Annotated in this window: 44 protein-coding genes; 23 read left to right on the forward strand and 21 right to left on the reverse strand. The window is 64.0% G+C overall.

Annotated features, from left to right (window positions below):
* Window positions 1–177 precede the first annotated feature (177 nt).
* Together adh and DYZ14_RS20695 are read right to left on the reverse strand one after the other, a co-directional pair.
* On the reverse strand, window positions 178–1692 hold the full coding sequence (adh, locus tag DYZ14_RS20690) for an aldehyde dehydrogenase (protein ID WP_154722448.1): 1515 nt from the start codon (window positions 1690–1692) through the stop codon (window positions 178–180).
* Window positions 1693–1830: 138 nt separating this feature from the next.
* Window positions 1831–2790 carry a helix-turn-helix domain-containing protein gene (locus DYZ14_RS20695; RefSeq protein WP_154722449.1) on the reverse strand — a complete coding sequence of 320 codons (960 nt, stop codon included), beginning with the start codon at window positions 2788–2790 and terminating at the stop codon, window positions 1831–1833.
* A 359-nt stretch (window positions 2791–3149) separates the two neighbouring features.
* On the opposite strand from DYZ14_RS20695, the gene DYZ14_RS20700 reads away from it, so the two are divergent.
* The 6 genes from DYZ14_RS20700 (at window position 3150) to DYZ14_RS20725 (ending at window position 9407) form a co-directional block, all read left to right on the forward strand.
* Entirely contained in the window at window positions 3150–3749 is a 600-nt protein-coding gene (locus tag DYZ14_RS20700; RefSeq protein WP_115671637.1) for a 50S ribosomal protein L25/general stress protein Ctc, read from the forward strand.
* Window positions 3750–3980: 231 nt separating this feature from the next.
* Window positions 3981–6356, forward strand: a complete 2376-nt coding sequence (locus tag DYZ14_RS20705; RefSeq protein WP_154722450.1) for an EAL domain-containing protein — start codon at window positions 3981–3983, stop codon at window positions 6354–6356.
* A gap of 30 nt (window positions 6357–6386) precedes the next feature.
* Complete coding sequence (locus DYZ14_RS20710; protein WP_154722451.1) at window positions 6387–7103, forward strand: substrate-binding periplasmic protein; 717 nt, start codon at window positions 6387–6389, stop codon at window positions 7101–7103.
* A gap of 93 nt (window positions 7104–7196) precedes the next feature.
* Complete coding sequence (gene pth, locus DYZ14_RS20715) at window positions 7197–7916, forward strand: aminoacyl-tRNA hydrolase (protein WP_154722452.1); 720 nt, start codon at window positions 7197–7199, stop codon at window positions 7914–7916.
* Between the two features lie 4 nt (window positions 7917–7920).
* On the forward strand, window positions 7921–8394 hold the full coding sequence (locus DYZ14_RS20720; protein ID WP_154722453.1) for a GNAT family N-acetyltransferase: 474 nt from the start codon (window positions 7921–7923) through the stop codon (window positions 8392–8394).
* Window positions 8395–8447: 53 nt separating this feature from the next.
* The gene (locus DYZ14_RS20725; RefSeq protein ID WP_154722454.1) at window positions 8448–9407 is read left to right on the forward strand and encodes an oxygenase MpaB family protein; all 960 of its coding nucleotides are present in this window, start codon (window positions 8448–8450) and stop codon (window positions 9405–9407) included.
* On the opposite strand, the gene clpS is transcribed toward DYZ14_RS20725, so the two are convergent.
* The gene (gene clpS, locus DYZ14_RS20730) at window positions 9385–9696 is read right to left on the reverse strand and encodes an ATP-dependent Clp protease adapter ClpS (protein ID WP_154722455.1); all 312 of its coding nucleotides are present in this window, start codon (window positions 9694–9696) and stop codon (window positions 9385–9387) included. The two genes, DYZ14_RS20725 and clpS, sit on opposite strands and share 23 nt — an antisense overlap.
* Window positions 9697–9889: 193 nt before the next feature.
* Between clpS and ychF the strand changes: the two genes are divergently transcribed.
* The gene (ychF, locus tag DYZ14_RS20735; protein WP_115671630.1) at window positions 9890–10993 is read left to right on the forward strand and encodes a redox-regulated ATPase YchF; all 1104 of its coding nucleotides are present in this window, start codon (window positions 9890–9892) and stop codon (window positions 10991–10993) included.
* A gap of 146 nt (window positions 10994–11139) precedes the next feature.
* Here the strand turns inward: ychF and DYZ14_RS20740 are convergent, their stop codons facing one another.
* Entirely contained in the window at window positions 11140–11346 is a 207-nt protein-coding gene (locus DYZ14_RS20740) for a YgaP family membrane protein (protein WP_115671629.1), read from the reverse strand.
* Between the two features lie 77 nt (window positions 11347–11423).
* The gene (locus tag DYZ14_RS20745; RefSeq protein ID WP_154722456.1) at window positions 11424–12086 is read right to left on the reverse strand and encodes a Crp/Fnr family transcriptional regulator; all 663 of its coding nucleotides are present in this window, start codon (window positions 12084–12086) and stop codon (window positions 11424–11426) included.
* Between the two features lie 67 nt (window positions 12087–12153).
* Here DYZ14_RS20745 and DYZ14_RS20750 point away from each other — a divergent pair, with 67 nt between their 5' ends.
* The 6 genes from DYZ14_RS20750 to DYZ14_RS20775 all read left to right on the forward strand — a co-directional run bounded on the left by DYZ14_RS20750 (window position 12154) and on the right by DYZ14_RS20775 (window position 15304).
* On the forward strand, window positions 12154–12621 hold the full coding sequence (locus tag DYZ14_RS20750; RefSeq protein ID WP_154722457.1) for a MaoC family dehydratase: 468 nt from the start codon (window positions 12154–12156) through the stop codon (window positions 12619–12621).
* Window positions 12618–13100: a MaoC family dehydratase gene (locus DYZ14_RS20755; RefSeq protein ID WP_154722458.1), complete on the forward strand. Its 483-nt coding sequence runs from the start codon at window positions 12618–12620 to the stop codon at window positions 13098–13100. The genes DYZ14_RS20750 and DYZ14_RS20755 overlap by 4 nt, the downstream gene beginning before the upstream one ends.
* Complete coding sequence (locus DYZ14_RS20760) at window positions 13097–13576, forward strand: glutathione peroxidase (RefSeq protein ID WP_154722459.1); 480 nt, start codon at window positions 13097–13099, stop codon at window positions 13574–13576. Before DYZ14_RS20755 ends, DYZ14_RS20760 begins: the two co-directional genes overlap by 4 nt.
* A 4-nt stretch (window positions 13577–13580) precedes the next feature.
* Window positions 13581–14387 (forward strand): AraC family transcriptional regulator, encoded by an 807-nt coding sequence (locus DYZ14_RS20765; RefSeq protein WP_154722460.1) that lies wholly within the window; start codon window positions 13581–13583, stop codon window positions 14385–14387.
* 77 nt (window positions 14388–14464) lie between these two features.
* Window positions 14465–15076: a LysE family translocator gene (locus DYZ14_RS20770; RefSeq protein WP_154722461.1), complete on the forward strand. Its 612-nt coding sequence runs from the start codon at window positions 14465–14467 to the stop codon at window positions 15074–15076.
* 78 nt (window positions 15077–15154) lie between these two features.
* On the forward strand, window positions 15155–15304 hold the full coding sequence (locus DYZ14_RS20775) for a hypothetical protein (RefSeq protein ID WP_154722462.1): 150 nt from the start codon (window positions 15155–15157) through the stop codon (window positions 15302–15304).
* Window positions 15305–15398: 94 nt separating this feature from the next.
* On the opposite strand, the gene DYZ14_RS20780 is transcribed toward DYZ14_RS20775, so the two are convergent.
* From DYZ14_RS20780 to petA, 4 genes are all read right to left on the reverse strand, one after another.
* On the reverse strand, window positions 15399–15941 hold the full coding sequence (locus tag DYZ14_RS20780) for an adenine phosphoribosyltransferase (RefSeq protein WP_154722463.1): 543 nt from the start codon (window positions 15939–15941) through the stop codon (window positions 15399–15401).
* A gap of 128 nt (window positions 15942–16069) precedes the next feature.
* Window positions 16070–16948 carry a cytochrome c1 gene (locus tag DYZ14_RS20785; protein WP_154722464.1) on the reverse strand — a complete coding sequence of 293 codons (879 nt, stop codon included), beginning with the start codon at window positions 16946–16948 and terminating at the stop codon, window positions 16070–16072.
* Window positions 16949–16971: 23 nt separating this feature from the next.
* The gene (locus tag DYZ14_RS20790; RefSeq protein ID WP_154722465.1) at window positions 16972–18240 is read right to left on the reverse strand and encodes a cytochrome b; all 1269 of its coding nucleotides are present in this window, start codon (window positions 18238–18240) and stop codon (window positions 16972–16974) included.
* Window positions 18241–18254: 14 nt separating this feature from the next.
* On the reverse strand, window positions 18255–18833 hold the full coding sequence (gene petA, locus DYZ14_RS20795; protein ID WP_154722466.1) for a ubiquinol-cytochrome c reductase iron-sulfur subunit: 579 nt from the start codon (window positions 18831–18833) through the stop codon (window positions 18255–18257).
* 291 nt (window positions 18834–19124) lie between these two features.
* On the opposite strand from petA, the gene DYZ14_RS20800 reads away from it, so the two are divergent.
* Window positions 19125–20069 (forward strand): endonuclease/exonuclease/phosphatase family protein, encoded by a 945-nt coding sequence (locus tag DYZ14_RS20800; RefSeq protein WP_154722467.1) that lies wholly within the window; start codon window positions 19125–19127, stop codon window positions 20067–20069.
* 19 nt (window positions 20070–20088) lie between these two features.
* On the opposite strand, the gene DYZ14_RS20805 is transcribed toward DYZ14_RS20800, so the two are convergent.
* The 5 genes from DYZ14_RS20805 to DYZ14_RS20825 form a co-directional block, all read right to left on the reverse strand.
* Window positions 20089–21990, reverse strand: a complete 1902-nt coding sequence (locus tag DYZ14_RS20805; RefSeq protein ID WP_195950060.1) for an ABC transporter ATP-binding protein — start codon at window positions 21988–21990, stop codon at window positions 20089–20091.
* A gap of 106 nt (window positions 21991–22096) precedes the next feature.
* Window positions 22097–22519 carry a DMT family transporter gene (locus tag DYZ14_RS20810; RefSeq protein WP_154722468.1) on the reverse strand — a complete coding sequence of 141 codons (423 nt, stop codon included), beginning with the start codon at window positions 22517–22519 and terminating at the stop codon, window positions 22097–22099.
* Window positions 22519–22989, reverse strand: coding sequence for a DMT family transporter (locus tag DYZ14_RS20815; protein WP_154722469.1), 471 nt, complete (start codon window positions 22987–22989; stop codon window positions 22519–22521). Before DYZ14_RS20815 ends, DYZ14_RS20810 begins: the two co-directional genes overlap by 1 nt.
* Before the next feature lie 219 nt (window positions 22990–23208).
* Entirely contained in the window at window positions 23209–25140 is a 1932-nt protein-coding gene (locus DYZ14_RS20820; protein WP_154722470.1) for a HAMP domain-containing methyl-accepting chemotaxis protein, read from the reverse strand.
* A 225-nt stretch (window positions 25141–25365) separates the two neighbouring features.
* Window positions 25366–27219: an ABC transporter ATP-binding protein gene (locus DYZ14_RS20825; protein ID WP_154722471.1), complete on the reverse strand. Its 1854-nt coding sequence runs from the start codon at window positions 27217–27219 to the stop codon at window positions 25366–25368.
* 377 nt (window positions 27220–27596) lie between these two features.
* Here DYZ14_RS20825 and DYZ14_RS20830 point away from each other — a divergent pair, with 377 nt between their 5' ends.
* Both DYZ14_RS20830 and DYZ14_RS20835 read left to right on the forward strand, forming a co-directional pair.
* A complete protein-coding gene (locus DYZ14_RS20830) occupies window positions 27597–28052 on the forward strand; it encodes a tRNA (cytidine(34)-2'-O)-methyltransferase (protein ID WP_154722472.1) in 456 nt (151 codons plus the stop codon).
* Between the two features lie 209 nt (window positions 28053–28261).
* Entirely contained in the window at window positions 28262–29644 is a 1383-nt protein-coding gene (locus DYZ14_RS20835) for a cell envelope biogenesis protein OmpA (protein WP_154722473.1), read from the forward strand.
* 74 nt (window positions 29645–29718) lie between these two features.
* On the opposite strand, the gene DYZ14_RS20840 is transcribed toward DYZ14_RS20835, so the two are convergent.
* Window positions 29719–30678 carry a flagellin N-terminal helical domain-containing protein gene (locus DYZ14_RS20840; RefSeq protein ID WP_154722474.1) on the reverse strand — a complete coding sequence of 320 codons (960 nt, stop codon included), beginning with the start codon at window positions 30676–30678 and terminating at the stop codon, window positions 29719–29721.
* A 237-nt stretch (window positions 30679–30915) separates the two neighbouring features.
* Window positions 30916–31176: a hypothetical protein gene (locus DYZ14_RS20845; RefSeq protein WP_154722475.1), complete on the reverse strand. Its 261-nt coding sequence runs from the start codon at window positions 31174–31176 to the stop codon at window positions 30916–30918.
* 164 nt (window positions 31177–31340) lie between these two features.
* On the opposite strand from DYZ14_RS20845, the gene hemF reads away from it, so the two are divergent.
* The 3 genes from hemF (at window position 31341) to DYZ14_RS20860 (ending at window position 32994) form a co-directional block, all read left to right on the forward strand.
* Window positions 31341–32255, forward strand: coding sequence for an oxygen-dependent coproporphyrinogen oxidase (hemF, locus tag DYZ14_RS20850; protein WP_154722476.1), 915 nt, complete (start codon window positions 31341–31343; stop codon window positions 32253–32255).
* 138 nt (window positions 32256–32393) lie between these two features.
* On the forward strand, window positions 32394–32666 hold the full coding sequence (locus DYZ14_RS20855; protein ID WP_154722477.1) for a hypothetical protein: 273 nt from the start codon (window positions 32394–32396) through the stop codon (window positions 32664–32666).
* A gap of 142 nt (window positions 32667–32808) precedes the next feature.
* Entirely contained in the window at window positions 32809–32994 is a 186-nt protein-coding gene (locus DYZ14_RS20860) for a DUF1059 domain-containing protein (RefSeq protein ID WP_154722478.1), read from the forward strand.
* A 118-nt stretch (window positions 32995–33112) separates the two neighbouring features.
* On the opposite strand, the gene DYZ14_RS20865 is transcribed toward DYZ14_RS20860, so the two are convergent.
* The 3 genes from DYZ14_RS20865 to DYZ14_RS20875 are packed head-to-tail and all read right to left on the reverse strand — an operon-like array spanning window position 33113 to window position 35618.
* The gene (locus tag DYZ14_RS20865) at window positions 33113–34369 is read right to left on the reverse strand and encodes a CCA tRNA nucleotidyltransferase (protein ID WP_154722479.1); all 1257 of its coding nucleotides are present in this window, start codon (window positions 34367–34369) and stop codon (window positions 33113–33115) included.
* Window positions 34366–34998, reverse strand: coding sequence for a CoA pyrophosphatase (locus DYZ14_RS20870; protein ID WP_154722480.1), 633 nt, complete (start codon window positions 34996–34998; stop codon window positions 34366–34368). Before DYZ14_RS20870 ends, DYZ14_RS20865 begins: the two co-directional genes overlap by 4 nt.
* Window positions 34995–35618: a DUF1285 domain-containing protein gene (locus DYZ14_RS20875; RefSeq protein ID WP_154722481.1), complete on the reverse strand. Its 624-nt coding sequence runs from the start codon at window positions 35616–35618 to the stop codon at window positions 34995–34997. Before DYZ14_RS20875 ends, DYZ14_RS20870 begins: the two co-directional genes overlap by 4 nt.
* Window positions 35619–35778: 160 nt before the next feature.
* Here DYZ14_RS20875 and DYZ14_RS20880 point away from each other — a divergent pair, with 160 nt between their 5' ends.
* The 4 genes from DYZ14_RS20880 to DYZ14_RS20895 are packed head-to-tail and all read left to right on the forward strand — an operon-like array spanning window position 35779 to window position 42611.
* On the forward strand, window positions 35779–36792 hold the full coding sequence (locus DYZ14_RS20880; protein ID WP_154722488.1) for an AAA family ATPase: 1014 nt from the start codon (window positions 35779–35781) through the stop codon (window positions 36790–36792).
* Between the two features lie 23 nt (window positions 36793–36815).
* On the forward strand, window positions 36816–37736 hold the full coding sequence (locus DYZ14_RS20885; protein ID WP_154722482.1) for a DUF58 domain-containing protein: 921 nt from the start codon (window positions 36816–36818) through the stop codon (window positions 37734–37736).
* Window positions 37733–40540 carry a DUF4159 domain-containing protein gene (locus tag DYZ14_RS20890; RefSeq protein WP_154722483.1) on the forward strand — a complete coding sequence of 936 codons (2808 nt, stop codon included), beginning with the start codon at window positions 37733–37735 and terminating at the stop codon, window positions 40538–40540. Before DYZ14_RS20885 ends, DYZ14_RS20890 begins: the two co-directional genes overlap by 4 nt.
* 1 nt (window position 40541) lies before the next feature.
* Entirely contained in the window at window positions 40542–42611 is a 2070-nt protein-coding gene (locus DYZ14_RS20895) for a hypothetical protein (RefSeq protein ID WP_154722484.1), read from the forward strand.
* Between the two features lie 258 nt (window positions 42612–42869).
* Here the strand turns inward: DYZ14_RS20895 and DYZ14_RS20900 are convergent, their stop codons facing one another.
* Window positions 42870–43103, reverse strand: coding sequence for a hypothetical protein (locus tag DYZ14_RS20900; protein WP_154722485.1), 234 nt, complete (start codon window positions 43101–43103; stop codon window positions 42870–42872).
* Window positions 43104–43146: 43 nt separating this feature from the next.
* Window positions 43147–44034 (reverse strand): hypothetical protein, encoded by an 888-nt coding sequence (locus DYZ14_RS20905; protein ID WP_154722486.1) that lies wholly within the window; start codon window positions 44032–44034, stop codon window positions 43147–43149.
* Window positions 44035–44377: the final 343 nt, after the last annotated feature.

Here is a 44377-nt window from a genome sequence, read left to right on the forward strand (position 1 = left end):
TCCTCAGACGGCACGGCTGGGTTAAGCCCTCCCCACAAGGGGGAGGGCTTAACCCAGCCGTGCCGTCTGAGGATGGAAACGAGCGGCTTCCGCGTCTCTTCTCCCCCCTCGTGGGGGAGATGGCCGGCAGGCCAGAGGGGGTCTTTCTTATGTGGCCGACTGAGGGCAGCTGAGGCCTCAGAAGAACCCCAGCGCCTTCGGGCTGTAGCTGACCAGCATGTTCTTGGTCTGCTGGTAGTGATCGAGCATCATCTTGTGCGTTTCGCGACCGATGCCGGACTGCTTGTAGCCGCCAAACGCTGCATGCGCCGGATAGGCATGGTAGCAATTGGTCCACACACGGCCGGCCTGGATGTTGCGGCCGAAATTGTAGCAGCGATTGGCATCGCGGCTCCACACACCCGAACCAAGACCGTAGAGCGTGTCATTGGCGATCTCGAGCGCTTCGGCATCGTCCTTGAAGGTCGTGACCGATACCACCGGGCCGAAGATTTCCTCCTGGAACACCCGCATCTTGTTATGGCCCTTGAACACCGTCGGCTTGACATAATAGCCGCCGGCGAGATCGCCGGAGAGGTTGTTGCGCTCGCCGCCGATCAGCACTTCGGCGCCCTCCTGCCGGCCGATATCCATGTAGGACATGATCTTTTCCAGCTGCTCGCTGGAGGCCTGAGCGCCGATCATCGTCGACATGTCGAGCGGGTTACCCTGCTTGATGGCGGCAACGCGCTTCAGCGCCTTTTCCATGAAACGATCATAGATCTTTTCATGCACCAGCGCGCGGCTCGGGCAGGTGCAGACCTCGCCCTGGTTGAGCGCGAACATCGCGAACCCTTCCAGCGCCTTGTCGAGATAGTCGTCGTCCTCGCGCATCACGTCCTCGAAGAAGATGTTCGGCGACTTGCCGCCGAGTTCCAGCGTCACCGGAATGAGGTTCTGGCTGGCATATTGCATGATCAGCCGGCCGGTCGAGGTCTCGCCGGTAAAGGCGATCTTGGCAATGCGCGGGCTGGTGGCGAGCGGCTTGCCGGCTTCCAGGCCGAAACCGTTGACGACGTTCAAGACGCCCGGCGGCAGCAGGTCGCCGATCAGTTCCATCAGCACCAGCATCGAGGCCGGGGTCTGCTCGGCCGGCTTCAACACCACGCAATTGCCGGCGGCGAGTGCCGGTGCGACCTTCCAGGCGGCCATCAGGATCGGGAAGTTCCACGGAATGATCTGACCGACGACGCCGAGCGGCTCATGGAAATGATAGGCGATGGTGTCGTGGTCGACCTCGCCGATCGTGCCCTCCTGGGCGCGGATGCAGGCGGCGAAATAGCGGAAATGGTCGATCGCCAGCGGAATGTCGGCGGCCATGGTCTCGCGCAGCGGCTTGCCGTTGTCCCAGGTTTCGGCGCGGGCGAGCAGCTCGAGATTGTCCTCCATCCGCTGCGCCACCTTCATCAGGATGTTCGAGCGTTCGGTGGTCGAGGTCCGGCCCCATTTGTCCTTGGCGGCATGGGCGGCATCAAGCGCCAGGTTGATGTCCTGCTCGTCGGAGCGCGCGACATCGCACAGCTTGGCCCCGGTCACCGGCGTGGTGTTTTCGAAGTAGCGGCCATTGACCGGATCGCGCCATTCGCCGCCGATGAAATTGCCATACTTGAGCTTGAAAGGCGTACCCGCAACGGTCTGGACTTGAATATTCATGCTATCATCCTCCCTGACAAGGTCCCTCCAACGGACCGATGAGAGGATGATTGCTAAGTTTTGCCGAGGAACGATAGAGACCCGAATTCATACCGCAGCGCACAGTGTTTCAGGAATGCGACATATGCGAAAGCGGTCCTACTGCAGCGAATAACGCTTCATCTTGCGATGCAGGGTGGCGCGGCTGATGCCGAGAACCTGCGCGGCCTGCGAGACATTGCCGTTGGTGCGCGAAAGCGCGCGGCGCAGCGCCGCCCGCTCTGCGTCGTCCAGATCGGAGCTGGCATCACCACGGCTCTCGAGCAAGGCGTCGGCCGCCGGAAGCCCTTGGGCGATGCGCTGATCGTCGAGCTTGAGCGCCGTCCGCGCCGCCTTGGTGGCCCCGAGGATGAGATCGTCACAATCGACCGCGATCAGCGCCGCTGTCGCGGCATGGGCGGTCGGCACCATGATGATCCGCGCACCCGGGAAGGCATTCCTAAACAATGTCGCCTCGACCCGTGCGGCAACGTCCCGCACCGCTTGCGACAGGATCGACAATGTCATGTCGGTCACATCCGTCCGGCAGGTCGAGATATCGAGCGCCGCCGCGACCCGCCCCATATGGTCGCGGATCGGCGCCGTCGCACAGGAGAGCCCGATATTGGCACTGAGAAAATGCTGGTCGCGATGGATGATGACCGCGCGCTCGTCGGCAAGCGCGGTGCCGATGCCATTGGTGCCGACGCTCGCCTCGGTCCACACATTCTGTTGCCACAGGCCAAGCTCACGGAAATCCGCATCGTCGCCGGCCGCACCCCGTCGATCGAGCACGATGCCGTCGCGATCGGACAGCACGATGCAGCAACCGGAGCGGCCGACGGTCTGATAGAGGCGGTCCACCTCGTCGGCGCAGGCCGTCACCAGGTGGTCCATCCGCTCACGGGCGTAGCGAAAGACGGCCTCGTCGGCGAGCACCGGCCTGCGCCCCTCTTCCGGTGCAAGCTGGTGAAGGTTCAGGCAGCGCCGCCACGAGGCGGCGATCGGCGAACTCGCAGCCGCCGAATTCTGCAGCGCGGTTGCATAGACCAAGTCCGAATGGCTGGATGGCTGGCGCATCGGCTCCTCCCAAAGCGATAATGCCCATGTCGCATGACTCTTTCAATGACGATCAGCTGAAACAAGAAGCGCGGCATCTTCATTGGTCAAACTGTCGCAGATGTGCGACAGGTCCGCGGGCGTGCAGATGCCTGGACCAGACAGGGACCGGCAGAACCGGCAAAAAGCCGTTCACCGACGCCTTGCGGCAAAACCTCCCGGCAAAGCTTGCCTTTTCCACGCTTCTGTTCTATAGCGCGCCCGTCCGTGTAGACACCCTTGGAGGCAACGCGGATGAGGTTCTTGCCAGAACCCCGGTTTCGACCGGCGCCATTGACGTGCGCCTTCGGGACTCTCCAGACAACTTGAAAGGAACTGCCATGAGCCACTCTTCTTACGAGCTCAAGGCCGAGGCGCGCGAACGGGTAGGTAAGGGGTCCTCCCGCGAACTTCGCCGCAACGGTTTGATTCCCGCTGTCATCTATGGTGACAAGCAGGCCCCCATTGCCATCTCGCTCAACACCAACGAAGTGACGAAGCGTATCCACGCCGGCGGTTTCATGACCACCATCGCCACCATCGAAGTCAACGGCGAGAAGATCAACGTCCTGCCGAAGGACTACCAGCTCGATCCGGTGCGTGACTTCACCATGCACGTCGACTTCCTGCGCGTCTCCGCCGACAGCAAGGTCACCGTCGAGGTTCCGGTTCACTTCATCAACGAAGAGAAGTCGGCCATCAAGATCGGCGGCGTGCTGAACATCGTGCGTCACGCAGTCGAGCTGCACTGCCCGGCCAACGACATTCCGGAATTCATCACCGTCGACCTCGCCGGCCACAAGATCGGCGACAGCCTGCACATCTCGCATGTCAAGCTGCCGGCTGGCGTGACCCCGGTCATCACCGACCGCGACTTCACGATCGCCACGATCGTTGCTCCGGCCGGTGGCGTCTCCGAAGCCGAGACCGAAGAAGCCTGATAAGGTTCGGCAGAACTCCTGCCGCATGATGATCCCGCCTCCCTCCGGAGGCGGGATTTTTCGTGTCTGGAATGGCGTGACAATTGCAGCTTGCACGCTTGATTTCGCACCACCCCTTTAGCGAGATTTAACAAAGATATGAAAACCTGCATCCTCGTTGTGGGGTATCGGGGAGCATATGGTCTTGGCATTGATCAAGAACCCTCATGGAATTGATGGGGCCGCCGCGGCATGACCCGGTCGATCGAAAGCCGATTCCTGGCGATCGTCGCCATCACCGTCTTCATCCTCGTGGTGCCGCTGTTCGCCCTGTTTCTGACCCTCTCCTCGGATCGGGCAGCCCGGGAACTGCACGACCATGTGGAAATCCTGCTGGCCACCAACTCCCAGGCGCTCGCCAAGCCGATGTGGGATTTCGACCGCGAAAGCGTCGAGCAGATCGCGGCAACGATCGTCTCCGCCAATGCCGTGAGCAAGGTTCAGGTCAGGGATCTGTCCGGTGGCATCAATGTTTCCATGCCCCCCCTGCCGACCTGGCCGAAATCCGGCGTGGAATCCAAGACCCGTGAAATCGTCTACGACGGCGTCGACGGTCGCAAGCAGGTCGGAACGATCACCATCTACTACGGTCGCTTCGATGCGCTGTCCTCGCTGCGCGATGCCGAAGCCATCCTGATCGGCATTTTCATCGTCGCCGTCCTCGGCGTCGTGCTTGCCGCGATCTTCGGCAATCGCATCATGATCATCCAGCCGCTGATGAAGCTCGCCGGCGCGATCGAGGCGACCCGCCAGCTCGGTTCGCGCCATCACGTCGACTGGCAGTCGAACGACGAGATCGGCAAGCTGGCGAAAAGCTTCAACGCCATGCAGATCCAGCTCGAGCAGGAAGAACGCGAGCTCAAGATCGCCCATCGGCGCGCCACCGATATCTACAATCTGACCCCGGCCATGCTGTTCTCGCTCGATGAGCAGGACCGCATTACCGGTGTCAGCGACTATTGGCTGCTGGCCACCGGCTACGAGCGTCCGCAGGTTCTCGGCAAGCGCTTTGCAGATCTCGTGCACGCCGAGGCGCGCGAGGCCTATCTGGAGCGCAAGCGCCAGAAGAGCCAAAGCGACGCGGTCGTCGAGAGCACGACCAAATTCGTCCGCGCCGACGGAAATCTGATGGATGTGCTGATCGTCGAGGCGAGCAAGGAAGGCACGTCCGGCGAGACCGGCCTTTCCCTCAGCGTCATGACCGATGTCACGGCGTTGAAGCAATCCGAGGCCCGCAATCACCGCCAGGCGATCACCGATCACCTGACCGGCCTGATGAACCGCCAGGGCTTCGAGAACGCGCTCGACATCGAGATCCGCGCGACCGACGCGATGAACGGCGAACTCGCCTGCATCTTCGTCGACCTCGACCGTTTCAAGTGGATCAACGACAATCTGGGACATCAGGCCGGCGACACGGTGCTGCGCATGCTGGTCGACCTGATGCGTCCGCTCCTGCCGCCCGGCGCGGTCGCCGCGCGCCTCGGCGGCGACGAATTCGCCGTCCTCTTGCGATCGGCCAAGGTCGAGCATGACGCGCTGGAACTCAGCCATCGCCTCTGCGCCACCTTCGAACAGCCGCTTCTGGTACAAGGCGTGACCGTCCGCCTCAGCGCCAGCGTCGGCGTGGCACTCTATCCCCGCCATGCCGGCAATGCCGCCGAACTGCTGCAGAAATCCGACATGGCCATGTACAGCAAGAAGCGCGACGGCAAGAACGGCGCGCTGCTCTACGATCCGCTGATCCAGGACACGACCCGCCAGCGCGCCGCCATCGAACGCGACATCGAGACCGCACTCGACGAGGACTGGTTCGAGGCCTATTTCCAGCCGATCGTCGACCTTGGGGATGGTCATGTCGTCGGCTACGAGGCCCTGCTCAGGCTGGAACACCCGATCAAGGGCACGCTCCCTCCCGCCGACATCATCAAGATCGCCGAGGAGACCGGCGCCATCACCCGCATCGGCAACCGCATCCTCGAGAAGGCGCTCGCCAATCTCGTGCAGCTTTCCGAGGCGACGGGTGATTTCGACGCCTACATCGCCATCAATTTCTCGCCGCTTCAGTTCGAACAGACCATGCCGATCCGGCTCGCGGCGCTCGCAGCCCGACATGGCATCGCGCCGCACCGCATCGTCATCGAGATCACCGAAGCGACCCTTCTGCACGACAATCCGCAGATCCGCACCATTCTCGACGAATTCAACCGCTTCGGCTGCCGCACTGCGCTCGACGATTTCGGCACGGGCTACTCGTCGCTCAGCTACCTCAACCGCTTTCCCGTGGACATCGTCAAGATCGACCAGTCCTTCATACGCTCGCTTTCGGCGGAGGAGCCGGAACTGCAGCACAAGAGCCGCATGCTGGTCGAAGGCATCACCGCGATTTCCCACAAGATGGAATGCACGGTGGTCGCCGAGGGCATCGAGACCGAAGAGCAGCAAGAGATCCTGCGACAGTTCGGCGTCGATCTCGGTCAGGGCTATCTGTTCGCCCGGCCGCAGCCGGTCCGCCAATTGATCAAGACCCTGATAAATTCACCAAGACGCGGGGGCTCGGTCGCCTGAGCACCCCTCATATCGCGAAGGAAAGTGCCTATGAAATACGCCGCATTTCTCCTGTCGATGACATTGGCCGGCGCCGCAGGTGCCGAGACCATCCACTTCACCACCGAGGACTATCCGCCCTATAATTATCGCGAGGGCGGCGAACTCAAGGGCGTCGGCTACGAACAGACGGTCGGCCTGATGAAATATGTCAAGGCCGATCATACGATCGAAATGATGCCCTGGGCCCGCGCCCTCCAGCTCGCCGAGAGCGAGAGGACACACTGCGTCTTCACCACCGCCCATATCGCCGAGCGCGACAAGCGTTTCAAATGGGTCGAGCCGCTCGCCATCGATCGCAATGTGATGATTGCCAACAGAGCGTCCGGCATCAAGCCGCGCTCGATCGAGGAGGCACGCCAGTACACGGTCGGCACCCAGCGCAACGATTACACGCAGGACCTGCTGGAGCGGAACGGTTTCCCCAAGGTCGACCTCGCCACCGACCTGAAGCTCACCTTCAAGAAGCTGATGAGCGGCCGCATCGACCTGATGCCGATTTCGGAGAAATATTTCCAGGACCTCAGGGCCGAGGGCAATGCCATCGAGGCGCTGTTCATCCTCTCCGAACAGAAATTCGCCATTGCCTGCAACATCGACTTTCCCGATGCGCTGCTCGCCGAAATGCAGGCCGGGCTCGACAAGCTGATCGCCGACGGGACGCAGAAGGCGATCTTCGAGAAGTACAAGATGCCGACCGGCGACTGACCGACGCGCCGCTCGCCCACCGCAAAGCGGGTTGACAACGCCGCCGTTTCGCGGTGCTGAGAGGTGACCTTTCACCACCGACGGACATGGCTCATGATCATCATAGCGGGGCTCGGCAATCCCGGCGCGCAATACCGGGACAACCGCCACAATATCGGCTTCATGGCGGTGGACGCCATTCACAGGCGCCATTCCTTCTCGCCCTGGGCGAAGAAGTTCAAGGCCGAGATCGCCGATGGCGAGATCGCCGGCGAGAAGGTGCTGCTGATGAAGCCGCAGACCTTCATGAACCTGTCCGGTGAATCGGTTGGCGAAGCCATGCGCTTCTACAAGCTCGGCCCCGGCGACATTATCGCCGTGCATGACGAACTCGACCTCCTGCCCGGCAAGGTGCGCATCAAGGTCGGCGGCGGCCATGGCGGCCATAACGGACTGAAGTCCCTCGACGCCCATTGCGGCAAGGACTATCGCCGGATTCGCCTCGGCATCGGCCATCCGGGCGACAAGGATCGCGTGCACGGTCATGTGCTCGGCGACTTCGCCAAGATCGATCGCATCTGGCTGGAACCGCTGCTCGACGCCATCGCCGACAATGCCGACCTGCTGGTCAAGGGCGACGACGGCAAGCTGATGAACAAGCTGGCCCTCGCCACCGGGGCTAAGGGGGAGGCCCCCGCCCCGGCCAAAGCGGCCAAGCCGGCCGGCCAGTCGCATATCCGCCAGGCGCGCAACACGGCCCAGCCGAAGAAGCTGCCGGAAACCGGGCCGATGGCGGAAATGCTGAAGCGCATGTTCGGCAAGAAGGACGACTGACGCCATGTCGAAGACCGTCGAGGTCCGCCCACTGCAGAAAGGCGATTTGCCCGGCCTGCTCGCGCTCTATGCGCAGCTGATCGAAGACGACCTGCCGCTTGCTCCTGCCTTGGCCGAGACACGATTCGATGAAATGCTGAAACGTGACGGCCTTACCGTGTTCGGTGGTTTTGCCGACGGCATTCTCGCCAGCACATGCGTCCTGATCGTGGTGCCCAATCTCACCCGTGGCGGCATGGCTTACGCCTTCATCGAGAACGTCGTGACCGACGGGGCGCATCGCCGCACCGGCCTTGGACGCCAGACGGTCAGGACCGCGATCGATGCGGCATTCGACGCCGGCTGCTACACGGTTCGTCTGCAGACGGGCGGAAAGCGGCCCGGCACGCTCGACTTCTACAGGAACTGCGGCTTCGACCTGACGAAACATGGGCTGGAGGTCCGCCGGATCCCACCCCGCCAGGCTTCGCCGACCTGAGCGGCGGAACAAGGATGGCCGCTGAGGCATTGACCAGCCCTGGAGGCCCCCTCATGCAACTCGCCTTATCTCCGCTGCCCCTGCCCGGTCCCTTGAGCCGCAGACTTGATCTCTTCGCCCTCAAGCTGTCCCAGCCCAAGGGCATGACCTTCGACTTCTCCACGCCGCAAGGCGAATCGGCGCTGGTGCCGGCGGATTCGGTTTCCTGGCAGGTGTTCAAGAACCCGGTCACCGTCTTCATTGGCGGCATCGCCGCCGTTCTTCTCAAACTGGCCGAACCGCATGTGCGCGACGGGGTCTGGCAGCACAGCAGTTTCACGACCGACGCGCTTGCGCGCATGCAGCGCACCGGGCTTGCCGCGATGATCACCGTCTATGGCGCACGCAGCAGGACAGAAGCGATGATCAAGGGCGTCAACCGCCGTCACGGCTCGGTGACCGGCCTGACGACGGAAGGCAAGCCCTACCGCGCCGATGATCCGATCCTGCTGGACTGGGTTCAGGCGACCGCCGCCTTCGGCTTCATGGAGGCCTATCATCGCTATGCCCGTCCGCTTTCCGACGAGGAGCGCAACCGATTCCTCGCCGAGGGAAAGGCGGCAGCCGACCTCTACGGCGCGACGAGTGCGCCCGTCTCTGTCTCCGAGATGAACATGCTGTTCGAGGTGATGCGGCCGCGGCTGGTAAAATCGGAGGTCGTCTTTGCATTCCTCGATATCGTCCGCAGGGTTCCCGCCCTGCCGACGGCTTTGCGGCCCTTCCAGGAACTGCTCATCACCGCGGCCGTCGAGCTCTTACCCGCCTGGGTGCGCGACAGGCTTGGGCTTCGGCAGTTAGGATCGCTTACCCCCATGCAGCGGGCATTGGTGAAGGCTGCGGCCTTTGGCGCCGAACACATCATGCTGCCGTCGTCCGCACCGGTCCAGGCCTGCCGCCGCCTCGGTCTTGCCGACGACTACCTCTACCGCCGACGCCCTTCAGGTCGGCCGATCACTCCTCCGGCTCGGTCGTAAACATCAGCGGAAAGCCCGCCTCCTTGGCGAGATCGGTCGCCTCCTTGGCCTTCGTTTCGGCAATATCGCGCGCGCAGACGACAACCACGGCGGAGCCGAACTTGTGGGCCGTCATCATTACCCGGTAGCCGGTCTCCTCGCTCATCCGGAACACCGCCTTCAGCACCAGGGTGACGAACTCGCGCGGTGTGTAATCGTCATTGAGCAACAGGACCTTGTAGAGCCTCGGCCGCTCCGGCTTGGGCTTGGTCACGGTCTTCGGCTTGAGGGCGACATCGTCTCCCGTCATCGGAACCTCTCCAGCGATGACATCGGGTCCCGGCCCTTTGGCGACCGGCCCGGCGGGTGCATTCTAGCGCATCTGACCGCGACCGTCGACGGTGGCGCAGAAGGTCCGCACCGCTCCAGAGACTTGACCGCACCCTTCCTTTATCCCATAGGCGTGGGCAAAGATCATTCCAAGCTAAGCAGGTACTCTGGCCATGGGCTTCAAATGCGGTATCGTCGGCTTGCCCAATGTCGGCAAGTCCACCCTCTTCAACGCGCTGACCAAGACGGCGGCGGCGCAGGCCGCCAACTACCCGTTCTGCACGATCGAGCCGAACACCGGCGAAGTCGCCGTTCCCGACCCGCGCATGCAGAAACTCGCAGCCGTCGCCGGCTCGAAGGAAATCATCCCGACGCGCATCTCCTTCGTCGACATCGCCGGCCTGGTCCGCGGTGCCTCGAAGGGTGAAGGTCTGGGCAACAAGTTCCTCGCCAACATCCGCGAAGTCGATGCCGTCGTGCACGTGCTGCGCTGCTTCGAGGACGACGACATCACCCATGTCGAAGGCCGCATCAACCCGGTCGGCGATGCCGAGACGATCGAAACCGAACTGATGCTCGCCGACCTCGAGAGCCTGGAGCGCCGCGTCGAACAGACCCGCAAGCGCGCCGCTTCCAAGGACAAGGATTCGCTCGCCCAGCTGCCGGTCATGGAAGCCGTGATCAAGCTCTTGAACGAGGGCAAACCGGCCCGCCTGCTGCTGAAGACCTTGGCCGCCGACGAGATCGAGGTGCTGAAGGGCCTGAATCTCCTGACCTCCCACCCGGTGCTGTACGTCTGCAACGTCGCGGAAGCCGACGCTGCGACCGGCAACGAGCACACGCAAGCCGTCGCCAAGATGGCAGCCGAACAGGGTGCCGAATGCGTGATCATCTCGGCTGCGATCGAAGCGGAGGTCGCCCAGTTGCCGGAAGAGGAATCCAAGGAATTTCTCGCAGCACTCGGCCTGGAAGAAGCCGGCCTCGACCGCCTGATCCGTGCCGGCTATCACCTGCTGGATCTCATCACCTATTTCACCGTCGGCCCCAAGGAAACCCGCGCCTGGACCATTGTCCGCGGCACCAAGGCACCGGCCGCCGCCGGGGTCATCCATACCGACTTCGAGCGCGGCTTCATCCGCGCCTTCACCATTGCCTATGACGACTACATCAATTTCAAGGGTGAAGTCGGCGCCAAGGAAGCCGGCAAGGGCCGCGACGAAGGCAAGGAATATGTCGTCCAGGATGGCGACGTGATCCACTTCCGTTTCAACACCTGAGACGGACTGACAGGACCAGGCTTCACACACGAATTTGAAACCGCCGCCCCTCTCGTGAAGGGCGGCGGTTTTACTTTGGTTCATTGTGTCGACGTCAAGACCACCGATCCCGGATCCGAAGATCCGGCGACATCAGGCTCCGGTCTTCAGACCTTCTTCATCGGGCAGGTCGACATGCCGAAGAGCGAATAGAGCGGGCAAGTCGAGAGGAGGCCCGTGAGCAGCGGGACGACGCCGATCAGCGTCCAGTAACGCCACGAGGCGTCCGGATAGATGAAGAACAGCGACAGGACGACGAGACCGACGACAATGCGCAGGATACGATCGATCGATCCGACATTCTTGGCGAACATGGCATTCCCTTTCGATGCTGGGCAGGTTGCACAGTAAAATCATCATAGCTGCGGCCAAAGACATGTCAGTGACTAAGTCACGCTTTCGGCGAAGTGGCCATGCGCCCCAGTTCGGCCGCGTCGAGCACGCGGATCAGCCCGCGCTCATTGACGACGATCCCTTTCGAGGCCAGAGCCTCCAGGCGCCTCGACACCACCTCGCGCGCCGTCCCGATCACCGCAGCCAGTTCCTGGTGCGTCGCCTCGATCACGTCGCCGCCGGCGGCCCGCTCGATCAGCGCAAGGGCGAGCCGCTTCTCCACCTTGACGAAAGCGACCTGTTCGAGGACGAACATCAGATCGCTGAGACGCGCCGCAAAGGCGCGGAACACGAAATTGCGGAACGCGGCCGAGATCGCCATCAGGGTTTCAAACACGGCTTGGGGCACCATCACGGCGACGAGATCGCTCTCCGCCACCGCCTCGCCGGTATAGGCCGCCCCGCCCAGCACACCGAGCGTGGTCTGCACGCAGGTTTCGCCGGGCGTCACGGCATAGAGCAGAAGTTCGCGCCCGCCACGACCGGTGAGATAGACGCCGATGCGGCCGGATAGCAGGATGACGAAGGCCTCGGCCTGGTCGCCGGGTCGAAACAGCGTTGTCCGGTCCGGCACATGCTGCGGCCGCAAAACCTCAAGCTGACGGCGGGCCTCACGGTCGAGCTCCGAAAGGAACGACGCCTGTTCGATCCATCCCGCCATCCGCGCTCCTTGTCATTGCCCGTCTCGACGGTCATTCTGCACAGAAACGCCCACAAGGAAATGTCGCATGCCATCCTCGAAACTCTATTTCGAAGACTTCCACATAGGAAGGATATTCACGCTTGGACCGAAGACCGTCAGCGCCGACGAAATTGTTGAATTCGCGACGGAATTCGACCCGCAGCCGATGCATCTATCGGAAGCTGCCGGCAAGGCCAGCATCCTCGGCGGGCTGAGCGCATCCGGCTGGCACACCAGCAGCATGTTCATGCGCATGATGATCGATTCCTATCTCCTCGCCTCCGTTTCCGAGGGCGCGCCGGGCATCGACGTGATGGAGTGGCGAAAGCCGGTGCTTGCCGGGGACACGCTCAAGGGCCGCTCGACCGTCGAGGCGGCGCGAGCGATGCGCTCGCGCCCGCATATCGGCATCGTCACCTTGAACCACGAGCTGGAAAACCAGCGCGGCGAGATCGTCCTGCGCTCGCGCAATTCGATCATGTTCCGCCGACGCGATGCGGAGGACGCCGCATGAGGATGATCGAACTCTATCCCGCCGGCCACAAGGTGGAGACCGGTTCGCGCCTGTTCACCGCCGAGGACATCATCCGGTTCGCCGAAAAGTTCGATCCGCAACCGTTCCACACCGACGCCGATGCGGCGAAGTCCTACGTCTTCGGCGGGCTCTGCGCCTCCGGCTGGCACACCTGCGCCGGATGGATGCGCTGCTTCATCGATTTCTGGGGCGCGGAGGTCGAGCGGCTGAAGGCCGAGGGTCTGGTTCCCCCAAGGCTCGGCCCCTCTCCCGGCTTCGAGGAACTGCAATGGCTGAAGCCGGTCTTTGCCGGCGACACGATCACCTATAGCCTGACCAGCCTTGAAAGCCGGCCTCTCGCATCGCGTCCGGGCCTGATCCTCAATGTCGGCCTCGGCGAAGGCATCAACCAGAAGGGCGAGCCCGTGCTGCGCTTCAAGACCAAGATCCTCGAATTCGTGACGGAGAAAACCCCATGAACCTCCATGACTTCCATGCGGTCGATATCGACGGAAAGAACCGCGACCTGTCCGAATTCGCCGGAAAGCTGGTCCTCATCGTCAATACCGCCAGCGCCTGCGGCTACACGCCCCAATATGAGGGCCTGCAGAAGCTGCAGGAGACCTTTGCCGGCGACCTCGTCGTCCTTGGCTTCCCCTGCAACCAGTTCGGCGGACAGGAACCGGGAGGCGAGGACGAGATCAAGGCCTTCTGCGAGATCAACTACAAGATCGGCTTTCCGTTGTTCGCCAAGGTCGAGGTCAACGGAGCGAACGCCCATCCGCTGTTCAAGTATCTGACGCATGAGGTGCCGGGTATCCTCGGCACCGAGGCCATCAAGTGGAACTTCACCAAGTTCCTGATTGGCCGCGATGGGCAGCCGATCGCCCGCTATGCCCCTGGAACCAGGCCGGAAGCGATCGAGGACGACATCCGCAAGGCAACGGAGGCTTGATGCCATGCGGCCGAACGCGGGCGAGTTCAAGCTGTTGGCGAGCCGGTGCGCCGGCCTTTCGGTCATCGCCGCCTGCTCCGCCCATCGCTTCCCGCGCCACACGCATGACGAGTTTGGCATTGGCGCAATTTCCAGGGGCGGCCAAATGTCCGCCTCCGGACGCGGACAGGTGACGGCCGGCGCTGGGGACATGATCACCGTCAATCCCGGCGAGGTCCACGACGGGGAACCCTTGCGCGGCGAGCCTCGCGCATGGTGCATGTTCTACCTGACCCCAGCGCTCATGGCCTCATTGCTGCAAGGTTTCGAATTTCCCGGAGAGTTCGAGTTCTCCGCGCCGGTGCTGCGGCAGGGCATGGCCGCTGACGCCTTCCGCTCTGCTTTCAACCGCCTGACCGCGCCGGACCAGCCCGCGCCGGACCTTCTGGCCGACGAGACCCTGCTCGGCCTTTTCGCATCGCTGATAACGAAGCCTCAAGGGAAAGCTGCCGACAGCCCGCATCCAGGTCTCCGGCGGGCGCGAGCGCTTCTGGATGACGACCCGACGGTCAACCATTCACTCAAGGGACTGGCGATCGAGGCCGGCCTCAGCCGCTTCCAGACTCTCCGCGCCTTCGTGGCATGGACCGGCCTGACACCGCACGCCTACCTGATGCAGCAGCGCGCCTCCCGAGCCCGAAAGCTGATCATCGCGGGTCGGCCCCTTGCCGCCGCTGCGTTCGAAGCCGGCTACGCCGACCAAAGCCACATGACGCGTGACTTCCGCCGACGCTACGGGCTGACGCCGTCGGCCTTCTCCAATGCCCGGTGAAGACCCGTGCAATTCCGTTCAAGACCGCCAGCCTGCGTGGTCGCTATCCTTCTTGGAAAGACAACGGAGCGGATAGCATGCTGCTGGAATTCACCCTCACATCGCTGATCCTCATTGCCACGCCGGGGACCGGTGCCCTTTATACCGTCGCCATGGGCCTCGCCCATGGCCGTTCCACAGCCGTGGTCGCCGCCTTCGGCTGCACGCTCGGCATCGTGCCGCACATGGCCGCCGCCATGGCTGGATTGGCAGCGGTTCTGGCAACCAACGACGCTGCGTTCAACATCCTGAAGCTTGTCGGCGCGCTGTACCTGATCTGGATGGCCATCAATGTGTGGCGGGACACCCGACTTCTCGCGCCGCCAAGCGAAGCGAAGAGGCGAACCGCCGGTTCGATCATACGCCACGCCGTGCTGATCAACCTGTTGAACCCGAAGCTATCGGTCTTCTTCCTGGCACTCCTGCCGCAATTCGTCCGCCCCGACGATCCGGGCGCCCTAGCCGCCATGGCCGGCTATGGTTTGGCCTTCATGGTGATGACTTTCGCAGTCTTCGCCCTTTACGGTATCTTTGCCGCGCTGACCCGCGACCGGGTCCTGTCCAGCAAGCGATTCACAAGCCTGATCCGAAAGGCGTTCGCCGCCGCCTTCCTGCTGCTCGGGATCAAACTGGCCCTTGCCGGGCGATAACCAAGACGGCTGCGGCCGGGAATGGAACCGTCCGACCTTGCGTTCGTTGTATCCCTGTCTCAAGAACAGGAGCAGACCATGCACAAGGACAAGCGTCAGGACGAGGCCGAGGCAAAGGGCGACCTCGATCACCGCATCATCGTCGCCGGACCGGAAACTCGGGCCCGGGAGAACAATGGCAAGGATCCGCAGCCAGCCAAGACGGTCGTCAAGGACGACGCCAACTGAGATCATCGGAATGGCAAGTGCTCAGGGCTGGGGCAGACCAGAGCAGCGCGGCGATGGGCCCACCGCCCAGATCGCCGTGTGGCCGCGCCGAACTTCAATGGCCGGAAAACTCGACCAGGGTGCGGACCTCGACCCCCAGTGCCTCGAGCTTCTTGCGGCCGCCGAGATCCGGCAGGTCGATGACGAAACAGGCCGACACGACATCGGCGCCGAGCTTGCGCAACAACTGGACCGCGCCAACGGCCGTGCCGCCCGTGGCGATCAGATCGTCGCAAAGGATGACCTTCTCGCCCCGCTCCACCGCATCGACATGCATTTCCATTTCATCGACGCCATATTCCAGGCTGTAGGCGATGCTGACCGTCTCGTGCGGCAGCTTGCCCTTCTTGCGGATCGGCACGAAGCCGGCCGAAAGCTGGTGCGCCAGTGCACCGCCCAGGATGAAGCCTCGCGCCTCCATGCCCGCGACCTTACCGACCTTGAGCCCGGCATAGGGCTGCACAAGCTCGTCGACGGCCCGGCGAAAGGCGCGAGGATTGCCAAGCAGCGTGGTGATGTCGCGGAAAATGATCCCCGGCTTCGGATAATCGGGAATGGAGCGGATCGAGGAAGCGAGCTCCAGCGCGAAATTGTTCATGTTAAGTCCATGATGAATTGGTGTGTTGGGAGGATTGCAGGCGACATTATCAAGTCTCGCGAAGGCAGACCAATGAAAAAGGCGACCCGAAGGTCGCCTTTTCCTGTCACTGTCTGAACCCGTAGAGCTCAGTGTTCCTTGTTGGCGTAGACCGACTTCTTCGTCAGGTAGACCAGCGCCGTGAAGATCGCCAGGAACACCATGACCATGAAGCCGGTGCGCTTGCGGTCTTCGAGATGCGGCTCGGCCGCCCACATCAGGAAGGCAGACACGTCCTTGGCATACTGGTCGAGCGTCTGCGGCGTGCCGTCGTCGTAGGTGACCTGGTCATCGCTGATGGGCGGAGCCATGGCGAGCGAGGCGGAACCGACGAAATAGGGGTTGAAGTAGGTCCCCTCCGGCACTTCGACGCCTTCCGGCGGCTCCTGGTAGCCGGTCAGCAGCGAGTAGATATAATCCGGGCCGCCTTCCTGGTACTGGGTGAAGATGTCGAAGACGAAGGTCGGGAAGCCGCGCTCGACGCCACGCGCCTTGGCGATCAGCGAGAAGTCCGGCGGAGCCGCACCGCTGTTGGCCGCAGCCGCCGCTTCCTTGTTCGGGAAGGGCGACGGGAAGTAGTCCGACGGAACGGCCTTGCGGGTAAACATTTCGCCGTCGGCATTCGGGCCGTCTTCGACTTCGTATTCGGCGGCAAATGCCTTCACCTGCTCCTCGGAATATCCGAGATCGGTGAGCGTGCGATAGGGCACCAGCTCCATCGAGTGGCAGGCCGAACAGACTTCCTTGTAGACCTTCAGGCCGCGCTGCAGCTGGGCCTTGTCGTACTTGCCGAACGGGCCGGCAAAGCTCCAGTCGAGATTATGCGGCTTGAGGATCGGATAGTGGCTGGTCGCTGCCGCGTGCTCGACGGCGGCGGCAAGGCCATGACCTTCCTCCGCAGCCGATGCGCCGGACGAAAAACCGGCCAGGGTTGCGATCAGAGCGATGCTTGTAACAAGCTTTTTCATCTTATTTCCCTCTCTCGCAGCGCTTAGACGGTTGCGTCGGCGGACTTGCCGCTCTTTTCGAGAACCGCCTCGGTGATCGAGTTCGGAATGCGGCGAGGCTTCTCGAACAGGCCGAGCAACGGCATCAGGATGAGGAAGAAGCCGAAGTAATAGGCCGTGCCGATCTGCGACAGGATGACATACAGGCCTTCTGCCGGACGCGAGCCAAGCCAGCCGAGCATGATCGAGTTGGCAACGAAGATCCAGAAGAACAGCTTGTACCAGGGGCGATACACGGCCGAGCGGACCTTGGACGTGTCGAGCCAGGGCAGGAAGAACAGGATGATGATCGAGCCGAACATCACCAGAACGCCGCCGAGCTTCGAGTCGATCGGACCGACATTGAAGGTGATGGCGCGCAGCATCGCGTAGAACGGCAGATAATACCATTCCGGAACGATGTGAGCCGGCGTCTTCAGCGGATCAGCCATCGTGTAGTTGTCGGGATGGCCGAGATAGTTCGGCATGTAGAAGATGAACCAGGCAAACACGATCAGGAAGACCGATACGCCGAAGGCATCCTTGAGGGTCGCGTAAGGCGTGAACGGCACGGTGTCCGTCTTCGACTTCACCTCGACGCCGGTCGGGTTGGTCTGGCCGGTGACGTGCAGCGCCCAGACGTGCAGGATGACGACGCCTGCGATCATGAACGGCAGCAGGTAGTGCAGCGCGAAGAAGCGGTTCAGCGTCGGCTGGTCGACGGCGAAGCCGCCGAGCAGGAACTGCTGGATCCATTCACCGACCAGCGGGAAGGCCGTGAAGAAGCCGGTGATGACGGTCGCGCCCCAGAAGGACATCTGACCCCAGGGCAGAACATAGCCCATGAAGCCGGTCGCCATCATCAGAAGGTAGATGACCACGCCGAGGATCCAGAGGATTTCGCGCGGCGCCTTGTACGAGCCGTAATACAGGCCGCGGGCGATGTGCAGGTAGACGGCGATGAAGAAGAACGATGCACCGTTGGCGTGCATGTAGCGCAGGAGCCAGCCGTTGTTGACGTCGCGCATGATCTTCTCGACCGAGAAGAAGGCGATGCTGGTGTCGGCCGCATAGTGCATGGCCAGAACGACGCCGGACAGGATCTGCACGATCAGCATGACCGACAGCATGGCGCCGAAGGTATAGGCGTAGTTCAGGTTGCGGGGAACCGGATAGGCGACGAAGCTGTCGTAGATCATGCGCGGCAGCGGCAGCCTCGCGTCGATCCACTTCTCGAGGCCGCTCGACGGCTGGTAACTGGAATGATCACTCATATTTCTGAATCCCCTCAGCCGATCTTGATCACAGTATCGGATACGAATGCAAATGTCGGAATGTGCAGGTTTTCCGGCGCCGGACCTTTGCGGATACGGCCCGCGGTATCGTAGTGCGAGCCGTGGCAGGGACAGAACCAGCCACCGAAATCGCCGGCCTGACCGAGCGGCACGCAGCCGAGATGGGTGCAGACGCCGAGCATGACCAACCAGTTCTCCTTGCCTTCACCGGCGGAGCGGGCAAGGTCGGTGGCTTCGGCAGCGGCATCGCCGTTGGCATTGCGTGCGACCGGATCCTTGAGATCGGCGAGCGCGACGGCCTTGCCCTCTTCCACTTCCTTGTCGGTGCGGTTGCGGATGAATACCGGCTTGCCGCGCCACTTGACGATCAGCGACATGCCGGGCTCGAGCGCCGAGACGTCGACTTCGATCGAGCCGAGCGCCAGCGTCGAGGCGTCCGGACGCATCTGGTCGATGAACGGCCAGACGAAGGAAGCGGCGCCGACGGCACCGGCCACACCCGTGGTCAGGTAAAGGAAGTCGCGGCGAGAAGGCTCGCCCAAGGTTTCGCTATTCATCTCGTGCTCGCTCACGGTCAAACCATCCTCTTCGCAAAATCCATGCGACACACCGCATTGCTAAGGCGACGACGAATCCCGGGCAATCACGATTGCGCCACAGATTCCCCGCCAATTTGGCGCCTTCTAAGCTTGATATCGGATTATGTCCAGTCTTCACAGGGGGATGGGGGCACAATGTCGCGGTTTTATTCACGCCTGTTTGGCGGATCTTTGGCGCCCTGCCGGCCGTGTTGCAATGCAATGTGAATTGCGGCATGTTCGCCGCTTTCGCACAGGGTTTCCGCCCACGGACTAGCCGCTTTGATGAGAGATCGAATTTCCTCCGCTCTGGGCCTGCTGGTGTCCGTCGGCCTGATGGTCGTCGCCCTGCGCTACGTGACCGACTTCTGGCTCCTGTCGTTCTTCTTCAGCCTCCAGCCGCAGCTCGGCGTAGTCGCGGCCCTGGGTGCTTTGGCCTGCCTGGTGCTGAGGCGCAGCGCGTTCGCCTATGTCCTGCTCGCCGTTTCGCTGCTTCTGTGCGGCCACGCACTATGGATGCAGAGGGAATTCCTGCCGCCCGCCGCGAGCGATGTGGCGGCGGATGCGACGCGATTTCGCGTCCTGTCCTTCAACATGCTGGGCAACAACCACGCCAATGTCGGGCGCATCATCGACATGGTCAACGGATCCGGCGCCGACGTCGCCTACCTGATGGAATCAGGGCCCCTGCTCCATCATCTCGACGCCCTGTCGGCCGCCTATCCCTACCGTATCGGCTGCGGCATCGTGGTCGAAGGGTGCGACCTGATGATCCTTTCGAAACATCCGCTCGAGCATCCCCAGTATCTCAGCCTCAGCGACCTGCGCAGCGACCGCTTCGCCATGGCGACGGTCCACATCGGCGGTCAGACCGTGCAGCTGGCGGCGATACACCTCACCAAGCCCTATTTCGACACCTATCACGCCACCGAACTGCGACGCGCCGGCGTCGCCCTTCGCAAGCGCGGCGGACCGGTCGTGATCGGCGGCGACTTCAACTCCGACACCATTGCCCCGGACATGCAGGCCTTCCTGCGGCGCCACGCCTTGCAGGCCACCGGCCCCGAGCCCGCCACATGGCCGGTCGCGGCCGGCGTCTTCGGCATCCCGATCGATCACATCTACGTCTCAAAGGACATCGTACCGCTATCGCTGACGCGCATGGCCGACCATTACGGCTCCAACCACTACGGCCTGATCGCCGACCTGGCGCTCTCCCCGACGAGGTAACAGCCGGCCCGACGACACTTCAGACGGCGGCGTTCCGCGCGTCAGCGGCCTCGTCGGCCTCATTGTCATGCGTATGCAGGAAGCCGCCGGACTGGCGGGCCCAGAGCTCGGCATAAAGCCCGCCGCTGGCGACGAGTTCTGAGTGCGTCCCTTCCTCGATGATCCGCCCCTTGTCCATCACCACGAGGCGGTCGAGCGCGGCGATGGTCGACAGCCGGTGGGCGATCGCCAGCACCGTCTTGCCCTGCATCAGCCTGTCGAGATTGGACTGGATGGCGGCCTCCACCTCGGAATCGAGCGCCGAGGTCGCCTCGTCCAGCACCAGGATCGGCGCGTCCTTAAGCATGACACGGGCGATCGCGATACGCTGCCGCTGGCCGCCGGAGAGCTTGACGCCGCGCTCGCCGACATGCGCATCGAAGCCCTTGCGGCCGCGCTGGTCTTCCAGCCGCTCGATGAAATCGAGCGCCTCGGCCCGTTCCGCCGCCTTGCGCAGCATGTCCTCGCCCGCATCCTCGCGACCAAAGACGATATTGTCGCGGATCGAGCGATGCAGCAGCGCGGTGTCCTGCGTCACCATGCCGATCTGCGAGCGCAGGCTCTCCTGGGTCACGGTCGAAATGTCCTGGCCGTCGATCAGAATGCGCCCACCCTCGACGTCGTAGAAGCGCAGGAGAAGGTTGACCAGCGTCGACTTACCTGCCCCCGATCGCCCGACGATACCGACCTTCTCGCCGGGGCGAATGGTCAGCGTCAGGTGATCTATCGCCCCCTTCTTGCGCCCGTAGTGGAAGGAAACGTCCTCGAAGCGGATCTCCGGGCTCTCGACCTTGAGTTCACGCGCATCCGGCTTGTCGGTGAGTTCGATCGGCCTGGAGATCAACTCGGCCGAATTCTGGATCGTGCCGATATTGCGCATGATGCCGTTGAGTTGCGTCATCATCCGGCCGAGCAGCATGTTGAGCCGCAGCACGAGGCCAAGCGTGAAGGCGACGCCACCGGCCGTGATCGCGCCGGAGAACCACAGGTCGACCGATAGGGCTCCAATCATCAGGATCATCGCGCCCGACAGCATGGCAAGCGACGAGCGCACACCCGTCAGGAGCCGGGCGAACGGGGTGAGCGTCGCCTGAAAACGGTCGAAGCCGGCCCGGATATAGTGGTCATTCTGGCGCTCGCGCCCGAACAGTTTCAGCGTCTGGATGTTGGAATAGGAATCGACCATCCGGCCGTTCAGCATGGAGGCGGCTTCCGCCGTCTCCTTGGCATGGCGCCGGATGCGCGGCACGAAAATGCGGGCGAGCACCAGGAAGACGGCAATCCAGGTGGCGATGATTGCGGCGAGCCGCCAGTCGAGCTGTGCGACCAGCGCCATGGTCGACGCCGTATAGATCACCATGAACCACACGACCTGCAGCAGCGAGGTCAACAGATCGCCGGTCGATTGTCCCGCCGACCAGACCTTGGTGACGATCCGGCCGGAGAAATCGTTCTGGAAGAAGGAAAGCGACTGGCGTGCCACATGGGCATAGGCCTGCCAGCGGACCAGATTGAAGAAGTTGAGGACGATCACCTGTTCCTCGACCAGCGCGCCCACCGTCACCACGACGAAACGTCCGGCGAGCACGATCAGCGCCATAGCGAGGAGCTCATAGCCGTGGGCGGCGATCAACCCGTCCCATCCGGCCTCCTTCGGCACGGTATCGAGCAGGTCGACGAGGCGCCCGACGAACCAGAACAGCGCCGCCTCCAGCATGGCGACCGCGCCGCCGAACACGGCCATCATGACGAAGGGCAGCTTGGCCTGGCGGACATAGAACCAGACGAAGGCCCATGTTCCCGACGGCGGCCTGAGGTCGTCGGCGCGAGCGAAGGGAGAAATCCAGTTTTCAAACAGGCGGGCGACGGAGCGGAAGATCATGCCAAGCGATATAGGCGGTTTCCGCAGCGGGGCAAAGAAAATGCGGCCGAAAACGGATGGCTATTTCACCATGCCCCGAGACGGGCCCGAAAGGGCCTCGATCCCCTCACTTCGAAAAACGCGTCAGATAGATGCCGAACAGGATCAGCGCGACGCCGGCCGGCTGCCCGATGGAAAACTGTGCCGTGCCGCGCAGGTAGTCGATCGCCAGTCCGGCGATCATCTGCCCGCCGATGATCAAGAGCGCCGAGCGCGCCGCCCCGATGCGCGGGAAGACATAGGACGAGATCGCCACGAAGACCGCGCCGATCACGCCGCCGGTGAACGCCCAGCCCGGAACCTGCCCAAGCAGCGCCAGTCCCTGCCGCTCGAAGAAGACCACGAACACGCTGAGCAGGGCAAAGCCGATGAAGTGGTTCCAGAATGAGGCGCGAAACGCCCCGCGGTCCATGGTGAGCCGCCCGTTGATCGACCGGCTCATGCCCACGGCGGCACCGCCGGCCAGTGCGATGAGGATCGAGGTCAGCATCAGGCACCTCCCGAATAGATGATGAGCGCGCTGCCGGCGATGACGCAGACGGCCGCCAAGAGGTCGAACCGGTTGAGTATCCGCTTCGGCGTTCCGAACAGGCCCCAGAGGTCGGAGATCAGGCCGAACAGGATCTGCCCGACCAGAAGCAGCGAAAGACCGCCGGCCAGCGCCAGTTCGGAATTGACCGCGATCGAGGAGAGCGCCACGGCAAAGGCGCCCGGCGCGCCGCCGAGATAGGACCACAGCGGCGGCTTGGACATCCCCTGCCCGGCCATGCCCGCCCGACTGGACACCAGCAGCAGATTGATGCGCAGGAGGAAGAAGGCGGCAACCGCCCCCACGCCATGCACCACCCAGGAAGCGACGAAGGGCGTCGAATGGCCGGCCAGCCCGCTGTTGATGGTGATCATCACGGCCAGCAAGCCGCCGGCAAGCCCGGCCCATATCCAATCGAGATAGTGTCGCATCCCGCCCCGCTCAGTCGCTCTATCGGTTCGCCGGAATGGGCGAAGGGCTTGCATAACCGCCGGTCCATGCTGCGGCAATCGATTTGTCCGCGACCGATGTTGAGAAAATCTTCAGGCGCCGGCCATGCTCGGCGGCCCGCGCTAGGTCTCGCCACCGCTTGAAACGGAAAATGGGGCATCGCTGCCCCATCTCCCAAGCACATCACTGGATCGCAACACTCAGAATTCGGTCCAGTTCTCCTGGGCAACCGCCGCATTGCCGCGGAACGCACCGGCGAGCTTCTGGCCGAGCGCGCGAGCCGGCGAGGCGGCGGGACGCGAAGCGGGCGTGGCCGCCCGCACCGGCTGGGCGGGTTGCGCAGCCCCCTCACCACCGACCTTGAACTGCGCCATCAGCGCGGTGAGCGCCGCCGCCTGCTGGGCAAGGCTGTGGCTCGCCGCCGTCTGTTCCTCGACCATGGCGGCGTTCTGCTGGGTGCCCTGGTCCATCGTGTTGACGGCCGTATTGATCTCGTGAAGGCCGGTCGACTGTTCGCGCGCCGAGGTGACGATCGCCCCCACATTGCGGTTGATCTCCTGCACTTCGGCGACGATCTTCTCCAGCGCCTTGCCGGTCTCGCCGACCAGTTCCACGCCGTTGCGGACCTGATCCCCCGAAGTGGTGATCAATGCCTTGATCTCCTTGGCGGCATTGGCCGACCGCTGGGCCAGTTCACGGACTTCCTGGGCAACGACGGCAAAGCCCTTGCCCGCCTCGCCGGCGCGGGCCGCCTCGACCCCTGCATTCAGCGCCAGCAGGTTGGTCTGGAAGGCGATGTCATCGATCACGCCGATGATGTTGCCGATCTCGCCGGACGATTTCTCGATCGCCTGCATGGCCTCGACCGCGCGGCGGACGACCTCGCCGGAGCGTTCCGCTCCCTCGCGGGTGCGGGAGACCAGCGCGCCGGCCTCTTCGGCACGCACCGAGGAATCCTTGACCGCCGTGGTCACCTGCTCCAGCGCCGCTGCGGTTTCCTCCACGGAGGCTGCCTGCTGCTCGGTGCGCTTGGAAAGATCGTCTGCAGCGGACAGGATTTCCTTGGCGCCGGCATCGATCGCCCGGGCGTTTTCGCCGACGGCGCGCATCGCATCCTGGAGCTTGGAGACCGAATGGTTGAAGTTGACGCGCAGGGCATCGAGCTGACCGGCAAAGAACGCGCTGATCTCTACGGCGAGGTCGCCGTCGGAAAGACGCTTCAGGCCCTCGGCGAGCTGGTCGACGGCAAACTGCACGTCGGCGGCTTCGCGTGCCTTCTGCTCTTCGCGGGCGATCCGCTCCTCTTCGCTGAGATTGCGGTTCTCCTCGGCCTGGCGCTCCAGGTTCGCGCGCTCGATCGCATTTGAGCGGAAGACAGCGACCGCCGCCGCCATCTCGCCGATCTCGTCCTTGCGGCCGGCAAAAGGCACTTCGCTCGCGGTATCACCACCGGCGAGGCCGTTCATCGAACGTGTAATCTGGCCGATAGGCTTGACGACCCGCAGGATGCTGAGGGCGATGGCGCCAGCGGCGATCGCGCAGCCGACAAGCAGGAAGCCCAAAGTAGCGTAAAGGGCGAAGGCGGAGACGCTGTCAGCCTGAGCGATAGCCGCCTTGCTCGTCTCGTTGTTGGCCGCGGTCATCTCGCTCATCCGGGCAGTGGCCTCCTTGGCGACGGCGGTCATATCGCCCACGAAGATCGCCCGCGCGCCCTCGGAATCATAGGCGGCCTTCAGTTCCATCAGCTTGGCGCCGAGCGCATCATACTTGCCGACTTCTGCGCTGAGCGCGCCGAACTGGGCACGCGTCGCGTCATTCGCGATACCGCTCTCGAAAGCGCGGAAAGTCGCGTCACGATCCGCAACCGACTGCTTCAGGATCTCGCCCACCCGGGCGACTTCCTTCGCCCCGACCGAGCTCAGCATGACGGCATAGTTGCGCCGCACTTCGGCGAAGCGCGCGTCCATTTCGGCAATGGCCAGGGTGCGCGGCAGGCGTTCGCGGCCGATGATATCGACCTGCGTCTTGATGTCCGTGATGAACTTGACGGCCATGACGCCCTGGCCGAAGCCGAGGAGCACCACCACGGCGAAAAGCAGCGGCAGCATGATCTTGATTTTGATGTTTGACATGAACTTCGATCCGGAAGATGCGGGGACATCCCAACGGCGGGGGCAGAAAAGCCCAAGGAAGATCATTTCCCATCGAGAAACGTCGGGTACTCTTCAATAGTGCGCGGCGCATAAACGGAAGCTTGCCAAAGGCCTTGCTAAATTTCGCACGCCTTTTTTGGGGTGTCGCCGACCGCTCACCTCCCGCCTCGAGCCGGAGGGTGAGCGGGCGGGCGCAGGCCGCGGCTATTCCGCCGCGGCCTCGGCCTCATGCTGGTCGGCAAGGAAGCCACCCGACTGGCGGTTCCACAGGTCGGCATAAATACCCCCCTTGGAAACCAGATCGCTATGCGTCCCCGTCTCGATGATCCGACCCTTGTCGAGCACGACCAGCCGGTCCATCTGGGTCAGCGTCGACAGGCGGTGGGCAATGGCGATCACCGTCTTGCCCTCCATCAGCGAGAACAGGCTTTCCTGGATCGCCGCCTCGACCTCGGAATCCAGCGCTGAAGTCGCCTCGTCGAGGATCAGGATCGGCGCGTTCTTGAGGAACACCCGGGCAATGGCGATACGCTGGCGCTGGCCGCCCGACAGCTTCACGCCGCGCTCGCCGACCTGCGCATCGAGTCCCTTGCGACCCTGCATGTCGACCAGTCCCTCGATGAACTCCAGCGCATTGGCGCGCCTGGCGGCCTCCAGCACCTCGGCATCGCCCGCCTCCGGCCGACCATAGGCGATATTGTCGCGGATCGAGCGATGCAAGAGAGAGGTATCCTGCGTGACGACGCCGACCAGCGCCCGCAGGCTGTCCTGGGAGACTTTGGAAATGTCCTGGCCGTCGATCAGGATATGGCCCTTCTCCAGGTCGTAGAAACGCAGCAGAAGGTTCATCAGCGTCGTCTTGCCGGCACCGGAGCGTCCGACCAGACCGACCTTCTCGCCCGCCTTGATGGTGAGCGAGAAGTCCTCGATCACGCCCTTGTCCTTGCCATAATGGAAACGGACATGATCGTAGACGATCTCGCCTTTCGGCGCTTGCAGAGCCTTGGCGCTAGGCGCATCGACGATGTCGTGCGCCTTGGTCATCATGCCCATGCCGTCATAAACCGTGCCGATGTTTTCAAACAGCGCCGAGACCTCCCACATGATCCACTGCGACATGCCGTTGATGCGCATGGCAAGGCCGATGGCGACGGCGATCGCGCCGACCGACACCGTGCCGCCCAGCCAGAACCAGATGCTCAAGCCCGAAACGGCAAACAGCACGATGGCGTTGTTGATGTCGACAAGCACGTTGAGCAGTGTAATCTGCCGCATCTGCCGATGGACGGTGTCGAGGAAGGCGTCCATGCCGTCCTTGGCATAGGCTTCCTCGCGGCCGGCATGAGAAAACAGCTTCACCGTTGCGATATTGGTATAGCTGTCGACAATCCGCCCCGTCATCATCGAGCGCGCATCGGCCTGCTCGCTGGAGAGCCGGCGCAGGCGCGGCACGAAGAAGGTCAGGATCAGCGTATAGAGGACGATCCAGATGATCAGTGGCGCCACCAGCCGCCAGTCGGCGGCAAAGACCAGCGCCAGCATCGAGACGAAGAAGCTGATCGCATAGACGAACACGTCGATGATCTTCATCACCGATTCTCGGACCGCAAGCGAGGTCTGCATCACCTTGGTGGACACCCGGCCGGCGAACTCGTTGGCGAAAAAGGTCATCGAATGGCGCAGCAGGAAGCGGTGCATCTGCCAGCGGGCGATCATCGGGAAATTGCCGGCCAGCACCTGGTGCATGGTCAGCGTATGGACGAAGCCGACCAACGGCAGGCCGATGAGAAGAAGCGCCCCCATCCACATCAGCCGGCCCTTCTCCGTGTCGAGGAAGGTGGCGCGATCGGCAACCGACAGCCAGTCGACGATGTTGCCGAGGAACTGGTAGAGCAGGACCTCGCCGACGGCGATCAGCATCGAGCAGAGCCCGAGCAGCACCAGCCAGGGTGCGGCCGGCTTGGTATAGTGCCAGCAGAACGCCACGAGCCCCTTCGGCGGCAGCACCGGATCCTCCGGCGGATAGGGATTGAGGCGGTTCTCGAACCACGAAAACATGGAAATTCTCCAGAAATCGGCGGCCCATGGAAAACCGGAGCCCGCAATGCGGCGCCGGAAGGGCCAAAAATCAGACAATGAGGCCGCATCCGGCCGCAAGGCTATTCAAATATACAGGTCTTGGAAGAGGGGCGACCAGGTCGCCGTCACGCAGCCTGCAGGTAATGCGGCACCGGAAGGCGCGTCATGCCAATGGATGTCATCGAGGCCTCCCTGTTGCGTGTTGAAGAGGACTGTTTTCTACCTGTCCCAGGTGAAATTGAAAAGCGTCAAAGCTCCAATGAAGACGCGATCCGTCGCCCCCTGTTGCCTGAAGACCACAGGCGAAGGCGCCCGCGCCCCTTGAGCCAGAGGGCCGCCGCGCGCTAGTAAAAGTCATGACCGCACTCCGCATCGCCCTCTACCAACCCGACATACCCGGCAATACCGGCACCATCCTCCGGCTCGCAGCCTGCCTGGGCCTCGGCGTGGATATTATCGAGCCGGCCGGCTTCGACATTTCCGACCGCAACCTGAAGCGCGCCGGCATGGACTATCTGGCAAACGTGTCGCTTGTCCGCCACGTCAATTTCGACCGTTTCGAGGAATGGCGGCGCGAAAGCGGGCGACGTTTGGTCCTCGCCTCGACCAGGGCCGCAGAGCGCTATACCGATTTCGCCTACCGCCCCGACGACATCCTGCTGTTCGGCCGCGAAAGTGCCGGCGTTCCCGAAACCGTCCACGACAGGGCCGACGCCCGCATCATCATTCCGATGGTCGAGGGGCAGCGCTCGATCAATGTCGCGATGTCGGCGGCGATGATCGCCGGCGAGGCGTTGCGCCAGACCCGCTGAGGGCCGGCACAGGGACCCGGCCACCCGCACCTTCCTGCCCTGCCTCTCAAAGAACGGTCGTAAAACCGCGCTAGACTGGTCGCGACGCCGAAATTCGGCGCCTCGGTTGCGTTTGCAACTGCGGCATGATCGCCCCAGGCTCCCGCAGCATTTGCTAATTCTACCGATGAATGATATTGTGCAGCGCAGCATAAACCGGGAGACGATCGATGTTCGAGACCGCATTCGCCCTGAGTTTGACCCAGTTTGCCAGAAGCCTGAGCTTTCCGGAGCGGCTCCAGCACCGGCCGGCCCGCAACGCAGCGCTCGAACCCTGGCGATTGCGCAATACCGGCCTCGATGCGCTGTTCTACGACGTGAAAGCGCTGACGGCAGAGGAAACCTTCTACATCAGCGATTCCCTTGCCTCCGAAGGCCTGATCATGATCGTGCCGCCGAGCGGCGGTGCCATGCTGACCATCTGCGACAGCGTCGCGGAATACAAGCTGCGTGGCGGACGTGACGTACACGCGCTGGCGGTCGCCGGCATCGGCGGCTCGGCGATCGGGGCGGCCGCCTTCGCCCGCAATGTCGCCGACGCGATCGGCGAACCCGTCGCCGCCGTCGTGTCGGGCTACGGCCTCGGCGACATCATCAACGAGACGATCGGCGGCTCGTTCTTCTTCGGCTGGCTCGGCCACATGCGCAACGATCTCGAAGTGATCGACGACGTCGTCGGCCGCCCGCATCTCGGCGCCTACGAGGACCGCCACAAGCTCGCGCTGAAGGCGCATCCGAGCGCGCTCGACACCGATACGGTGGAGACCCTGCTGGCCGATTCCAGCCTTTCCTTCCATCTGCTCGCCGGCCATTCGCGCGGCAACCGCGTGCTGTCCGAGGCGCTCTACGCCATCAAGGAAGAGGACAAGCAAAGGCTGCGCGCCCTTGCCGACGGCCTGCGCATCGTTACCTTCGGCGGCCGCATCACCATGCCGCCGGACTGCCGCGACGTCATCGACGTGATTGGCGAACTCGACTGGTTCGGCGAGATCAATTCGCGGCCACAGATCGACAGCGACATTCGCGTGCCGCTCGCCGGACACTCGACCAATACCGACTTCGCCGGGGCCCTGCAGGTCACCAGGATCCTGAAGGACATCATCGCCCGCAGCCTGCCGGCGGTGACGGAACAGACGGACACAACCTTGCCGGCGGTGCCCGTCGCGGAGGCTCCCACAGTTTCCCCGATCCCGGAACCGGAGGCTGAAGCCAGCCCCGATACCGAGTTCAGCGAAGCGCAGCCCGCCGTCGAAACGGCGGCTGAACCGATCGAACCACTGGCGTCGGAGGAGATCGAACAGCCGGCCGCGGTCGAGGAAATGGCTGAAACCGACGCGGCGATTGCGGACAGCGTCGCTCCGCTGTCAGACGCCGACGAGGAACAGCCCATCGCCTCCCTCGAACCGATCGCCCAGGAGGCCTCCCCGGGCCCCGCCGCGGAAATGGAACTGGAGCCCACACCGGCCCCGGATGCCGCCGTCCCGCATCGCACCGCTCGCGGGGCGAATGGGCGGCACAAGGCTTCCAAACCAAAGACTGCACCGCGTCGCTGAGAACGCCGGAACATTGGACAAACGACAAAGGCCGGCGATCCCCTCGCCGGCCTTCCGAGTCCATGCGGCAAGTGTCAGGCAAACAGCTTGAGCGTGGCGCCCATGGAATTGTTGGCGATGTTGAGACCGATGGTCTGCAACTGTTGCTGCACCTTCTGCGCCGAAAGCTTGGCCGATTCCTCTTCCATGTCGGCATCCACCAGACGGCCGATGCCGATCTCGGTGATGTCCTGCAGGTCCTGCACGAATTCCGTGCTCAAGGCGATCCGGCTGCGGGTCGCGCCGAGACTGGCGCTGGCGTCGATCATGTTGGTCATCATCGTGTTCATCGCCGAGATCATCCCGTCGAACTCGTCTCGCGTGGTCGTGTCCGACACCGCGATTTCCTTGGATGTGGCGGCGACCGGAACAGCCGAATTGGCGTCGAGCAGATGGTAGTCATAGGCGACGCCGCTCCTGGTCGTGCCCGAATAGCTTTGGGTGAGCAAACCGTCCTGCGCGTCCTCGCCGCTGACCAGCGTCGATTTCGCCGTGTCGAAGTCGATCACGTTGACCGACACGTCACCGTCGCCATTGCTGGTGACGGAGGCGACCATGGACTGCACCTTGGGCTGCTGCCCGGCATCGAGGTTGAGCCAGTTCTGTCCGTTGAACGAGCTCGACTGGGCGATCGTGCCGAGCTGCGCCTTGAGCTGGGTGATCTCGGCATTGACCGCGGAACGGTTCGTGCCCACCGCCTGGGCGAGGATCAGCTTGGACTGGATCTCGGCGACGATCGACGTCGCCGCTTCCATGCCGAGCGCTGCCGTATCCGTCACGGCAGCCGACAGCCCGGTCGCGTCCTCGGCGCTCGACAGCGACATGGCGTCGGCGCTCATCGTCGTGGCGATCGACCAGTAGGCGGCATTGTCCGATGCCTCGTCGACCCGCTTGCCCGAAGCGACGCGCGTCTGGGTCGCTTCGAGCGCTCGGCTCGATCCGGTCAGCAAGGACAAGGCCGAGGCGGCCGTCGAATTAAAGGAAACGCTTGTCATCAATTGTCCTTGCGGTGAACCACGAAAAATGCCGGGCGGTGGCCATGGCTTTGACGACGGGCTTCATGCCGGGTCTGTGCACGGACGCGCAGACCGTCAACTGACAAAAGAATGCCAGAGCGGATTTGACATCCGCTTTAAGAAATCCTTAGAATTTTAGCGATGACCACGGAAACCCCGAAAAATGTGGGGCCGGAAAGATCGACCACGGGAAAAGCGTGGAGAAGCCCCGCTTCGTCAATCGGCGGACGGCAGACGGCGCATGGTGAACTCGATCCGGTCGCCCTCGAGCTGGCGCCAGCTCTCGACTTCCGTCCAATAGGCCGCTTTCGGGAAGCTGTCGAACCATTCGCGCGCCTTGGCCCGCGCCTCGTCGCGCGTCAGGCAGAAACTCTCGCGAACGAAATGGCCGCCGTCCGCCCCGGCCTTGGCCTGCCGTTGGGAGGCGATGCGCTTTTTCAGGCCGTCGAACGACGGCGGACCGGGTATTCTCGTCATGAAACACCTCGCAGGCCTGTAAAATAATCGCAGCGGGTCCGTTTTGCGAGTCGATTCTCAACGAATGCGTGAGCGCGGACTGGCCGAGGGCCGGACGTCCTGTTAATTCCGGGATCAGGACAGGCGCCGAGTCGCCAAGCAGGGGCGGATGCCCGGGGGAAGCCATGCAAAGACCTGATCTGCCGAAAGGCCTGCCGGACGATATCGAGGACAAGAAGCTGGCGGCACGCGCCTGGTTCGAGAGCCTGCGCGATACGATTTGCGCCTCTTTCGAAACGCTGGAGGACGAGCTTTCAGGCCCGCTTTCCGACCAGGCGCCCGGCCGCTTCACGGCCAAGGACTGGCTACGCGACAATGGCGAGGGCGGTGGCGGCCGTATGTCGATGATGGAAGGCCGTGTCTTCGAAAAGGTCGGAGTGCACACCTCCACCGTGCATGGCGAATTCTCGCCCGAGTTCCGCAAGACCATGCCCGGCGCCGAGGAGGACCCGCGTTTCTGGGCCTCCGGCATCTCGTTGATCGCCCATCCGGTCAATCCGAACGTGCCCGCCGTGCACATGAATACCCGCATGGTGGTCACCACCAGCCAGTGGTTCGGCGGCGGCGCCGACCTGACCCCCGTGCTGGACCGGCGCCGCACCCAGGAAGACCAGGACAGCCGCGTGTTCCACCGCGCCATGGAAATCGCCTGCGACCGCCATGCCAAGGTCGCGGACTATCCGAAATACAAGGCCTGGTGCGACGAATACTTCTTCCTGCCCCACCGCAACGAAGCCCGCGGCATTGGTGGCATTTTCTTCGACTGGCTGCATTCCACAGATGAGGTCGGCGGCTGGGCGGCGGACTTCGCCTTCGTCCAGGATGTCGGACGAGCCTTCAACTTGGTCTATCCGAAGATCGTCCGGGGAAACTTCAACCAGCCCTGGACCGAGCAAGATCGCGACGAACAGCTCGTGCGCCGCGGCCGTTATGTCGAGTTCAATCTGCTCTACGATCGCGGCACGATCTTCGGCCTGAAGACCGGCGGCAATGTCGAGTCCATCCTGTCGTCTATGCCGCCTGTGGTCCGCTGGCCCTGATCGGGAGACCTTGCACGCCTCGCCCCGCCGGCGACAACCACGCGCGGCTTGGCGCTTGCGCGCATGCGACATAAAATTGCATTTGGATCGGCCTGCCCTCGTGTTATTCTTCCGGTGATTTCATGGAGGATAAGTGCGATGGCATATCAGAGCAGCATTCCACCCCAGCAATCCACCACCAGCCGTCTGGCATTCGACAAGCCCGAACTCATCGACCGTCTTGCCGAGAAACTGAGGGCGACGAGTGACGTCGACCTGCCCCACGCCTATTTCGTCGAGCAGGTCCGCCTTGGGCTGGCCGGTCGCGATCTGGCGGATCTTGCCGCCGCCAATCATGTCGACGGCGCTTCGCGCCGACCTCCGCCGCAAGTCAGCGGCTCGGTGTTCCGCGCCTGGGCCATGCCGGAATAGGCAGCCTCGGGGCCGACTGCAACAGCGTGAAAAAAGCCGACGCCAAGCGCCGCCGCTGCACGCTTGGCGTGTTCCGCTTGGCCTAACTGGCGTTTCATGATATGTTTTCAACTGTTGAACCCAGTCGAAGAGGAGATGCGACATGAAGCAGTTTGAATGCGGTTCACTGGTTCCGGGCTGCCCCTGGCACACCCGCGCCGAAGAGGAGGCCGAGGTCGTCCGACGCGCCGTCGAACACATGCGCACAGCGCACGGCGAGACGGTCATCCGCGAAACCATGGTCGACAATATCAAGGCGCGGATCACCGATCAGGCTCAGGCCGCCTGAAAATTCGCTGCATCCGGCGCGGGCCGGACAGCCCATCAGGAGCCGGCAAAAACCGGAAATACGACTTCAATTCAATAACATAGAGGCAGAAAGAGACTCTCTTTCGCAACGACTTGAATCACTTCCTGATGAGATCATCGAGCCGGGCGAGCAGTTTCGCCCGGTCGAAGGAAAAGTTGGAGCCGATCCACGTCTCCTCGAGCCCTTTCAAGGCTTCGCCGACCTTGGGGCCCGGAGCCAGCCCCGCGGCCAGCACATCCGCGCCGCTCAAGGGAAAGACCGGCCGCTCGAATTTCTCCGCCCGTGCCAGAAGCGCCGACAGGCGCCCGGTCTTCGTCATCGCCTTCGGATCGACCCCGGCTTGGGCGCGGGCCTGCGCCAGATCGATCTTCAGCGAAGCGATCACGCCGTCCTTGCCAAGGCGATAGAGTTCCCGGTCAAAGGCCGCATCCGTCACCTCGCCGTTCGGCCTCGGCGCCCTGGCAAAGCGATCGAGGAAAGCGGCCTCGGCGTTCGACAGGCGCAGTCGTTGCGCAAGGGCCGCCAGCCGCTCGGCGTCCTTGGGCACGATCGCGGCAAGCCGCAGCATCGGCTCCGGCTCCCATCCGAGCGACTGCTCGGCGGCGACCAAGGCCGGAATCGCATCGATTCCCCATTTCTCCGTTTCGGGCAGAATGGCCCCGAGCACGCCGGACTGGCGCATCCACAACAGCGCACGGCCCGGATCGCTGGCTGCGAGAAGCTTCTTCGTCTCCGCCCAGACCCGCTCCGCCGAAAGCGTCGCCAGCTTGTCCTTCGCCCGCGAACAGGCCTTCAGGCCCGCCGGATCCGGACGCCCGCCGCCGTAATGGGCAAAGAAGCGGAAGAAGCGCAGGATCCGGAGATAATCCTCGGCGATCCGCGTGTCGGCGTCGCCGATGAAGCGCACCGTCTTCGTCTCGATATCCGGCAGTCCGCCGATCAGGTCGATCACCTCGCCGTCCGCCCCGACATAGAGCGCGTTGATCGTCAGGTCGCGCCGCTCGGCGTCCTCCTGCCAATCCTCGCCGAAAGCGACCTTGGCACGCCGGCCGTCGGTCTCGAGGTCGCGGCGAAGCGTGGTCACCTCGAAGCCCTTGCCGTCGAGCACCAGCGTCACCGTGCCGTGTTCGATCCCGGTCGGCACGGCTTTGATGCCGGCAGCCTTGGCCCGCTCCATCACCGTCTCGGGAGGAAGCGTGGTGGCAAGGTCGATGTCGGCAACCGGCAGCCCCATCAGGCTGTTGCGCACCGCCCCGCCCGCCACCCGTGCCTCGCCGCCGTCGGCATTGAGCAGCGCAAACAACCGCTGCAAAGCCGGATCGGTGAACCAGGTCTCGTTCGACAGGTTGGTCATGCATAGAGCCTTTCATAAAGCGTGCGGATGATCCCGGCGGTAATGCCCCAGATTTGGCGCTCGCCATAGGGCATCACGTAGAAATGCCGGACGATCCCCTGCCATGTCCGGCTGTCGCGCTGGTGATTATCCGGATTCATCAGGAAGGACAGCGGCACTTCAAACACCGCATCCACCTCGTCGGGATTGGGCTCGATGACGAAGCCGCGCTTGACCACCGAGAGCACGGGCACGATGCGAAAGCCCGTGCCGGACAGATATTGCGGCAGCCGCCCGACCGTCTCGACGAAGTTCGGGTCAAGACCGATCTCTTCCCTCGCCTCGCGCAGGGCCGCCACCTCCGGCGACAGGTCGCCCTCGTCGATGCCGCCGCCGGGAAAGGCGATCTGGCCGGAATGTTTTCGCAGCGTCGCCGTCCGCTGGGTGAGGATCACCTTTGCCCCGTCCGGATCGTCGACCACCGGCACCAGAACGGCGGCGTCCTTGAGCTTCAGCCCCTCGACCTCGAGCAAGCTCTGCGGATTGAGCACATGGTCGCCGTGATCGCGCCAGGCATGCTCGATCGGAGCTCCGATCTGGTTCAACGCCCGGTGGCGGAAGTCGGCGGCGGAATAAATGTCGACGCTCATTGCGCCAGCCGGTCGAGTTCTGCCGCCGGCATGACCGGAAAGATCGCCCCGCCCGAGCGGACCGAAAACATCTCGACCCCGTCGATCTCGATCGTCTGGCCCTGTTCCACCAGTTCATACATGACGGCGCGCGACACCAACGCCTCCAGCCGCCCACGCACATGCAGATAAGGCTTCAGCTCGTGGTTCTCGCCATGCACGACGAAGCGCAGCGCATGGTCCGGCCCGGCCTCCACCACGTCGCCGACATTGGTGCGGAAGGTCATGACCTTTTCGCCGTCACGCCCGGTCACGCTCATCTCGACGGCGAGAAACGGTGCATCCTCGACGCGGATGCCGACTTTCTCCACAGGCGTGACGAGATAGGTCTTGCCGTCCTCGTCCTTGCGCAGCACCGTCGAGAACAGCCTGACCAGCGGCGCGCGGCCGATCGGCGTGCCCATGTAGAACCAGGTCCCGTCGGCACGGATCTCCATTTCGATATCGCCGCAAAAGGGCGGTTCCCAGCGCTCCACCGGCGGCAGGCTCGGCTTGCCGCCGGCCGTCTGAGCGGCCGCGCGCGAAATCATCGCCGCCAATCCCGCCGCATCCGTCGTCGCCTTCAAGGTGTCGCCTGCCATCTTTGCGTCCCGGTTGGTGCCTAATCAGTGCTATGTCACGAGATAGTCATTCGAAACGCGCTTGTCAGCCGCCCTTTGGGGAATAAGTTAGTTGCATGTGCCGTCATCGGGAAGACCAGTTCCGATTCGCCGGCGCGGGCGAAACCAGATGGAGAAGACCATGGGCCTGATGCCAACCCCGGATGCCGCCCTCGACGAAAAGGCCATCATCGAAGCCGCCGAAAAGGCCCTGGCCGACATTGCCTCGGTGCGCCAGGCGGTTTCCAGGGTCATCTTCGGCCAGGAAAAAGTGGTCGAAAACACCCTGCTCGCCATCCTCTCCGGCGGTCATGCTCTGCTGGTCGGCGTGCCGGGCCTTGCCAAGACCAAGCTGGTCAACACGCTCGGCACCGTTCTCGGCCTCGACGCCAGCCGCATCCAGTTCACCCCCGACCTGATGCCATCCGACATTCTCGGCACCGAGGTGATGGACCAGGACGAGAACGGTCGGCGCTCCTTCCGCTTCGTCAAGGGACCGGTCTTTGCCCAGTTGCTGATGGCCGACGAGATCAACCGCGCCAGCCCGCGAACCCAGTCCGCGTTGCTCCAGTCGATGCAGGAATACCAGGTGACGATCGCCGGGCGGCCCTATGACCTGCCCGCCCCCTTCCACGTGCTCGCGACCCAGAACCCGCTGGAGCAGGAAGGCACCTATCCCCTGCCCGAGGCCCAGCTCGACCGCTTCCTGCTGCAGGTCGATGTCGGCTATCCGGAACTGGCCGCCGAACGGCAGATCCTCTTGGAGACCACCGGCATCAGCGACCAGAAGGCGGTCGGTGTGCTCTCCGCCGAACGGCTGATCGAGATCCAGAAGCTGATCCGCCAGATGCCGGTCTCCGACGGCGTCGTCGACGGCATTCTGTCCCTCGTCCGCTCCGCCCGTCCCGGCCATGGCAATGCCGAAACCGACAAGGCGGTCGCCTGGGGTCCCGGCCCCCGCGCCGGTCAGGCGCTGATGCTCTGTGCGCGTGCCCGCGCGCTCTACGAAGGCCGCCTCGCCCCCTCGATGGACGACGTCCATGCGCTCGCCGAACCCGTTCTCGAACACCGCATGGCGCTCACCTTCGCCGCCCGCGCCGAGGGCATGTCGGTGCGCGACGTGATCGCCGGACTGGTGAAGCAGGCACGCGGCTAGAAACCCGGAAGGATCGCGGACACGTGGCAGCCATCGGCCAGATCGTCGAGCAGACCCCCGCCGGGGACGCGCTGACCCGCGCCCGCCAGCGCGCCAGCCTCGTGCCCGATTGCATGGTCGAGGCCCACCGCATCGCCAATACGGTGATTGCCGGCTGGCACGGACGGCGCAAGCGCGGCATCGGCGAGAATTTCTGGCAGTTCCGCCCCTATTCCGAAGGCGAAAGCTTTGCCCGCATCGACTGGCGCCGCTCCGCCCGCGACGACCACACCTATATCCGCGACCGCGAATGGGAGGCCGCCCACACCGTCTGGCTCTGGGCCGATCTCTCGCCGTCGATGATGTACAAGTCGACGCTGGCCCCGGTCTCGAAGGAAAGCCGCGCGCTGGTGCTGATGCTGGCGCTCGCCGAAATCCTCGCCCGCTCCGGCGAGCGCATCGGTTGCCCGGGCGTCATGGAGCCGGTTTCCGCCCGCAATGCCGCCGAACGCCTGGCGACCGCCATCCTGCATACGCCGCTGATCAATGGCCTGCCGGACACGACGATGATCCGCGGCTCCAGCGACATCGTGCTGATCGGCGACTTCCTCGACGACGCCGACGCCATCATGGAGAAGATCGCGCCGCTCGCCCGGCGCGGCCTGCGCGGCCACGTGGTCGAGATCGCCGATCCGGCCGAGGAAAGTTTCCCCTATGCCGGCCGCACCGAATTTACCGATCCGGAGACCGGAGAGAAACTCGTCTCCGGCCGCGCCGAGGGCCTGCGCGACGACTATCGCCGCGCCTACCTCGCCCGCCGCGAAAATCTCGGCGAACAGCTTCGCCGTCTCGGCTGGAGTTTCGTCCACCATTCGACCGACCGCCTCGCCTCCGAAGCACTCGTCGCGGTCCATATGTATCTCTCCGGCACCCCGCCGCTCATCAGCCGGAGCACAGCCCCATGAACGCCCTGCCGCTCGCCTTTGCCGCACCCGCCGTGCTGATCGCGCTGGCCGCCCTGCCGCTCATCTGGTGGCTGCTGAAACTCACTCCGCCGCGCCCGAAGACCGAAGTCTTCCCGCCGCTGCGCATTCTCGCCGGCGTGCTGAAGCGTGACGAAACGCCCTCGAAGAGCCCGTGGTGGCTGACGCTGCTGCGCATGATGCTGGCGGCGCTGGTGATTTTCGCGCTCGCCGACCCGGTGCTCAATCCGCGCAATGCTTCGCTCTCGACCGACGGCCCGCTGGTTCTCGTCGTCGACAATGGCTGGGCGACTGTCGCCGACTGGGAGCGCCGCGTCGCCACTGCCGAAGCGCTGATCGGCGATGCGGACGATCGCGACCTGCCGGTGTCGATGACATTTACCGCCGACGCCAGCCATGACGCGGTGCCCGCCGGCGCCGCGGTGGCACTGGAGAAACTGCGCGCCGCAAGCCCGAAGCCGCTGCGCCCGGACCGCGCCCGTGCGTTCGAGGCCCTGAAGGCAGCCCTTGACGGCACGCCCCCCGGCACGCTGGCGGTTCTAGCCGATGGCATCGCCGTCGATGACGAGGAACGCCTGATGACGGAGCTCTCCGCGCTCCAGCCGGCACAGCTTCGGCTGATCCAAGGCGACAACGCCGCCGCGACCGCCATCACCGGCGCATCGAACGGCGCCGACGCCCTCACCGTCACCCTGTCGCGCCTCGACGGCCGCGCCGCGCGGAGCCTGATCGTCGACGCTCAGGACCGCCAGGGCCGCGTCATCGCATCGGGTACCGTGGATTTTCCCGCCGGCGAAACCGAGGCAAGCGGTCAGGTCGCCGCCCCGTTCGAGCTGCGCAACGACTTTGCCCGCCTGTCGATCGCCGGCCTTGCCACGGCCGGCGCGACGCACCTGCTCGACGACGGTTTCCGCCGCCGCCGCGTCGCGCTGATCTCGGGCGATACGGGGGACGCTTTCCAGCCGCTGCTTTCGCCGCTCTACTATATCGAGCGGGCGATCGCGCCCTATGCCGACCTGATCAAGCCCGGCATCGCCGATCTTGCCGTCTCCTTGCCCGAAATCCTCGCGCAGAAGCCATCTGCCATTGTGCTGGCCGATATCGGCCGCCTGCCGGAAGCGGTGTACGAACCGCTGCAGGCCTGGATCACGGGGGGCGGCACGCTCATCCGCTTTGCCGGGCCTCGTCTTGCCGCCGCCCCGGTCGGCGATCCGCTGGTGCCGGTCATCCTGCGCCAGGGCGAACGCGAACTCGGCGGCGCGCTTTCCTGGGCCGAGCCGCAACCGCTCGCCGACTTCCCGAAATTCGGCCCCTTTGCCGGCATGCCGAGGCCGGAGGGCGTGCTGATCAAGCGCCAGGTGCTGGCCGAACCGACCCCGGATCTTGCCGAGCGCACCTGGGCGAGCCTTGCCGACGGCACGCCGCTCGTCACCGTCCGGGAAAACGGCGCCGGTCGCACCGTGCTCTTCCATGTCAGCGCCGAGGCGACCTGGTCGGACCTGCCGATCTCCGGCGAATTCGTCGAAATGCTGCGCCGGGTCGTGCAACTGGCGCGCGCCGGGACGGCAACAGCCAATGCCGATCCGTCCGCCAAGGCGACGCTCGCTCCCTTCCGCCTCTTGACCGAGCGCGGTGCGCTGACCGCTGAACCCGGCAATGCCCGCCCGCTCGAAATCGGCCCGGCCCGGCCGGCATCGGCGACCTTCGACAACCCGCCCGGCCTTTACGGCACCGAGGACGGCTTTGCCGCGCTGAACCTTCTGCCCGCCGGCGCCGAACTGAAGCCGCTCGACATCACCGCCCCGCTGCCGATCGCCCGCGAGCCGCTGGCCGGCACGGCGGCCACGCCCTTGAAGCCGGTGCTTCTCTCGATCGCCTTCGCGCTCCTGGTGATCGACAGCCTGATCGTGCTGTCCATGGGCGGCGCCTTTTCCCGCATGCCGCGCCGCACCGCCGCCGCGTCCGTCGTGGCACTCGCTTGCCTCGTGCTCTTCGCGCCGGGCGACCGCGCCTTGGCCGACGACGCCAAACCGGGTGACGACGTCATCCTCGAGAGGCTCGACAATACCCACCTCGCCTATGTCGTCACCGGAGAGGCGGAGGTCGACCGCCTGTCGGAACGGGGACTGGCCGGCCTCACCGACTTCCTCACCTACCGCACGACGCTGGAGCCGGCCCCGCCCGTCGGCCTCGACATCAGCAAGGACGAACTGTCCTTCTACCCGATCATCTTCTGGCCGATCTCGGCGACCGCCCCCATGCCGTCGTCCGCCGCCATCAGCCGGATCGACGCCTATATGCGCGCCGGCGGGACCGTATTGTTCGATACCCGCGACCAGTTCTCCGCGCTTGGCGGCGACAACGGCCCGAGCCCCAATGGCGAGCGGCTTCAGGCGATCCTTGCCAATATCGACATTCCGCCGCTGGAACCGGTGCCGGCCGATCATGTGCTGACGCGCGCCTTCTACCTCTTGTCCGGCTTTCCCGGTCGCTACACCGGCAGCCCGCTTTGGGTCGAGGCGCGCCAGGAGGCCAGGACCTCCAACAGCGGCGTCGCCTCCACCGGCGACGGCGTTTCGCCGATCCTGATTACCGGCAACGACATTCTGGGCGCCTGGGCGATCGACGACAACGGCGTCTCCATGCTGCCGACCGTGCCGCCGGACGAAATGCAGCGGGAAATGTCCTTCCGCTCCGGCGTCAACATCATGATGTACATGCTGACCGGCAACTACAAGGCCGATCAGGTGCATGTTCCCGCCCTCCTCGAACGGCTGGGGCAGTGACATGACACTCCACTTCGCCCCCTTCGTTCCCTGGTTCGTCCTTTTGGCGCTTGCCGTGCTGGCGCTGATCCTCGCCACGGCGGGTTTCGCCCGCGGCGTGCGGGGAACCGCTATCCGCCTTATCGCCTCCGTCGCCGTGCTCGCGGCACTCGCCAATCCGCTTCTGATGCAGGAGGACCGCGAGGCGCTGTCGACCGTCGTGCCGGTCATCGTCGACCGCAGCCAGAGCCAGGAAACGCCGGAGCGCGTCGCCCAGACCGACGCCGCGCTCGAGGGGCTGAAGGACCGGCTCTCGCGCTTTGCCCGCATCGAGCCGCGAATCGTCGAGGTCCGCGATCCGGCCACCTCCGACGCACCCTCGACGCGGCTGTTCGAGGCACTGGCCTCGGCCATATCTGATGTGCCCCCGGCCCGCATCGGCGCCGCCGTCTTCATCACCGACGGCCAGGTGCACGACATTCCGGCTGCCGCCGAGGCGCTCGGCTTCAATGCCCCCGTGCACGGCCTTTTCACCGGCAAGGCCGACGAGTTCGACCGCCGCATCGAGGTGCTGCGCGCGCCGCGCTTCGGCATCGTCGACGAGGACCAGGAACTGACCTTGCGCGTCTTCGACGACGGCCGCCGCACAGATACCCCCGCCACCGTCACCGTGCGCATGAACGGCGAGGAGATCGCCACGCTCAATGCCACGCCCGGTGTCGAGACGACCTTCGGCTTCAAGGTGCCGCGCGGCGGCAACAATGTGCTGGAATTCGCCGTCGCCGCCACGCCCGGCGAGGTCACCGAGGTCAACAACAAGGCGATCCACCTGATCGAGGGCATCCGCGAGAACCTGCGCGTGCTGCTGGTCTCGGGCGAACCCCATGCCGGCGAGCGCGCCTGGCGCAACCTGTTGAAATCCGACGCCGCCGTCGACCTGGTGCATTTCACCATTTTGCGCCCGCCGGAAAAGCAGGACGGCACGCCGATCAACGAACTGTCGCTGATCGCCTTCCCGACGCGCGAACTCTTCGTCGAGAAGATCAACGATTTCGACCTGATCATCTTCGACCGCTACCAGCACCGCGGCGTGCTGCCGATCCTCTATTACGACTACATCGCCGAATACGTGAAGAAGGGCGGTGCCCTGCTGATCGCCGCCGGCCCGGAACATGCCGGCGAGGATTCGATCGCGATTACCCCGCTCGCCTCCGTGCTGCCCGCCGCCCCGACCGGCAACATGCACGAGGCGGCCTTCTATCCGCGCCTCTCCGACCAGGGCAAGCGCCACCCCGTCACCCGCGGGCTCGACGGCTCGGCCATCGAGCCGCCGCAATGGGGCCGCTGGTTCCGCAGCGTCGACGTCGACCCGCCGCGCGGCGAAACCGTGATGACCGCCGCCGACGGCCGCCCGCTTCTGGTGCTCGACCGCGCCGAGGAAGGCCGCGTCGCCATGCTGCTCTCCGACCAGGGCTGGCTCTGGGCCCGCGGCTTCGAAGGGGGCGGGCCGCATGTCTCGCTCTATCGCCGCATCGCCCACTGGCTGATGAAGGAACCGGAACTCGAGGAAGAGGCGCTGAAGGCCCGCGCCAGCGGCCGCACCCTGGAAGTGACCCGCCAGACGATCGCCGGCGACCCGGGTGCCGCCACCATTCGCACGCCGTCGGGCAAGACCGAGACGCTGGCACTCACCGAGATCGCCCCCGGCCTCTATCGCGGCGAAAAGCGCATGGACGAGACCGGCCTCTTCACCATCGCCAACGGCGAATTCTCCACCCTCGTCCATGTCGGCGCGGTCGATGCGCCCGAGTTCAAGGCCATGGTCTCGACGCTCGACACGCTGAAACCGATCGCCACCGAGACCAAGGGCCACCTCGCCCGCCTCGACGACGGCAAGGGGTCTCTTCGCCTCCCCGACATCCTCCCCGTCCGCGGCGACGTCCGCATCGCCGACGACCGCCGCCTGCTGGTGCGCCTGACCGACGAGACGGTGCTGAAAGGCGTGAACACGCTGCCGCTGTTTGCCGGTTTTGCCGGGCTCGCGGTGCTGCTGCTGGCGATGTCGGCGACGTGGTGGCGCGAGGGGCGGTAAGGCGAACCGCGTGGAACAGAGTTCGTCCCGCTAACGCTCGATCATCTGCACGCATCGGACCCCGCCCCGCGGAAGGTGGGGATGACCGATTTGGGGCCGTTAGCGGACTGACTGGTTGTGGCGTCCACCATCGACTTGCGGACCTTCATCTCGGTGCGCCAAGTGGCAATTCCAGACATGGACGACTGCTGTTGCGCGGCCCTACCGGGAATTGTTGAAGCGGCGGTGAGGCGGCGAACGCCGCACCACCGCCTGTCCTCACTTGGCGACGGGTTTTGCCGATTGGACCAGTGTGTGGGTCGCCTCGCCGCCGATTGCGACGCAATCGTCAGCGGACTGAGCCAGAACAACAATGTCCTTCACCTTGCAAACGGTGCCTACGCCGACGTCTTCGGTGCCTATCATGGGGCTGTTGGGGATCCAGCCGGACATGCCGGCAAATGCCGAGCTCGTCGAGGCGGTCAAAAAGAGTCCGATCAGGATGGTCTTCATTTCGTTTACTCCTTGGGTTGAAGGTTATGGCTGCCAATTGCGGTCAGTCATGCAGGACAATCCGCGTCAGCAGAGCGTCAGGATCATGCGTCGTCGGCTGCTGCGCGCACGACAGCGGATCCAATCCCGCCTGCAAAATCGCCGATTTCTGAGGATCACAGATAGCGATCGCCGCAGTATGTGTTTGCGATGCCGCAAGGTCTGCGGCTTGTTGAAATGTGCCGCGACCGACAGCAATCGACTGCGCCAACTGCTGGGAATAAAGGGCGATCGATCGGTCCGCGGCGAAATTGGCAAACTGGGAGGCCGCGGCGGAGACGATGACCGCTTCCGCGCGGGTCGCGTCGTTTAGCGGATGAGCTTCGATGAACAAGGGCGTGACGGCGCCGGATTCGCAGGCATCGAGAATGAAGATCACTTCCCCAGCCGCCAAGGCGTGCACCCAACCGGCGAAATCGCTGGCCATGATCCAATCGCCCTCAGCAACGGCAAACCTAACCGCGGCCGGCTTTTCCTTGGTCCACAACACGAACACGTCGTTGTCGGGCCCCACCTCCGCGGTTGGGTCGAGAGCGCCGGCGTGCATGTTTGCATAAATAATCAGCCGGTCATCGGCGCCAAGGCCGCTCAAACCCGCAAAAACCGCCTTCAGACCTTCGGTGGTGGCCGCGGCATTCACAAGGGTGGTCACATTCCTGTCGTCTATGCCGAGACGTTCGACCAAGGCCGCCTCGATGGCATCCACGCAGCGGCGGCAGGCCTGTGTATCCACTGGTTTCCACGGGGGACAAATGCCGATCGCCACCAGATGCGTCGTCTCGATATTTAGACCTTCGGCCCGCACCCCAGTCATCAGTATGACGGCTACGGCCGCGCCGACAATTAGGCCGAATATCGCCGCGGATCGAGGGTTCACACCTGAAAAAGGCATTTAAAACATTCTATTTGTTTGCGAATTTCCACATGAAACCTGCGCCGAGAATATTAACAATTCCCTTTGCGTCGATCCTTGACGCTGACCTTTTTTGACGGCGGGAACTCAGGGGGGCGTTGAGCATCGGCCGTTCGATCTCGCTCTGAATCCCTTCTGGTGTTATCGCCTGATCCCGAAGTCTCGAGCAACGCTTAGCTTGGAAACTCTTCGAGGCCACCAACCGGATGCTGGAGGCGGCGGCCTGGGGACGATGTCCGGTTTTGGCGGCCAACCTCAGTGGCTGGTAATGACCCAGTTGGGGGCGCAAATCTGCCGCCAGTCATACTGCCCTCCCACCTGC

Source organism: Ciceribacter sp. T2.26MG-112.2, assembly GCF_900492205.1.
Taxonomy (GTDB): Bacteria; Pseudomonadota; Alphaproteobacteria; order Rhizobiales; family Rhizobiaceae; genus Allorhizobium; species Allorhizobium naphthalenivorans_A.

Bases quoted from the DNA above. Each gene is read 5' to 3' on its own strand.
- adh (WP_154722448.1), bottom strand. From the start codon at position 1,692: ATGAATATTCAAGTCCAGACCGTTGCGGGTACGCCTTTCAAGCTCAAG.
- DYZ14_RS20695 (WP_154722449.1), bottom strand. From the start codon at position 2,790: ATGCGCCAGCCATCCAGCCATTCGGACTTGGTCTATGCAACCGCGCTG.
- DYZ14_RS20700 (WP_115671637.1), top strand. From the start codon at position 3,150: ATGAGCCACTCTTCTTACGAGCTCAAGGCCGAGGCGCGCGAACGGGTA.
- DYZ14_RS20705 (WP_154722450.1), top strand. From the start codon at position 3,981: ATGACCCGGTCGATCGAAAGCCGATTCCTGGCGATCGTCGCCATCACC.
- DYZ14_RS20710 (WP_154722451.1), top strand. From the start codon at position 6,387: ATGAAATACGCCGCATTTCTCCTGTCGATGACATTGGCCGGCGCCGCA.
- pth (WP_154722452.1), top strand. From the start codon at position 7,197: ATGATCATCATAGCGGGGCTCGGCAATCCCGGCGCGCAATACCGGGAC.
- DYZ14_RS20720 (WP_154722453.1), top strand. From the start codon at position 7,921: ATGTCGAAGACCGTCGAGGTCCGCCCACTGCAGAAAGGCGATTTGCCC.
- DYZ14_RS20725 (WP_154722454.1), top strand. From the start codon at position 8,448: ATGCAACTCGCCTTATCTCCGCTGCCCCTGCCCGGTCCCTTGAGCCGC.
- clpS (WP_154722455.1), bottom strand. From the start codon at position 9,696: ATGACGGGAGACGATGTCGCCCTCAAGCCGAAGACCGTGACCAAGCCC.
- ychF (WP_115671630.1), top strand. From the start codon at position 9,890: ATGGGCTTCAAATGCGGTATCGTCGGCTTGCCCAATGTCGGCAAGTCC.
- DYZ14_RS20740 (WP_115671629.1), bottom strand. From the start codon at position 11,346: ATGTTCGCCAAGAATGTCGGATCGATCGATCGTATCCTGCGCATTGTC.
- DYZ14_RS20745 (WP_154722456.1), bottom strand. From the start codon at position 12,086: ATGGCGGGATGGATCGAACAGGCGTCGTTCCTTTCGGAGCTCGACCGT.
- DYZ14_RS20750 (WP_154722457.1), top strand. From the start codon at position 12,154: ATGCCATCCTCGAAACTCTATTTCGAAGACTTCCACATAGGAAGGATA.
- DYZ14_RS20755 (WP_154722458.1), top strand. From the start codon at position 12,618: ATGAGGATGATCGAACTCTATCCCGCCGGCCACAAGGTGGAGACCGGT.
- DYZ14_RS20760 (WP_154722459.1), top strand. From the start codon at position 13,097: ATGAACCTCCATGACTTCCATGCGGTCGATATCGACGGAAAGAACCGC.
- DYZ14_RS20765 (WP_154722460.1), top strand. From the start codon at position 13,581: ATGCGGCCGAACGCGGGCGAGTTCAAGCTGTTGGCGAGCCGGTGCGCC.
- DYZ14_RS20770 (WP_154722461.1), top strand. From the start codon at position 14,465: ATGCTGCTGGAATTCACCCTCACATCGCTGATCCTCATTGCCACGCCG.
- DYZ14_RS20775 (WP_154722462.1), top strand. From the start codon at position 15,155: ATGCACAAGGACAAGCGTCAGGACGAGGCCGAGGCAAAGGGCGACCTC.
- DYZ14_RS20780 (WP_154722463.1), bottom strand. From the start codon at position 15,941: ATGAACAATTTCGCGCTGGAGCTCGCTTCCTCGATCCGCTCCATTCCC.
- DYZ14_RS20785 (WP_154722464.1), bottom strand. From the start codon at position 16,948: ATGAAAAAGCTTGTTACAAGCATCGCTCTGATCGCAACCCTGGCCGGT.
- DYZ14_RS20790 (WP_154722465.1), bottom strand. From the start codon at position 18,240: ATGAGTGATCATTCCAGTTACCAGCCGTCGAGCGGCCTCGAGAAGTGG.
- DYZ14_RS20800 (WP_154722467.1), top strand. From the start codon at position 19,125: ATGAGAGATCGAATTTCCTCCGCTCTGGGCCTGCTGGTGTCCGTCGGC.
- DYZ14_RS20805 (WP_195950060.1), bottom strand. From the start codon at position 21,990: ATGATCTTCCGCTCCGTCGCCCGCCTGTTTGAAAACTGGATTTCTCCC.
- DYZ14_RS20810 (WP_154722468.1), bottom strand. From the start codon at position 22,519: ATGCTGACCTCGATCCTCATCGCACTGGCCGGCGGTGCCGCCGTGGGC.
- DYZ14_RS20815 (WP_154722469.1), bottom strand. From the start codon at position 22,989: ATGCGACACTATCTCGATTGGATATGGGCCGGGCTTGCCGGCGGCTTG.
- DYZ14_RS20820 (WP_154722470.1), bottom strand. From the start codon at position 25,140: ATGTCAAACATCAAAATCAAGATCATGCTGCCGCTGCTTTTCGCCGTG.
- DYZ14_RS20825 (WP_154722471.1), bottom strand. From the start codon at position 27,219: ATGTTTTCGTGGTTCGAGAACCGCCTCAATCCCTATCCGCCGGAGGAT.
- DYZ14_RS20830 (WP_154722472.1), top strand. From the start codon at position 27,597: ATGACCGCACTCCGCATCGCCCTCTACCAACCCGACATACCCGGCAAT.
- DYZ14_RS20835 (WP_154722473.1), top strand. From the start codon at position 28,262: ATGTTCGAGACCGCATTCGCCCTGAGTTTGACCCAGTTTGCCAGAAGC.
- DYZ14_RS20840 (WP_154722474.1), bottom strand. From the start codon at position 30,678: ATGACAAGCGTTTCCTTTAATTCGACGGCCGCCTCGGCCTTGTCCTTG.
- DYZ14_RS20845 (WP_154722475.1), bottom strand. From the start codon at position 31,176: ATGACGAGAATACCCGGTCCGCCGTCGTTCGACGGCCTGAAAAAGCGC.
- hemF (WP_154722476.1), top strand. From the start codon at position 31,341: ATGCAAAGACCTGATCTGCCGAAAGGCCTGCCGGACGATATCGAGGAC.
- DYZ14_RS20855 (WP_154722477.1), top strand. From the start codon at position 32,394: ATGGCATATCAGAGCAGCATTCCACCCCAGCAATCCACCACCAGCCGT.
- DYZ14_RS20860 (WP_154722478.1), top strand. From the start codon at position 32,809: ATGAAGCAGTTTGAATGCGGTTCACTGGTTCCGGGCTGCCCCTGGCAC.
- DYZ14_RS20865 (WP_154722479.1), bottom strand. From the start codon at position 34,369: ATGACCAACCTGTCGAACGAGACCTGGTTCACCGATCCGGCTTTGCAG.
- DYZ14_RS20870 (WP_154722480.1), bottom strand. From the start codon at position 34,998: ATGAGCGTCGACATTTATTCCGCCGCCGACTTCCGCCACCGGGCGTTG.
- DYZ14_RS20875 (WP_154722481.1), bottom strand. From the start codon at position 35,618: ATGGCAGGCGACACCTTGAAGGCGACGACGGATGCGGCGGGATTGGCG.
- DYZ14_RS20880 (WP_154722488.1), top strand. From the start codon at position 35,779: ATGGGCCTGATGCCAACCCCGGATGCCGCCCTCGACGAAAAGGCCATC.
- DYZ14_RS20890 (WP_154722483.1), top strand. From the start codon at position 37,733: ATGAACGCCCTGCCGCTCGCCTTTGCCGCACCCGCCGTGCTGATCGCG.
- DYZ14_RS20895 (WP_154722484.1), top strand. From the start codon at position 40,542: ATGACACTCCACTTCGCCCCCTTCGTTCCCTGGTTCGTCCTTTTGGCG.
- DYZ14_RS20900 (WP_154722485.1), bottom strand. From the start codon at position 43,103: ATGAAGACCATCCTGATCGGACTCTTTTTGACCGCCTCGACGAGCTCG.
- DYZ14_RS20905 (WP_154722486.1), bottom strand. From the start codon at position 44,034: ATGCCTTTTTCAGGTGTGAACCCTCGATCCGCGGCGATATTCGGCCTA.